This window comes from Bifidobacterium simiarum, assembly GCF_002802905.1.
GTDB classification, from domain to species: Bacteria; Actinomycetota; Actinomycetes; order Actinomycetales; family Bifidobacteriaceae; genus Galliscardovia; species Galliscardovia simiarum.
Window position 1 is genome coordinate 1 of the sequence record NZ_PEBK01000012.1, and the last position, 57,671, is coordinate 57,671.

40 protein-coding genes are annotated in these 57,671 nt (G+C 63.8%); 13 read left to right on the plus strand and 27 right to left on the minus strand.

Annotated elements, in window-relative coordinates; genetic code table 11:
• The 6 genes from CSQ87_RS09820 to CSQ87_RS09845 form a co-directional block, all read right to left on the minus strand.
• Positions 1-830 (minus strand): dihydrodipicolinate synthase family protein (locus CSQ87_RS09820; protein ID WP_100513702.1); only part of this gene is annotated, 830 nt, incomplete at its 3' end.
• Positions 831-1,067: 237 nt separating this feature from the next.
• A complete protein-coding gene (locus CSQ87_RS09825; RefSeq protein ID WP_100513703.1) occupies positions 1,068-2,381 on the minus strand; it encodes an MFS transporter in 1,314 nt (437 codons plus the stop codon).
• 162 nt (positions 2,382-2,543) lie between these two features.
• Positions 2,544-3,476 (minus strand): amidohydrolase family protein, encoded by a 933-nt coding sequence (locus CSQ87_RS09830; protein WP_100513704.1) that lies wholly within the window; start codon positions 3,474-3,476, stop codon positions 2,544-2,546.
• Between the two features lie 9 nt (positions 3,477-3,485).
• A complete protein-coding gene (locus CSQ87_RS09835) occupies positions 3,486-4,433 on the minus strand; it encodes an aldo/keto reductase (protein ID WP_100513705.1) in 948 nt (315 codons plus the stop codon).
• Between the two features lie 148 nt (positions 4,434-4,581).
• Positions 4,582-5,706: a mandelate racemase/muconate lactonizing enzyme family protein gene (locus tag CSQ87_RS09840; protein ID WP_100513706.1), complete on the minus strand. Its 1,125-nt coding sequence runs from the start codon at positions 5,704-5,706 to the stop codon at positions 4,582-4,584.
• A 68-nt stretch (positions 5,707-5,774) separates the two neighbouring features.
• Positions 5,775-7,982, minus strand: a complete 2,208-nt coding sequence (locus tag CSQ87_RS09845) for a right-handed parallel beta-helix repeat-containing protein (protein ID WP_100513707.1) — start codon at positions 7,980-7,982, stop codon at positions 5,775-5,777.
• 680 nt (positions 7,983-8,662) lie between these two features.
• Between CSQ87_RS09845 and deoC the strand changes: the two genes are divergently transcribed.
• From deoC to rbsD, 3 genes are all read left to right on the plus strand, one after another.
• Positions 8,663-9,361 carry a deoxyribose-phosphate aldolase gene (gene deoC, locus CSQ87_RS09850; RefSeq protein ID WP_100513708.1) on the plus strand — a complete coding sequence of 233 codons (699 nt, stop codon included), beginning with the start codon at positions 8,663-8,665 and terminating at the stop codon, positions 9,359-9,361.
• 247 nt (positions 9,362-9,608) lie between these two features.
• A complete protein-coding gene (locus tag CSQ87_RS09855) occupies positions 9,609-10,535 on the plus strand; it encodes a ribokinase (RefSeq protein ID WP_100513709.1) in 927 nt (308 codons plus the stop codon).
• 259 nt (positions 10,536-10,794) lie between these two features.
• Complete coding sequence (gene rbsD, locus CSQ87_RS09860; RefSeq protein WP_100513710.1) at positions 10,795-11,301, plus strand: D-ribose pyranase; 507 nt, start codon at positions 10,795-10,797, stop codon at positions 11,299-11,301.
• 435 nt (positions 11,302-11,736) lie between these two features.
• Here the strand turns inward: rbsD and CSQ87_RS09865 are convergent, their stop codons facing one another.
• Positions 11,737-12,804 (minus strand): LacI family DNA-binding transcriptional regulator, encoded by a 1,068-nt coding sequence (locus tag CSQ87_RS09865; RefSeq protein WP_100513711.1) that lies wholly within the window; start codon positions 12,802-12,804, stop codon positions 11,737-11,739.
• Between the two features lie 536 nt (positions 12,805-13,340).
• Between CSQ87_RS09865 and adhP the strand changes: the two genes are divergently transcribed.
• Positions 13,341-14,354: an alcohol dehydrogenase AdhP gene (adhP, locus tag CSQ87_RS09870; protein WP_100513712.1), complete on the plus strand. Its 1,014-nt coding sequence runs from the start codon at positions 13,341-13,343 to the stop codon at positions 14,352-14,354.
• 359 nt (positions 14,355-14,713) lie between these two features.
• Here adhP and CSQ87_RS09875 read toward each other — a convergent pair whose 3' ends face one another.
• Together CSQ87_RS09875 and CSQ87_RS09880 are read right to left on the minus strand one after the other, a co-directional pair.
• Positions 14,714-17,086 (minus strand): glycoside hydrolase family 3 N-terminal domain-containing protein, encoded by a 2,373-nt coding sequence (locus CSQ87_RS09875; protein WP_100513713.1) that lies wholly within the window; start codon positions 17,084-17,086, stop codon positions 14,714-14,716.
• A gap of 154 nt (positions 17,087-17,240) precedes the next feature.
• Positions 17,241-19,493, minus strand: a complete 2,253-nt coding sequence (locus CSQ87_RS09880) for an exo-alpha-(1->6)-L-arabinopyranosidase (RefSeq protein ID WP_100513714.1) — start codon at positions 19,491-19,493, stop codon at positions 17,241-17,243.
• A 691-nt stretch (positions 19,494-20,184) separates the two neighbouring features.
• On the opposite strand from CSQ87_RS09880, the gene CSQ87_RS09885 reads away from it, so the two are divergent.
• Entirely contained in the window at positions 20,185-20,748 is a 564-nt protein-coding gene (locus tag CSQ87_RS09885) for a TetR/AcrR family transcriptional regulator (protein WP_243388913.1), read from the plus strand.
• Between the two features lie 210 nt (positions 20,749-20,958).
• A complete protein-coding gene (cdd, locus tag CSQ87_RS09890) occupies positions 20,959-21,408 on the plus strand; it encodes a cytidine deaminase (protein ID WP_100513715.1) in 450 nt (149 codons plus the stop codon).
• A gap of 142 nt (positions 21,409-21,550) precedes the next feature.
• Here cdd and CSQ87_RS09895 read toward each other — a convergent pair whose 3' ends face one another.
• From CSQ87_RS09895 to CSQ87_RS09920, 6 genes are all read right to left on the minus strand, one after another.
• Positions 21,551-21,904 (minus strand): hypothetical protein, encoded by a 354-nt coding sequence (locus tag CSQ87_RS09895; protein ID WP_100513716.1) that lies wholly within the window; start codon positions 21,902-21,904, stop codon positions 21,551-21,553.
• 215 nt (positions 21,905-22,119) lie between these two features.
• Positions 22,120-22,875 (minus strand): LysE family translocator, encoded by a 756-nt coding sequence (locus CSQ87_RS09900; RefSeq protein WP_100513717.1) that lies wholly within the window; start codon positions 22,873-22,875, stop codon positions 22,120-22,122.
• 437 nt (positions 22,876-23,312) lie between these two features.
• Entirely contained in the window at positions 23,313-24,653 is a 1,341-nt protein-coding gene (locus CSQ87_RS09905; protein ID WP_100513718.1) for a glycoside hydrolase family 30 protein, read from the minus strand.
• 166 nt (positions 24,654-24,819) lie between these two features.
• Entirely contained in the window at positions 24,820-26,145 is a 1,326-nt protein-coding gene (locus CSQ87_RS09910) for an MFS transporter (protein ID WP_100513719.1), read from the minus strand.
• A 335-nt stretch (positions 26,146-26,480) separates the two neighbouring features.
• Positions 26,481-28,610, minus strand: a complete 2,130-nt coding sequence (locus tag CSQ87_RS09915) for a beta-galactosidase (RefSeq protein ID WP_100513720.1) — start codon at positions 28,608-28,610, stop codon at positions 26,481-26,483.
• A gap of 634 nt (positions 28,611-29,244) precedes the next feature.
• The gene (locus CSQ87_RS09920; RefSeq protein ID WP_100513721.1) at positions 29,245-29,949 is read right to left on the minus strand and encodes a TetR/AcrR family transcriptional regulator; all 705 of its coding nucleotides are present in this window, start codon (positions 29,947-29,949) and stop codon (positions 29,245-29,247) included.
• 242 nt (positions 29,950-30,191) lie between these two features.
• Between CSQ87_RS09920 and CSQ87_RS09925 the strand changes: the two genes are divergently transcribed.
• Both CSQ87_RS09925 and CSQ87_RS09930 read left to right on the plus strand, forming a co-directional pair.
• Complete coding sequence (locus tag CSQ87_RS09925; RefSeq protein ID WP_100513722.1) at positions 30,192-31,448, plus strand: MFS transporter; 1,257 nt, start codon at positions 30,192-30,194, stop codon at positions 31,446-31,448.
• 32 nt (positions 31,449-31,480) lie between these two features.
• Positions 31,481-33,061 carry an alpha-N-arabinofuranosidase gene (locus CSQ87_RS09930; protein ID WP_100513723.1) on the plus strand — a complete coding sequence of 527 codons (1,581 nt, stop codon included), beginning with the start codon at positions 31,481-31,483 and terminating at the stop codon, positions 33,059-33,061.
• A gap of 407 nt (positions 33,062-33,468) precedes the next feature.
• Here the strand turns inward: CSQ87_RS09930 and CSQ87_RS09935 are convergent, their stop codons facing one another.
• From CSQ87_RS09935 to CSQ87_RS09945, 3 genes are all read right to left on the minus strand, one after another.
• Complete coding sequence (locus CSQ87_RS09935; RefSeq protein ID WP_100513724.1) at positions 33,469-34,098, minus strand: TetR/AcrR family transcriptional regulator; 630 nt, start codon at positions 34,096-34,098, stop codon at positions 33,469-33,471.
• Between the two features lie 112 nt (positions 34,099-34,210).
• Complete coding sequence (locus tag CSQ87_RS09940; RefSeq protein WP_100513725.1) at positions 34,211-34,870, minus strand: GntR family transcriptional regulator; 660 nt, start codon at positions 34,868-34,870, stop codon at positions 34,211-34,213.
• Positions 34,871-34,938: 68 nt separating this feature from the next.
• Complete coding sequence (locus CSQ87_RS09945; RefSeq protein ID WP_100513726.1) at positions 34,939-36,216, minus strand: Ldh family oxidoreductase; 1,278 nt, start codon at positions 36,214-36,216, stop codon at positions 34,939-34,941.
• 302 nt (positions 36,217-36,518) lie between these two features.
• Here CSQ87_RS09945 and CSQ87_RS09950 point away from each other — a divergent pair, with 302 nt between their 5' ends.
• Complete coding sequence (locus CSQ87_RS09950; RefSeq protein WP_100513727.1) at positions 36,519-37,940, plus strand: ATP-binding protein; 1,422 nt, start codon at positions 36,519-36,521, stop codon at positions 37,938-37,940.
• A 586-nt stretch (positions 37,941-38,526) separates the two neighbouring features.
• Here the strand turns inward: CSQ87_RS09950 and CSQ87_RS09955 are convergent.
• Together CSQ87_RS09955 and CSQ87_RS09960 are read right to left on the minus strand one after the other, a co-directional pair.
• Positions 38,527-39,624, minus strand: a complete 1,098-nt coding sequence (locus tag CSQ87_RS09955; RefSeq protein WP_207761141.1) for a mandelate racemase/muconate lactonizing enzyme family protein — start codon at positions 39,622-39,624, stop codon at positions 38,527-38,529.
• A 297-nt stretch (positions 39,625-39,921) separates the two neighbouring features.
• Positions 39,922-41,328, minus strand: a complete 1,407-nt coding sequence (locus CSQ87_RS09960; protein WP_100513728.1) for an MFS transporter — start codon at positions 41,326-41,328, stop codon at positions 39,922-39,924.
• 335 nt (positions 41,329-41,663) lie between these two features.
• Here CSQ87_RS09960 and tkt point away from each other — a divergent pair, with 335 nt between their 5' ends.
• From tkt to CSQ87_RS09980, 4 genes are all read left to right on the plus strand, one after another.
• On the plus strand, positions 41,664-43,769 hold the full coding sequence (tkt, locus tag CSQ87_RS09965) for a transketolase (RefSeq protein WP_100513729.1): 2,106 nt from the start codon (positions 41,664-41,666) through the stop codon (positions 43,767-43,769).
• 49 nt (positions 43,770-43,818) lie between these two features.
• Complete coding sequence (locus CSQ87_RS09970; protein WP_207761142.1) at positions 43,819-44,631, plus strand: gluconate 5-dehydrogenase; 813 nt, start codon at positions 43,819-43,821, stop codon at positions 44,629-44,631.
• A gap of 518 nt (positions 44,632-45,149) precedes the next feature.
• Entirely contained in the window at positions 45,150-45,788 is a 639-nt protein-coding gene (locus CSQ87_RS09975) for an RpiB/LacA/LacB family sugar-phosphate isomerase (protein WP_100513731.1), read from the plus strand.
• A 369-nt stretch (positions 45,789-46,157) separates the two neighbouring features.
• Positions 46,158-46,814, plus strand: a complete 657-nt coding sequence (locus CSQ87_RS09980) for a GntR family transcriptional regulator (RefSeq protein ID WP_165776827.1) — start codon at positions 46,158-46,160, stop codon at positions 46,812-46,814.
• Between the two features lie 79 nt (positions 46,815-46,893).
• Here the strand turns inward: CSQ87_RS09980 and CSQ87_RS09985 are convergent, their stop codons facing one another.
• From CSQ87_RS09985 to dnaN, 7 genes are all read right to left on the minus strand, one after another.
• A complete protein-coding gene (locus tag CSQ87_RS09985; protein ID WP_243388912.1) occupies positions 46,894-48,129 on the minus strand; it encodes an alpha/beta hydrolase in 1,236 nt (411 codons plus the stop codon).
• Positions 48,130-48,455: 326 nt separating this feature from the next.
• On the minus strand, positions 48,456-49,028 hold the full coding sequence (locus tag CSQ87_RS09990; RefSeq protein WP_240541881.1) for a DUF3566 domain-containing protein: 573 nt from the start codon (positions 49,026-49,028) through the stop codon (positions 48,456-48,458).
• A gap of 34 nt (positions 49,029-49,062) precedes the next feature.
• Positions 49,063-51,849: a DNA gyrase subunit A gene (gene gyrA, locus CSQ87_RS09995; protein ID WP_423734789.1), complete on the minus strand. Its 2,787-nt coding sequence runs from the start codon at positions 51,847-51,849 to the stop codon at positions 49,063-49,065.
• Between the two features lie 103 nt (positions 51,850-51,952).
• The gene (gene gyrB / locus CSQ87_RS10000; RefSeq protein ID WP_100513734.1) at positions 51,953-54,085 is read right to left on the minus strand and encodes a DNA topoisomerase (ATP-hydrolyzing) subunit B; all 2,133 of its coding nucleotides are present in this window, start codon (positions 54,083-54,085) and stop codon (positions 51,953-51,955) included.
• Positions 54,086-54,450: 365 nt separating this feature from the next.
• The gene (locus CSQ87_RS10005) at positions 54,451-54,999 is read right to left on the minus strand and encodes a DciA family protein (RefSeq protein WP_100513735.1); all 549 of its coding nucleotides are present in this window, start codon (positions 54,997-54,999) and stop codon (positions 54,451-54,453) included.
• Positions 54,996-56,390: a DNA replication/repair protein RecF gene (locus CSQ87_RS10010; protein ID WP_100513736.1), complete on the minus strand. Its 1,395-nt coding sequence runs from the start codon at positions 56,388-56,390 to the stop codon at positions 54,996-54,998. Before CSQ87_RS10010 ends, CSQ87_RS10005 begins: the two co-directional genes overlap by 4 nt.
• 107 nt (positions 56,391-56,497) lie before the next feature.
• Positions 56,498-57,622, minus strand: a complete 1,125-nt coding sequence (gene dnaN, locus CSQ87_RS10015) for a DNA polymerase III subunit beta (protein ID WP_100513737.1) — start codon at positions 57,620-57,622, stop codon at positions 56,498-56,500.
• Positions 57,623-57,671: the final 49 nt, after the last annotated feature.

Consider the following 57,671-nt stretch of genomic DNA (forward strand, 5'->3'; position numbering starts at 1 on the left):
TCGCGGATCAGCGTGCTGATCGGCAGACCCTTGGCCTTCACGGCACCCTTGATCGCGGCGATGAACAGATCGGCGCAGCCGTACACGGCCTCCAGATGGCTGACCCGCTTCGCGGCCTCGATCGCCGTGGCGTAGTCGCCGGTCTGGTAGGCGTGGTGCAGCTTGACGTACGTTTCCGGCTCCACGTTGGTCAGTCCGCAGATCACGCCGGCGCCGCCGGAGACTCGGTTGACGAGGTAGTACTCGTCGTATCCGGAGAGCACGGCGAAATCGGGGTTCACCTCGTGGACCGCGCGGATCACCTTGCGGGTGTGGCTGATCGTGTCGACCGTGTCCTTGATGCCGACGATGTTCGCGTGCTTGGCGGCCAGTCGGGCCACCAGCGCCGGGTTGAGATCGCTGCCGGTGCGGTCGGGGAAGTTGTAGAGGATCACGGGCAGGTCGGTGGCCTCGGCGACCGCGTCGAAGTAACGCTCGGCGGCCCCGTCGCTCGGTCCGAAGTAGTACGGGCTTACGGCGACCAGTGCGTTCACGCCGACCTGCTCGCAGTACTTCGAGAATTCGATCACCTTGCTCAGGTTGGTGTCGCCGACGCCGACCAGCACGTCCATGCGGCCGGCCACGCGCTTCACCGCGAATTCGACGGCCTGCTTCTTCACCTCCAGCGGGTAGGCGAAGAACTCGCCGATGCTGCCGAACAGCAGCACGCCGTTGAGCCCGGATTCGGCCAGATGATCGAGGTGCTGGCCCCACAGTTCCAGATCGAGCGTGCCATCGTCGTGGGTGATGGTGATCGACGGGCAGTACACGCCTTCGAATCGTGCCGTCATGATGAAAATCTCCTTTTGTACGTTGTCGTCATCGACCGGATTATCGTCGTTGACCGGATCATTGCCCAGTCTGTCACGAAAACCGGCGAAATCATGGAAATCGGCAGACCGGGAGTCGAAACCACCGGCCTGCCGAATAGCAACCAATCAGAGGAAGCGTTGGGATTGCGGTCCGAACCCCAGCCAACTCCCGGCCGGGCCCGGACCATGCGATGCTCCTTCGTCTTCCCGGTGGCCTTACTTGACCTTCTTGATCGGCAGGATCAGGAAGGAGCTGGCGAGCACCAGGATGATGGCGGTGATGAACACCGAGCCGTAGGAGGCGAAGATGCTGATCAGGACGGCGACCAGCGGCTGCACCAGCATCTGCGGGAGGTTGGTGGCGATGGTGAGCACGCCCATGTCCTTGCCGGCGTTCTCGCCGTTGTCCGGGAGCACCTGGGTCATCAGGGCCATGTCGATGGACATGTAGCAGCCGTAGCCGATGCCGAGCACGCCGGCCATGATGAGCATGGAGGTTTCGGTGCGCATGAACAGCGGGAACACGTAGGAGACGGCCATGATGATGGAGGAGATGAACACGAACGGCTTGCGGGCCTGGAACTTGTCGGAGAGGTAGCCGCAGACCACGGAGGAGATGATCAGGGCGAACAGCTGGATGGTGGACATCACGCCGACGATGGTGTTGGAGGAGGCGTCGTCAAGACCGATGTAGTAGCGCAGGATGTACAGCTGGTAGGCGACCACGCCCTGGTAGCCGAGGTACATGACGAAGCGGGCGATGAAGGCCCAGCCGAAGTCCGGGTTCTTCTTCGGGGAGACCCAGAAGCCCTTGAAGAATTCCTTCCAGTTGAAGGGCTCGACGTCCATCTGCTTGGTGTTCGGCTCACGGTTGAGCAGGCAGAAGATGAGGCAGACCACGAAGATGCCGATACCGAAGAACAGGTAGCCGCCGGAGAGGGTGTGGTTGGCGAACCAGCCTGCGGCGATGATGCCGAGCGTACCGCCACCGGTCTGGGCTGCGCCGATGTAGCCGGAGGCGACGCCTCGATTCTCCTCGGGAACGCGGTCGGCGAGGATGGTGGCCAGCGGGCCGTTCATGATGTTCAGCGTGACGGAGGCGATCACCCAGCAGATGCCGATGCCGATCATGGAGCTCTGCGGAGCCAGCATACAGATCGCGAAGCCGCCGATGAACGAACCGGCGAGGATGTACGGGGTTCGCATGCCCATCTTGGAGCGGGTACGGTCGGAGAATGCGCCGGTGAGCGGCTGCACGAACACCGTGATGAACGAGGAGACCGTCATGATGGATGCGAGCGCGATGGTGTTCTGCGCCGCGTCACCCTGGACGACGTTGGCGACCTGGTTCGGCAGGAAGATCGAGATGACGGCGTTGTACAGTGCGAGCAGGAACAGGAAGTTGCCGGACAGGGTCCAGATCAGTCGCCAGTACAGGCCCTTGCCGAGCTTGTAGACCGGCTTGCCCTTCTCGTTGACGCTGACTTCCTTCTGCGGGGCTCCACCGCCCTGGGGGTTTGCTGCGGACATGGATATTCTCCTTTGAATATGTGTTCTCTGATTTTTTGCTGATTGGGGTCGGGGCCGCTCCCGCCGACGCTGGCGGAAGCGGTCGTTGTCGGATGATCGTCGGGGTTGCCGACGGGGTCATGGTCCGTAAGATCACGGTCCGTACGATTACGGACCGCAAGGTCACAGTCCGTAGATGCGGATCGCGTTGTCGGCGAAGATCTTCTTCACCGCGGCCGGACCGGACTGCCTGGCGGTGGCGTACACCACTTCCACCCAGTCGCGGTATTCGGCGTTGACGAACTTGACGATCGGCCAGTCGCCACTGAACAGCACGCGGTCCTCGCCGAACGTGGCGAGTGCGGTTTCGAGGTACGGGCGGATCCGCTCCTCGCTCCACTTGCCGTCGGCCACTTCGGCGAGCAGTCCGGAGAGCTTGCAGTAGACTCCGGGGATCTCGGCGAGCTGTTTCATGCTGGCGGCCCAGTCCTCGAACGGGTAGTCGGGGATGCGGGGTTTGCCGGCGTGGTCGAGGACGATCGTGGTGTCGGCGCCGCGGTCGCGCAGTTCGTGCAGGGCCTTGATGACGTTCGGCAGCTGGAATCCGCGGCCGCAGATGTCGGCGGACAGTCCGTGGCGGCCGAGCAGTTCGAGGCCCTTGAGGTAGCCGGGCTGCAGGACGTAGTCCTCGGGCTCGTTCTGGGTGCTGCGGCGCACGCCCTTGACGAACGGGTCGGCTTCCAGCTTGGCCAGCGTCTCCTCGACGGCGTCGCCGTCTTCCAGAGCCGCGTAGGCGACCATGCCGAGGAAGGGGTATTCGTCGCGGAAGCCCTTGATCCAGGCGATCTCGTCGAAGTTCTCGGACGGGTCGGCGTCGGCCTGCACCTGCACGAGTCCCTTGACGCGGAACGGCACCGAGGTTTCGGTGGTTTCGATCTCGTGGCGGAGACGGTCGGGCAGCATCGGCGCGTTGAGGTCGCCGCACTCGGCCAGCCAGTCGTAGGTCAGCCGGGTGGTGTCCCAGAAGTGGACGTGGCCGTCCACGATTTCGATCGGCTCGCCTTCGCCGGGCGAACAGATCGCCGTCGCGGGCGAGACTGTGGTCTGATCGGTCATGATGTCCTCTCAGTCCTCGTCGGCCTTCGGGGGCTTGAGGCCTTCCCAGCTCACGTTGAGCCAGTCGGCGAACATCTCCTCGATCTGCTTGAGCAGTTCGGGATCGGGCTGGATGCCGATCTCGGCGACGTTGCGCAGCACGTTCTGCGGCTTGCTGCATCCGACCACGGTGGTGGAGATGCCGCTGTCGGCCGGGTTGTTCACGGAGAACTCCATGGCCACGCGCTCGATGGTGGTGCCGGCGTCGCGGCACAGCTGGGCCACTTCCTGGGCGCGCTGCAGGAACGCGGGGTCGGCGGGATGCCAGTCCGGCGCTCCCTTGGCGGTGAGGGCGCCCATGGAGAGCGGGGAGTCGCTGAACACGCCGATGCCCTTTTCGGCCAGTCGCTTGGCCACGGGCAGCAGGCTGCGGTTCTGCAGATCGTAGTTGCAGTAGGTCATCATGGTGTCGAGCTTCTCCTCGACGGCGACCTTCTCCAGCAGGTCGAGGTCGTAGCCGGTGACGCCGATGAAGCCGATCATGCCCTGCTCCTTGTAGTCGCGCAGGACGGGCAGTGCCTCGTCGATCACCTGGTGGATGTCGCCCCATTCGATGTCGTGACACTCGACCACGTCGATGTAGTCGAGGCCGAGGCGCTCCATGCTCTCCGGGATGCTGCGCTTGATGCGCTCGGTGGAGAAGTCCCACTTGCCGGGCTCGTAGCGGCCGCACTTGGTGGTGATGATGTAGGAGGAACGGTCGATGCCCTTGAGGCCGACGCCGATGTTCTTCTCGGACTGGGTACGGCCGTACCACGGCGAGGTGTCGATGAGGTTCATGCCGTTTTCGAAGGCCACCTGGATGGTCTCGTTGACGAGATCCTGATTGACTTCGCCGTATTCGCCGCCGAGCGGGGCGCCGCCAACGCTGAGGATCGGGACTTCGAGACCGGTGTTGCCGAGCTTCCTGGTTTCCATGTGAGTAACTCCTTTGTTATGTGATGGTGTCTGTGATCGGTTTTCGGTTGTTCGGTTGTTGGGATGGGTATTGGGGACTGATCGGCTGATCGGATCGACTGGCTGATCGAATCGGCCGACCGGGTGACTGGCTGATCGGGCTGATCGGTCAGAGGCGGAATCCGGCGTTGGCCGGGCGGACGTGCGGTCCGGCGGCGATCGTCCAGGTGCCGGCGCGGCGTTCCTCGGCGATGGCCTGCTCGTCGACGCTGTAGCCGAGACCGGGCTCGTCGCCGAGCACGATGCCGCCGTCTTCGATGGTCTGGTCGCTGGTGATGCCGATCGGCGGGGTGAGCGCCTGGATCTCGATGATCATGTGGTTCGGCATGGAGGCGGCGGCCGCGGCCACCGGGTTCGCGTTGTATCCGACCGGGCTGTACGGCAGATGGTTGGCGAACGCGTAGTTGGCCACTCGCAGGGCGTGGGTGATGCCCCAGCAGCTGCCGGTCTGCACCACGTCGACGGCCTTGGCGTCGATGAGCGGCTTGAACTGTTCCAGACCTGTCAGGTTCTCGCCGGACGCGACCGGGGTATCCACGTGCTCGCGCACATGACGCAGACCGTCGGCGTCCCAGCGGCGGGCCGGCTCCTCGATCCACGCGAGGTCGATCTCGCGTTCGATGCGCTTGAGTCGGCGGACGGCCTGCACGCTGCTCCACGACTCGTTGACGTCGAAGAAGATCTCGGCCTTCTGTCCCCGGCCGAAGACCTCCTCGGCGAGGTGGAGCCTGCGCAGGTCGGCGTCCATGTCGGCCCCGCCCTTGACCTTCACGGCGTGGAATCCGCGGTCGGCCCACTCGCCCCACAGGGCGGGCAGATCGGCTTCGGGGACCGGGCCGTCGAGGCAGGAGGCGTATCCGGGGACGAACCGGTCGCGAGCGCCGAGCGTGCGCCACAGCGGTTCGCCGGCGATCTTGGCCTTGAGATCCCACAGGGCCATGTCGAGCACGCCGATCGCGCCGAACACCTCGCCCGCGTGGCCGCTCTTGAACACCTGGCCGAGCATTCGGTCGTACAGTGCGGTCACGGCGCGGGGATCCTCGCCTTCGACGGCGGGGAACACGCGTTCGATGCCGTTGTGCCCGCCGAGGCCGATGCCCTCGATGCCCTCGTCAGTCTCGACGATGAGGATCGGCACTTCGGTGACGCCGGATTCGATGGATCCGTTGACGTCGCCGATGGGGTGGCCCCAGTTGTGCACGGTGTGGATGGACCGGTATCCCGTGATCTTCATGATTGCCTGCCTTTGGTTGATGCCTTGGTTGCTGTTGGTTGCTGTTGGTTGCTGTTGCTGTGGTGCGTCTATCGCTGGTCGATCGGGCGCGGACCCTGCGTGCCGGAGAAGACCGGGGCGATGCCCTGCGCCTTCCATGCGGACTCGTCGTGCAGGGTGACCGATCCGTCGGCGTTGAAGGAGACCTGCGGATCGGCGACGACCGAATGCACGTCGTTGCCCTTGGCCGCCCAAGCCTCGCCCTGATCGGCGGTGCGGGTCCAGTGTTCGGAGCCGTCGGCGTCCTTGGCGAGGGTGCCGTCCGCGGCGATCATGGCGTGTTCGCCGTCGGTCTCGTCCCAGATCATGTTGGCGTCCGACAGCAGGTTGATGCCCGCCACGCTTGCCGATCCGGGGCTGCCCGCGAAGGCCGGGGTGCCGTCGCCGACGATCACGTTGTGCATGACCACGGCCGCGGTGTGGTCCTCCGGCACGGCCAGGGACATCTGTCCGGTGCCGCCGTGGGCCAGCAGATTGCCGGTGACGATGTTGTTCAGGCCGGTCTTGATGTGCAGGCACTCACTGGAGACGTGGTGGATCACGTTGCCGCTGAACTCGATTCCCGAGGTGGCCGGGTCGACGAGGATGCCCCAGCCGCCGAACTGCGCGGCCCGGACGTCGTGGATCAGGTTGTTCCTCACCACGGTTCCCGGGGAGACGCCGAGCGTATAGATCGCGCCGAACCAGTCGAGCTTCGGGCCGCCGAGATGGTGGATGTGGTTGCCCTCGATGCGGTTGAACGTGCTGTGGTTCTCGCCATAGTCCCAGCGCCAGCCGCAGGCGATGGCGCTCGAGTGGAAGCGGCTGATCTCGTTGTGGGCCACCGTGTTGTGCGAACCGTGGCGCATGAGCACGGCCACGGCGTGCGGGTAGACCTTGCCGCCGTCGCTGATCGTGCAGTCGCTGATTTCGTTGCAGGTGTTGAAGCCGGGGTCGCGCGGGTTCGGGTCGCCGCCGCAGGCCAGGGCGCCGGCACCGAGGTCGCGCATCGTGCAGCCGGAGATCAGCGTGCCGCGGACGCCGCGGTCGAGGCGGATGGCGTAGCCGGCGACGTGTTCGACCGAGCAGCCGGTGAAGGTGCAGTCCTCGGCGAAGGTGAGGCCGATGCAGCCGGGGACGGTGGAGGCGGCCTGCGGATCGGAGGCGTACAGCACGTCGGGGTCGAGCACCGGATCCTCGCGCATCTGGAACGGCGGGCGTGCGGCCGGGGCCTGGGACCAGTCGGCGTAGGCGAAGGCCACGTTGTCGAAGTGGATGTCGTGGGCGATGGCGTCGGGGCCGGCGGTTGCGGTCGCGGCGGTGGCGGTTGCGGATGCGGGTGCGGCGTCGGGTGCGCTGCCGGTGATGGTGACGAGCTGGCCGACGCGAGGGATCACGGCGGTGAAGTCGTCGATGACGTCGTCGGCTCCCGGCGCGTACAGCACCACGCTGCGGCCGTAGCCGTTGGGATGGAAGTCGGTGGCGAGCTGGCCGTCGCGGTCGAGCAGCCACTCGTGCTCGTGCTTGCCGAGCTCCTCGGCCACGCCGTCGAGGTAGAAGCGGGCCATGGCGTCGCCGTCGCCATCCTTGAGGCACAGCATGGTCTGGTAGTCGGAGGTGATCTCACCGCTGGCGGCATCGATGTGCTTGATCGGCAGACGCTCCTCGATCCAGAAGTGCGGGATCACGGCCTCCATGCCGGGCCAAGCCTTGATGCGGCCCAGTTCCTCGGCGTATTCGGAGGCGGAGGCGTCGAAGGTGAAGGCGCTGGCGCCGCTGAACAGGGTGGAGTTGAGATCGGCGTTGACGTCGAGGCCCTTCTGGGAGGCGACGCGCAGGTAGCCGTCGTGGGGAAGACGGGGGCGGGGTACGCGTTCGCCGTTGACGTACAGCGTGCGGCCGGCCGAAGGGCTGACCTCGGCCACCCAGACGGGATTGCCGTCGATGGAGTCCTCATGCCAGTCGCTGATGGTTTCGCCACCGGTGACGCGGACGGATTCGGGTGCGGCGCCGGTGTCGCCGGTGTCGCCAGACCAGGCGGCGAAGGTGATGCCGCTGTCGGCCGCGGTGAGCTCCAGCGTGTGCTCGAGTTCGTAGTCGCCGCCGTGCATCCACACGGTGACGGGTTGGGTGCGCACGCGCAGTCTGCGGACGATGGCGAGGGCCGCGTCCAGCGTGCGGGTCGGATAGTCCTTGCTGCCGTCGCCGTACGGGGAGCCCGCCGGGCTGACATGCACCTCAAGTCGATAGGAACCCATCTCGAACCTCCCTGGCGTTCGGAAAAACTACGTTGTCACGATTGTTGTTGGCGGTATGCTTATGGACGGCCGCGCGAACACGGCTTGCTGAGTGAACTTCGGAGAGTGGTTCGAATCCGAATCGACGTCAGAGTCGATTTCAATTCGTTTTCGGTTCTCCAAGATTCTTCTTCTGCTTCATCGTTGAACCATCGGTGACTTTTATTAAACCGTTATTTTTCCGGAATGTCAAACCACCGACACGCCATGGTGTTTTCGGGGTGATACCGGACGGACGGCCTGAAGGACAATGCCACAAAACACCGGTGATTCCGTTTCGGAGAATATTGCAGAGCTGATACCGAAATCCGCTCTGCTTCAAAGGCTGAAGCGCTGGGAGCGGGCGAAGACGCCAAATATCGACCAGGCCTGTTTTGTGGTGCTCTCTCTCCTAAGACCTTTCCACAGTGCCGCACTCGCCCCGCATCGCTCCGGGCGCTCCCCTGCCTCCGCGGCGATATCACCATTATTCGGTTCGGCGTGTCGGAAGTTTGACATTCTCCGACGATCGGGTTTAAATGATAGTACCGTTTGGTTCAACGATGAAGCAAAACAGGAATCATCAAGAACTTAACCGAGCTCCTCAGAGCTCTCCTGAAGACCTATCAAAAAATCAACCAACTATCAGGAAAGAAGAAACCATGATTGATTTCAACGACAAGAAGCAGATCGCCAAGGCGATCCAGTACACCAACGTCAACCCGAACCTCACCCGCGAGCAGGTCATCAAGCACGTCGAGACCTGCGCCGAGTACGGGTTCGACGCCGCGATGATCGCCCCCTGCTACTGTGATCTGGCCGCCGAGATCCTCAAGGGCACCGACGTGTCCGTGGCCACCACCCTGAACTTCCCGCAGGCCAACGACACCCTGCCGATGAAGATCGCCGCCCTGCGCGAGCTGGCCAAGACCGGCGCCCAGGAGTTCGACTTCCCGCCGAACCCCGGCCTGCTGATCGGCGGCGAGGTCGACAAGTACGCCGAGGAGCTCAACACCATCGTGCGCATCGCCCACGAGGAGGGCCTGCGCTGCAAGGCCATGCTCGAGTTCGGCTTCCTGACCGACGACCTGAAGAAGAAGGCCTCCGAGATCGCCGTGGCCTCCGGCATCGACTGGATCAAGAACTCCTCCGGCTGGGGCGTGGGCGGCTGCGCCGCGACCGTGGACGACGTGAAGATCCTGGCCGCCGCGGCCAACGACGTCACCCGCGTCAAGGTCTCCGGCAAGGTCAACTCCCTGGAGAAGATGAAGGCCCTGTTCGAGGCCGGCGCCGAGCTCGTGGGCACCAGCTCCGCCACCCAGATCGTGGACGGCCTGGTCGGCGACGAAAACGCCTACTAAATCTTCCCCTTCCTTGTTCTCAATCTCCTCTTCTCTCTGACGGGTCCCCCGCACCTTCGCGGGGGACCTGATTCATCTGTATCGATCCTCATCGATCGCCATATCCGCAACCGTTCGTCCGTACCGCCCGCACCTCCCCGTATCGCGCCGTGCCGTCCGACGTTCGTGCGCATTGATTCCGGGCACCATCCGTGCCCGCATTCATCCTTTCGTTTTTTCATTTTCATCAGCAAAGGAGCTGATCCTCATGAAACTCGGCATCATCGGCTCGTACGCCAAGGCATTGGTGATGACGGCCGACCGCATCCCCCAGCCCGGCGAGACCCTCATCGGCCGCGACTACCGCGAGACCTACGGCGGCAAGGGCAGCGACATGGCCGTCCAGGCCGCCCGCCTCGACGCCGACGTCACCTACGTGGGCGTGGTCGGCGACGACAACTTCGGCCATGAGTTCCAGCGTCTGCTCGCCGACGAGGGCATCGCCACCGACGGCGTGCGCGTCACCGACACCCAGCCCACCGGCGTGGGCCTGATCGTCAAGGACAAGGACGCCCGCAACGTCATCGTCGTCGACATGGGCGCCAACGGCGAGTTCTCACCCGCCGACATCGACGCGAACCTCGACTCCCTCGCCGGCTGCGACGTGGCCCTCGCCCAGCTTGAGATCCCGCTCGACACCGCCCTGCACGCCATGAAGCGCTGCAAGGAGAAGGGCGTGACCACCGTGCTCAACCCCGCGCCCGCCGTGCCGCTGACCGACGTGGACCTGTCCGACGTGGACATCATCACCCCGAACGAGACCGAGGCGCGCGTGTGCGTCGGTCTCGCCCCCGACGATCCGATCGGCAACGAGGAGATCGCCGCGATGCTCATGGACCGCGGCGCGGGTGCCGTGGTGATGACCCTCGGCGACAAGGGCGCGGGCGTGTTCACCCGCGACGCCTCGGTCGAGGTGCCGCCCTTCAGCGTGGACGTGGTCGACTCCAACGGCGCGGGCGACAGCTTCAACGCCGGCCTGTGCGTCGCGCTCGGCGAGCAGAACGGGGACGGCGACCTGGCCGCCGCGGCCCGGTTCGCCTCGGCCGTGGGCGCCTTGTGCTGCACCGAATGGGAGACTATCCCCTCGTACCACAACCGCAAACAGGTCGACGACTTCCTCGCCCATAAGGACTGATCGGCAGAGACGCCCGGTCTCAGTCCTTCATCCGTCACGATCTCGATGTTTCACGTCTATCGGCGATGATGTTTCACGTGAAACATCGAGTGTTTCACACACCGTTTCCCATGGTGTTCCACGGCATTCACACTGACGCATACCGCTGCGCACCACCATCGCACATCCGTTGCACGCCACCCGGCCTACGGTCATACCGGCCGTACCAGTAATCACATTCATGGCCAATCGGCCAATCACATTCACGAAGGAGTGAATCATGCAGCCCAACAAGATCCTCAACGCCAAGCTCGCCGGAGCCCTCGCCACCCTGGGACACACCGACGTCGTGCTCGTCACCGACGCGGGCTTCCCGATCCCCAAGGACGCCAACATCGTCGACCTCGGCCTGACCGCCGGCACGGTCGACGTGCTCGAGATCCTGCGCGTCCTGCGCCAGCACATGTTCGTCGAGGAGGTGCGCTTCGCCCCCGAGGTCAAGACCGAGTACCCCGCGCTCTACAAGGACGTGCAGGAAATCTACACCGGCTCGGGCGCCGAGTTCATCCCCGCGCCCCACGAGGAGCTCATCGCCGAGTGGGCGCCCAAGGCCAAGGTCGTGATCCGCTCCGGCTCCCTGACCGCGTGGGCGAACTTCGCGCTGGTCGCCTCGACCGACCCGTACGCCTGGTTCCGCGACGACGAACCCGTCGAGCCCCTGCCGCTGTACAAGGAGCGCCGCCGCCGCATCGAGACCAACGAAGTCCCCGACTTCAAAACCGTCTGACGCGGATACCCCGATCTTCGGGCGATCGCACTCCCTTCCTTCCTTCTTCCCGGTCGCCTGATACCAGAAAGCCCTTCCGATTCCTCCCCGGAAGGGCTTTCTCTATGCCCGATCCCGTTCCCCGAACGACCGCTTGTCACCTCATCCGACCGACTTTGTCGGCCACCTTCCCCTCAAGGGGAAGGCTGCAGGAAGCTGCCCAATCGGCTTCCCCTTGAGGGGAAGCTGGCAGCCGCAAGGCTGACTGATGAGGTGAGGATAAAGCAATCAGGGTCGATGACCATCTCACGCATGGCAGAACCATAGGCCGCCAGAACCAAGGCAAGACCAAAGTTCACCAGCCACACCAGGCTATACGTCTCAATTGTCAGGCGGTGACCGCAGCGAGGCATGCAGTTCCGCCGCTGAACCACAGCAAGCTCTAAGTCCTAATCGTCAGGCCTTGACGGTGGAGCCGCGCTCGACGAGGCGGAAGCCGGTGGTGTAGAGGCCGGGCTTTTCCTTGTCACCGGCGATACGCCGCAGCAGGCAGTCCACGGACATCTGCGCGTACTGCCAGGCGAACGGATCGATCGTGGTGAGCGAGGGCGTGCAGTGGCCGGAATCGCGGGTGTTATCGAAGCCGATCATCTGCATCTCATCCGGCACCGAGATGTGCCGCAGCTTCAGCACCGACATCGCCCCGAGCGCGATGATGTCGTTGGCGCAGAACACGCCGTCCACCTTCACGCCGCGGTCCAGCAGCGCCTCCATCGCCCCTTCGCCGGATTCGCGGTCCATGAAGTCGCAGGGCACGACCAGATCCCAGTCGAGATCAATGCCCTTCTCCCGCAGAGCCCGGATGTATCCGCGGAAGCGCAGGCTCATGTTGCCCTCATGCTTCACCAGCATTTCCTCCAGCTTGGCCTTGTCGGCCACGCCCTTCTTGCCGAACAGGTCCGGCGGCGTACCGAGGAACGCCACGCGCTTACAGCCGTGGTCCAGCAGCCAGGTCGTCGCGTATTCAGCGCCGTCGGCGTCGGGCATGGACACGGAATCCGCCTGCGCGAACGCCGGGAAATCGCCGGTGAGCACCACCGGATACGACTGCCGCAGCACCGATCCGCGCTTCTTCAGCGGGCGGTCGGTGAGGAAGATCCACCCGTCCGCGTTGACGTGGTAGGTTTCGTCGATCAGACCATCGAGACCTTCGTCCATGTTGCCGTAGGTGCTGATCACCACGCCGTAGCCCTTGCTGCGCGCATAGCTGGAGACCTCGTCGCAGAACAGGCCGAAGAATGGATTAGTGAACCCGGGAACGGCGAGGCCGAGCAGTTTGGTGGCTCCGGATCGCAGGGCCTGCGCCGACTTGTTGATGCGATACCCCAGTCGGTTGATGACCTCCTCGACCCGCTCGCGGGTCTCGTCGCTCATACGGCCGGTGCGGTTGATGACATTCGACACCGTCTTGGTCGACACCCCCGCCTCCGCGGCGACGTCGGCGATCGTCACACTCTTCACCATGGCTCTGCCCTCTCGATCATTTGCATGGGGGGGGGGGACGATAATTACGGCATCCACCCTTCGATTACCCACATTGTATTCACCGTCCTGTTCTGAAACGTTCGATCGTGGTCGTTTCGATCGTGGTCATGTCGATCGTGGTCGTTTCGGGCACGTCCGGCACAGCGCCTTGACACCACGACCCGAACCATGCCTCGGAGCCCGACGCGACATACGCCGAGCCGACGGATTGACAACGCCGTTTCGACAGGCTAGATTGTTTACTACGGTTTGGTTCAACGATGAAGCACAGCAAGAACCATCTACGAACCAGATTACACCATGTATCCACGGAGTCAAAACCCGACGTCAGTTCGGGGACGCGGCCGAGGAACGGACATTGTGGCCCATTCCGAAACCCCCGACTTCGCCCGATCCATACCGGCTGCTCCACCCGGAGCCGCCGACCGACAACCATAACCAACCCAACATCATCACCCCAACCCCGACACTACACCCAACGACAACCACCATCACCGAACAAAGGAGTTTCACCCATGAAGGCGATCGTTGCAACCCCGGACAAGAAGGCCGCCATCGTAGAGAAGGAGCTGCGCCCGCTCGGCTACGGCGAGGCGCGACTCGAAATGGAATGCTGCGGCGTATGCCACACCGATATGCATGTGAAGGATCAGGACTTCGGCGACGTCTCCGGCGTCACCCTCGGCCATGAGGGCATCGGCCGCGTGGTCGAGGTCGGCGAAGGCGTCACCTCGCTCAAGGTGGGCGACCGCGCCAGCGTGGCATGGTTCTTCGAGGGCTGCGGACACTGCGAGTACTGCATCACCGGCCGCGAGACCCTGTGTCGCACCGTGAAGAACGCCGGATTCTCCGTCGACGGCGCCATGGCCCAGCAGTGCATCGTCACCGCCGACTACGCGGTGAAGGTTCCCGAAGGCCTGCCCTCCGACGCCGCCAGCAGCATCACCTGCGCCGGCGTGACCACCTACTCCGCGGTCAAGGCCTCCGGCATCAAGCCGGGTGAGTGGCTGCTGGTCATCGGCCTCGGCGGTCTGGGCAATCTGGCGCTGCAGTATGCCAAGAATGTGTTCGGCGCGAAGGTGATCGCCGCCGATGTGAACGATCGTCAGCTGGAGTTCGCCAAGGAGCTCGGCGCGGATCTGGTGGTGAATCCGGCCGAAACCGATCTGGGCGAGTTCGCGGCCGAGCAGGTGGGAGGCGTTCACGCCGCGGTGGTGACCGCCGTGGCCGCTGCCGCCTACAACAACGCGGCCAAGGCCCTGCGCGCGGGCGGACGCCTCACCGCGGTCGCCGTGCCCGAAGGCACGCTGAACCTCGACATCCCCAGCACCGTGCTCAACGGCATTCAGGTGACCGGCTCCCTCGTCGGCACCCGCAAGGATCTGGCCGAGGCGTTCCAGTTCGGTCTTGAGGGCAAGGTCGTGCCGCGCTGCCAGATGCGTCGCCCGGAGGAGATCAACGACATCTTCGACGAGATGAACGACGGCAAGATCCGCGGCCGCATGGTGCTCGACCTCACGAAGTTCTAAGTCGCGCCAGGCGCTCCGGTTGCGCTAGCTCTAGGCCGAGTTCAGTCACCGCCCCGACCTATCTCCATTCCTTGGGGCGGATTTGGCCGCTTGCAGACACCTATCTGTATTCTGAGGGTCTTTTTTCGCCGGCATTCCATGTATAAGCCTTGAAATCACAACGGCCGTACTTCAAGTATCGGTCGCCAACAGCCCCAAAGAATGGAGATAGGTGTCCGCAGACCCCCAAAAAGTGCCCCAAGAACGGAGATAGGTCAAAAAAAACGGGGCTCCGGTCCGGGAACATGCTCGCATTCCCCGAACCGGAGCCCCGTTTTTCGCTCGCCGGTTACTTCACGGTGAATACCGCTACTTCACACCTACTTCACGGTAAACACGGCGCGCTTGAGATCCTCTCGACGCGACGAGTGACCGATCAGCAGCTCGAATTCGCCGGGCTCCACGATGCGATTCACCTCGGCGTCCACGATCGTGCATGCCGACACCGGAATCTCGATCTCGACGCGCTTGGTCTCCCCCGGCGCGATCTCCACTCGCTTGAACGCCTTGAGCTCGCGATCGGTCCAGCTCACCGAAGTGACGATGTCGCCGATGTACGCCTGCACCACTTCCACGCCGGCGCGTTCGCCGGTGTTCGTCACCGGCACGGTGGCACGCACCACGTCGTCGGCGGAGAACGGCGCATCGCCGCCCTCGATTTCGATGTCGCCGTATTCGAAGGTGGTGTAGCCCAGACCCTCACCGAACGCGAATGCCGGATCCTGCGTCAGATCGGCGTACCGGTTGCCATGCTGGCCACGGATCTGGTTGTAGTACATCGGCAGCTGGCCGGCGTGACGCGGGAAGGTGATCGGCAGACGGCCGCTCGGCTCGGTGACGCCGAGGATGATCTCGGCGATCGCCTGGCCACCCTTCATGCCCGGGCTCGGAGCCCACAGCAGCGCGTCGGCGGCGGGGAACGAATCCTCGCGCTTGATCACGCCGTTCACGGCCCGCTCCCCCAGCACGCAGTCCGGCAGTACCTGCGGCTTGGAGCTCATCAGCACCACGACCAGCGGCTTGCCGGTTTCGGCGGCCACGTTCGCCAATGCCTCGAGCAGCGCGTTCTGGCCACCGAGCAGTTCCAGCGTTCCGGTGGAGCAGGTCTCGCCGATCAGCTGGATCACGTCGCCGACCACGGCCACGACGAGATCGGATTCGCGGGCGGCGGCCACGGCCTCGTCAAGCAGGGCCTGATCGACCGGAGCCGGCACACCGACCTTCGGACGCGGCTGGCCGTCCGGGTAGGTCTCGCCTTCCGGATCGGGCACAAGGTCCACGATGTTCGCGCCGCGGGAGTAGGTAACCTCCCAATCGGCGGGAGCCAGCTCGCGGAAGCCGTCGAGCACGGTGGTGATCGTCTCGCGCGGATGACCGTCCGGCATCCAGTTCACCTGACCGGAGTTGCCGGCCCAATCGCCGAGCTGGGTCTGCGCGTCATCGGCCAGCGGTCCGATCACGGCGATCTTCTTCGCGGAAGCCGAAGCCCCGGCGGCACCGCCCGCGGCCGGGATCTCGAACGGCAGGGCGCCGTCGTTGCGCAGCAGCGCCACGGATTCGCGGGTGAGGTCGAGGTTCACCTGCGCGTGCTCGGCCGAACCGATCACGGCCTTGATGCGCTCGGGGTCGGGCAGACGCGGATCCTCGAACAGGCCGAGGCGGAACTTCAGCGCCAGAATGCGGGAGACGGCCTCGTCGAGCAGCGACTCCTCGAGCAGACCGGTCTTCACCGCTTCGATCGCGCCCTCGTAGAACTGCGGAGTGGTCATGACCAGATCGTTGCCGGCCTTCACCGCGGCCGCGGCGGCGTGCACGTAGTCGGGCTGCACCTTCTGCTCCCACACGGAACGGCCGACGTTGTCCCAGTCGGTGATCAGCGTGCCGTTGTAGCCCCAGGCGCCGCGCAGCATGTCGGACAGCAGCCACTTGTTGAACGTCACCGGCACGCCTTCGATGGATTCGTAGCCGAGCATGAACGTGCCGCAGCCTTCCTTGGCCACGCGCTCAAACGGCTGGAGGAACCAGCTCGCCAGCTTGCGGTGGGAGAGGTCGGCCTCGGAGGCGTCGCGGCCTCCCTGGGTTTCGGAGTAACCGGCGAAGTGCTTGGCGGTGGCGAGGATCGCGTCCTTGCCCAGCGGCTCGCCCGCCTTGGCCCCGCCCTGATATCCCTTGACCATCGCGGAGGCCATCTCGCCGATCAGATGCTGATCCTCGCCGAACGTTTCGCCGACGCGACCCCAGCGGGTGTCGCGGGCGATGCACAGCACCGGAGAGAACGTCCAATGCACGCCGGTGGTAGAGACCTCCTCGGCGGTGGCGCGAGCCGCGGCCTCGACCTTGTCGGCATCCCAGGAGACGGCCATGCCGAGCTGTTCGGGGAAGATCGTGGCTCCCGGCCAGAACGAGTAGCCGTGGATGCAGTCGTCGCCGATCACCAGCGGGATGCCGAGGCGGGTCTTGGTGTTCACGGTTTCGACCGCGCGGGGCAGATCGTCGGGGCTGGTGTGCAGGATCGAGCCGACGTGCTTGTCGACGATCAGCTCGTCGAGGTTGCCCATGCGGGCGTCGAGCTGCATCATCTGTCCGACCTTCTCCTCCAGCGTCATGCGGGAGAGCAGATCGGCGATACGCTCGTCGACCGGCAGATCGGGGTTCTTGTAGGGCAGATCATTGGTGGTTGCGGTATCAGCCATGGCGTTGCCTTCCTCATTGAATGCCGCCGGCGGTCATCGCCGGTCGACAGGCTTCTATCTACCTTCTATTAGATAATATCACTGAAACAAAACCCCGCCCCATGATCCGGGTGTCGTGAGGCGGGGTTTTCGGGGACCCGACGGAGGTCGGGCATCAGACCTCGGCCACGGCCTTGCCGTATTCGTCGAGCAGGAAGGCGGTGACGGCCTTGCCGGGCTCGCCGAGCAGCGTGGTGAGGCTGTTGATCGGCATGGAGTCGAGGAACATGTTCATCATGTCGTTGTCGGGCAGCTGCGGCAGTTCGCCGGCCGCGCCCTTGGCCTTCATCTGCTCGACGATGCCGGAACCGATCTCGTCGGACTTCCACTCGGCGAAGGTGCTCCACTCGTCCAGCGGCATTGCCTTGCCGTCACCGTCCAGCTCGACGGTGACCGTGGCCGCGATGTCGCGGGAGCTGGTGCCGACCTCGATGCCGTATTCGCCGGCCTCGACGTGCCAGTCGTTGAACTTCTCGGACCAGTAGGCGAAGGCGCGCTCGTCGAGGTCGATGGTCACGGTCTTCGATTCGCCGGCGGTCAGGAAGACCTTCGCGAAGCCCTTGAGCTCGTGGACCGGCCGGGCCACGTCGGCCTTGCCGGGCGCGACGTACACCTGCACGACCTCGGCGCCGTCCACGTCGGAGGTGTTGGTCACCGTGGCGGTCACGGACGCGGTGTTCGCGCCGGTCTTGCCGACGGTCACGTCGGAGATCGCGAAGCTGGCGTAGGAGAGGCCGAAGCCGAACGGGTAGTCCACGGCCTTGCCGTAGGTGTCGTAGTAGCGGTAGCCGACGAACACGCCCTCGCCGTAGTCCACATGGCCTTCCTCACCGGGCCAGTTGAGCATGCTCGGATCGTCCAGGATGTTCAGCGGAATGGACTGGGCCAGTTTGCCGGAGGGGCTCACCTCGCCGAAGATCACGTCGGCCAGCGCCGGGCCGCCGGCCTGACCGAGCAGCCAGGATTCCAGAATGCCCTTGGCGTTCTCGGCCCACGGCGCCACGGAGACGACCGAACCGTTCGACAGCACCACGACCACGTTCGTGTTCTCGGCGGCCACGGCCTTGAGCAGGTCGATCTGCTTGGCGGGCATGTCGATGTTCTCGCGGTCGAAGCCCTCGGATTCCGCGGCCTCGGGCAGACCGAGGAACATCAGCACCACGTCGGCGCCCTTGGCGGCCTCCACGGCCTCGGCGGTCAGCGCCGGATCCTGATCCTCGAGATCGAGGGTGAATCCGGGGGCGAACGTGGCGTCGATGCCGCGGGCGGCGAGCGTGTCGAGGAAGCCGGTCATCTTGGTGGGGGTGATGTGCGAGGAGCCGCCGCCCTGATAACGCGGGGTGCGGGCGAACTCGCCGATCACGGCGACCTTGGCGTCGTGGGCCAGCGGCAGGACGGCGTCGTCGTTCTTGAGCAGCACCATGGATTCGATGGCGGCCTGATGGGCGACCTCGTCGTGGGCGTCGACGTCGAAACGGTAGCCGTCGATGCTCATGGCGGCGCGGGTCTTGTCGATCAGGTCGATCATGCCCTGGGCCATGCGGTCGAGCTGCTCGGGGGCGATGCGGCCGTCTCGGGCGGCGTAGACGATCTTGTCGTCGGTGAAGCTCGGCGGCATTTCGAGGTTCAGGCCGGCGTTCAGCGAGGCGACGCGGTCGTGCGCGGCACCCCAGTCGCTCATCACGATGCCCTGATAGCCCCATTCGCCACGCAGCACGTCGGTGAGCAGCCAGTGGTTCTGGGAGGAGTGCACGCCGTTGATCCGGTTGTACGAGCACATGATCGTCCACGGCTGGGCCTTCTTGACGATGTATTCGAAGGCCGGGAAGTAGATCTCCCGCAGGGCGCGCTGGGGGACGCGGGCGTCCACGCGCAGTCGGTCGGTCTCCTGATTGTTCACGGCGAAGTGCTTGAGGGAGGTGCCCACGCCCTTGGACTGGACGCCTTCGACCAGTCCGGCCGCCTCATGGCCGGCCAGCAGCGGGTCCTCGGACCAGTATTCGAAGCAGCGGCCGCCGAGCGGATTGCGCTTGATGTTCACGCCGGGTCCGAGGATGACGGCGACCTTCTCCTGAATGCATTCCTCGGCCATGGCCTCGCCCACCTTGTGGGTGAGTTCGGGGTTCCAGGAGCTGGAGAGGCCCGCGGCGGGCGGGAAGCAGGTGGCGGGAACGGAGTCGTTGAGATCGGTGGAGCCGGTGTCGACGGCGAGGGACTTACGCAGTCCGTGGGGGCCGTCGGTGATCATGTAGCCGGGGATGCCCTTGGACTCGACGCCCTGCAGATGCCAGGCGTCGCCGCCCGAGGTCAGGCTGGCCTTCTCTTCCAGCGTGAGATCGTTGACGGAGGGGTAGGTGTTCTCGCTCATGCTGTCCTCGTTTTCTGCGCGGCCGTGTCCGCGCGTCTGCCGGTGCCGTACCGGTCGATGATGCCGGTCAGCGCCGTCCTTGTTGGGGCTGTTCCTTAGGGCTGTGCGTCTGCGGTCATCGTCGGCTGCAATGCCTTGATGACGGACCTTCCGATCAGCCGGATCTCATCTCTGACACCCTATACCAACCGGTCGGTTGGCTCTAATCTACCATGCATTCGATGGCGACACGCTACCAAGGGGGCTTTGAAGGATATCTGGACCGACCATTCTGACCGGTCCGACCAATCCGGCCCGCCCCAGTCCGACCGACCCGACCGACCAACCTGATCTTCCCGCTCATCCCCTTGTCGCGGTCTTTATCCCGTCCCCTTTTCCTCCCCACCCGAATTTTCCGAAAGCGACGGTTACCAACCGAAAGGTATGGCTACAATAGTGGGGTTATTTTTTGCATTTCGCATCCGGTCTGCGGACCGAAGGCAAATGGAATGAAAGGCACGCGAAACCCATCATGGCAGCGAACAGGCACACCGCCGACAAGACCACTCGTTCCGGCCGCACCTCCCCCGCCGCAGGCCGCGCCACCGGCCGCACTGCAGAACGCGGCACGGGCCGCTCCGCAGGTCACAGCCGCAAGGCCACCGTCTCGGCCGCCTCGGCCGTTTCCGCTTCGGAAGCCCCCGAAGAGCAGATCGACCGCCGCACGCGAATCCTCAACGCGGCCGTCGAGCACTTCGGCACGCTCGGCTACTACGGCACGTCGCTGCAGAAGATCGCCACCAGCGTCGGGCTCACCAAGGCCGGCGTGCTGCATTACGTCGGCAGCAAGGAGGGGCTGCTGCGTCTGGTGCTCACCGAAATGTACGATCAGGAGACCAACGAGCTGCTACGCGAATGCGCCAACCAGCCGCGGCCTCTGATCGCCGCGATGTTCCGCGCGAACGTGGCGATCAACGCCAAGCGCCCGAACCTCGTGCACATGTTCTCCACGCTGAGCGCCGAGGCCCTCGACCCGAATCACCCCGCCCACGACTACTTCGCCCAGCGCGAGCGCGACGGCGTGGAGCAGGCCATGAAGGTGAACTGGGCGGTGCCGGAGGGCATTGATCCGGCCGAGGTGATGCTGGCCGGATTCAGCATGATGGACGGCGTGCAGCTGCGCTGGCTGCGCAAGCCCGGTCAGGATTTCCAGACCATGTGGGCGCAGTGCGAGGACGTGTTGTTCCCGATGCCGCTGTGGGAGGGGTATCGCTGAGTGGATGACGGTTTTTAGTTCACTCTTTTCGAGCCTAGAAAAAGAGTGAACTGAAAATCCGCTCATACTCATAGCAATGGCGCTCAACCTATCCGCATATCGCCAAAATCAATTCACTCTTTGAGGAGAGGCGCAAAGAGTGAACTCGACGGGCCATGACGCTGCTACAATTTCCTTTGGTAAAGCGTTAAACCAATGCGAAGGAGCATCATGACCAGCACCGAAGAACTCATCACCAAGGCCATCGAAGCGCGCGAGCGCTCCTACTCCCCCTACTCCCACTTCTGCGTGGGCGCCGCACTGGAGGCCACCGACGGCACGGTGTACACCGGCTGCAACATCGAGAACATGGGTTTCGCCCCCACCATCTGCGCCGAACGCACCGCCTGCGCCAAGGCCGTTTCCGAAGGCCATCACGAATTCACCCGCATCGTGGTGGTGGGCTCAGCCAAGGGCCCGCTGACCGCCTACTGTTCGCCGTGTGGCATGTGCCGTGAGTTCCTGTGCGAGTTCTGCGAGCGCGACTTCCAGATCATCCTCGCCAAGAGCCCCACCGAGTACAAGACCTACACGCTCGACGAGCTGTACCCCCTCACCGAGAAGCCCGTCTTCGACGGCGCCGACGACCCCTTCAAGGGTGCCTTCGGCGGCAAGGAGTAGTCGGCAACACAGTACAGGGGCGTGCGACGTCACCTCGATCGGACATCGCACGCCCCAGCTATTTCTTCTGCCGTTTCTCCCCGAATTTTTCCCCGCCATTTTCTGGATGCCTAGGACCCGGAATGCCTAGGGACCAAGACACCTAGGACCGCGAGCCACTCCCCTTCACCGCCGTCCCGCACAGCGCCGCCAACGCCACGATGTTGAGGACGTCGCTGATCCGATCGATCATCGTCACGTCGACCATGCCGATTTCGCTGATGCCCGCGCATTTCATGCCCAGGGCCAGCCACGCGATCACGTAGACCATCGCGGTCAGGACGACGAAGACCTTCGAATACCCGCGCGACAGCCACACGAACACCGGCAGCACCGCCCCCGTCGCAACCCACGGCACCAGCCACGTCCATCGGCCAAGGAGAAGATGAGCCTGATCCGCGGCGGGCATTCCGGCAATGGACTTGAGACTCACCACCAGAGCCACGATCACCACCATATAGACGATCCATGCCAGTACGCCGCCGACTCCACGTCCCCTATTCCCAGACATCGCTCACTCCCCTTCACGACTTTGACAGCACCGTTACCGCCGTTTACTGCCACATTACCCCGGGGGCTCACCCCGAATGACCCGTCCCGAATGACTTTGCCGGACGACCCGGTTCCCGTAGACCATCCGGTTCCCGTAGGTCATCCGGCTCCGCAGACCGACTAGATCCGGGATCTGACCACATCGGCGATGGTGAGGCCACCGAGCAGGGCCATGATGCCGCCGGAGACAAGACCGAGGATCCGCTGCGAGCGCTCATTATGCAGCCGCGACGCGAAGTACGAGGCGGCGAGGCACACCGAGGTAAGCACGAGCACGCTCTCCGTGAAGTGGACGAGGCCGAGCGAAACGCCCATCTCCAGATTGCCGATGCCGGGGACCAGGAACTGCGGGATGACGGCGATGTAGAAGACGCCGATCTTGGGATTGAAGAAGTCGGTGAGGAAGCCACGGACGAACGATTCCGCGCAGTCTCTGAACGCTGATCGACGTAGCATTCCCATCATTCCGGCAGCCCCGGGCTTCCCCTCGAGGGGAAGCCGTCGCGTCTCAGACGTGACTGACGAGGTGTCGTCGGCGACCTCGTCAGTGGAGCCACCATCGGTCTGGCCATCGTGTCTGCGACCATCTCGCTTCTTCCGGGCCATGCTGAACGCCAGATAGCACAGGTAGATCCCCCCGACGATCCGGATCGCATCGTAGGCCATGGGAAACGCCTTGATCAGTGCGGCCAGACCGGCAGCCGCGGCCACCGCCCACACCAGCACGCCCAGAGAGATACCCCACACCGCGACGAGACCACGCGACCGTGAGGTGTTGATGGTCTCGTGCAGCACCATCATCATGTCGAGTCCGGGGACCAGAGCCATCGCCCCGGCGACCAGCGCGAATCCCAGCAGTGCCTGCGTATAGGTCATGATCCTCTCCGTTTCCTCAGGACGATCCCGTCCCGTCCGACCTTACGCCGATGGCGTTTGGGTCAAGGGCGGTTTGATCATTCCCGACACAAGCGTCGCTCGACCACCCCCAGTCGGCTCCGCCGCCAGCCCCCGACATCTTGTGCGACGCGCGCCCGCAGGGGCGCACTGCCATGAACAGTCCACCGGACTGTTCATCCAGCGGGGCCTATCATGCTCCCGCCGGCGGGAGCTGGACGCCGTAGGCGGACTGAGGGTGGTCGAACAACGCATTGCCACCTCATCCGACCGGCTTCGCCGGCCACCTTCAGGCAAGACATCCTCCAACACGAAAAAGGCGGCCGGCCCTGCGCGAAGCAGGAACCGGCCGCCCAACTGCAACCAATTCAGAGGTAAGACTGCAAAAACTCTATGTACCCCTTACAGCACGTTCGTCCTTACAGCACGAAGGTATTGAAGGAGCGCGGGTCGAGGGTGACGCTCACGCTGCGCTCGGGGTTCTCCGGGTCGGCGAACGAGAACGGCATCTCGTAGTCGAGGGCGTTCTGCACGGCCACGACGACCGAGCCGTCCGGGTTGCGGAAGGCGATGCCCATCGAGTTGAAGTGGCCGGTGGTGCCGAGCACCTTGGCGCCGGGTCGCACGTACTGCGAGAAGTGACGCATCACGTAGTATTCGGGGTTGCGTCGGATCTCGTGCGTATCGGCGGTGATGGTGAACAGCGAGTTCTGCCACCAGCCCCAGGTGGAATCCTGATCGTCGAGGATCATGTTCCAGTAGGTGTAGGCGGTGGCGCCGTTGCGCAGGTAGTGGTTGATCAGGTGGAACACGTACTCGGCGTACTCCCAGCTGTTCTCGCCGTTGCCGCACTCGGATTCGGACTGGATCAGTTCGATTTCGGGCCAGGATTTGTGGGTACGCTGGATGGCGTCACGGCCGGCCCATTGGTAGGCGATGCCCTTGATGTACTTGCGGGCGTTCTCGTCGAAGAGGATGTTGTCGACGAAGCGGTTGTAGTTGTCGAGCTTCATGCCGTAGCCGCCGGTGAAGGCCATGTCCTCCGGGCCGTTGAGCGTACCCAGCCAGATGTCGGTGTCGAGTCCGGCCTCCTCGAAGGCGGGGCCGAGGTAGTCGCGGATGAAGGTCTTGAGCAGGTCGGAGGTCCACAGGCAGCTGGGGAACTTCTGGTCGGCGAACACCTCGTTCTGCACATGCAGCTGGGTGACGTCGATGCCGTGCTCGGCGTAGGCCTGAATGTACTTGACGAAGTACTTCGCGTAGGCGGTGAGGTTCTCCGGGGTGTCGACGAGACGGCCGTAGTTGTAGGCCTTCGGCTTCTTCATCCAGGTGGGCGGGGACCACGGGCTGGAGAACAGCTGCATGTCGGGCTGCCACTTCTGGGCGCTGTGGATGTAGGGGATCAGCGTCTCCTCATCGCGGGCAACGGAGAAGTGCTCCATCTCATAATCGCCCTCGGTCTCGTTGTAGCTGTACCAGTGGTCGGCGAAGTCGTTGGCGCCGACGGGGGCGCGGTTGAAGGTGAAGTTCATCTCGTCGGGGCTGAACAGCTCCTTGATGATCTGCGCGCGCTCCTCTTCGGTCACGGTTTGCAGGGGCAGCCAGCCGAGTTCGTTGAAGCAACCGCCGAAGCCGCGCAGGGCCTGGTACTCCTTGCCGTCGAGCTGCAGGTCAGCGGAGGAGACCGCGCCGGTGGCCTTGACGTCGGCGGTGCGGTCGACCAGCTTATCGGTTTGCGTCGTTGCGATCCATGTGGTCATGTTGTGCTCCTTTGGTGGTGTGACCGGCAGTGCGTCCGGCAGTATGACTTAGGGGTGAAAAGCGGTATGGAGAAGGCCGGCGGAAGCGGAGGGGAAAGGATTGAGCTTCCGCCGGCGGGAATCCGAGGTCCGAACGGACCGGGAAAGGTCAGGGTCTGGTCAGGTGTTACTTGACGCCCTTGATGATCTGGATGAAGAAGCAGCCGATGATGGCCAGCGCGATGGAGACCGGGAAGGCGAAGGAGTAGCCGAGGTTCACCACGATGGCGGACATCAGGATCGGGCCGCACATCTGGCCGAGGGTGGTGGCGAGGTTCAGGATGCCCAGATCCTTGCCGGCCTCCTCCTTGTTCGGCAGCACGTCGACGAGCAGGGCCTGGTCGACCGCGGAGTAGACCGCGTAGCCCAGACCGGCGATGCCGGCGAAGAGGTACATGCCCATCGAGGAGGGGAAGATCCACGGCATGGCGATGCCGATCGCGAAGAGGACGGAGGCCACGATGACCGGGACCTTACGGCGGCCGATGAAGTCAGAGAGCGGACCGGAGATGAAGGAGCCGACCAGGGAGACGACCATGATGATGGAGGAGACCACGGAGATGGTGACGGCGGACTGCTTGACGCTCTGTCCGATGTAGTTCTGGATGATGTACAGCTGGTAGACGTTGATCATCTGGTAGCTGATGAGCATGCAGAAGCGGCCGACGAATGCCTTGTAGAAGTCGTGGGCGGTGGCGAACTTCGGCGGGCGGAAGCTCATCAGCACGTCCTTGAAGGAGCCTTCGTCCTTCGGCAGGAAGTCGGCGGGGGCTTCCTTCGGGATGATGAGCACGGAGACGAGACCGCCGAGGAACATGAGCACGCCGGCCACGGCGAAGCCGGGGATGAGGTTGGTGATGAAGATGGCGCCGATCATGGTGCCGATCGGGGCGCCGATGGTGGCGCCGGCGCCGTAGAAGGCGGACATGGTGCCGCGCACGCCGGAGGGCACGCGGTCGGAGAGGATGGCGACCATCGGGGCGATCATGCAGTTCAGGCCGAACATGCAGGCGCAGTAGAAGATGGTGAGCAGTACGGCGTTATGCGTGGTGCCGGTGAGGAACAGGGTCACGCCGCCGAGCACGGCGCCGAACACGATCCACGGGGTACGACGGCCGAAGCGGGAACGGGAACGGTCGGAGAAGTTGCCGAACAGCAGGTTGGAGACCAGCGAGGCGACGGCGGTGAACGCGTTGACGATGCCGACCAGGGCCTCGGGGTCGGCACCTTCGATGGCCTTGTAGTGCTCGGGGAGCAGCACCGCGGAGACGATGCCCAGACCGCTCATCCACAGGATGCCGAAGATCAGGAATCCGGCGCCGAAGCGGAACAGCGACACCTTGGAGACCGGCTTGCCGGTCGCGGGGGAAAGGGTGGGATCCTTGGAGGCCGCCTCGATGGCCGCGTAATGCGCGGCGAGGCGCTCTTCCTTGGACAGGGTTGCAGTTGCCATTACTTTTCTTCCTTCCAATCAGTCGTCATCGACCTATCTTCCGACCGGTATCCCTACGGCTTTGTGAGCTATATACCGGTTGTTAGATAACTTTATGATAAAACCAACCGTTTGGTTTGTCAAAAGCGCAAACGACCATGACGCCACTTCGGGCGTGTTGCCAAGAATGGCAGAAAATATAGGCAATGAGAAGGCTCTCACTATCGTTTGATGACTGGATCCAGTCTAAACGACAGTGAGAGCCTTACTGAGTAATAATTCGATAGACCGGGGAGGATCCGTCCGATCGGATCCTCCCCGACACCGGTCCGCAGCCGGACGATCCGGCAGCCGGATCAGCCGGCGATGACCACCAGATTCCACGGTCCGATCGTCATCGCGTTGCCGATCTCGACCCTGGTGCCCGCGGCCGGTCCGACCGTCAGATCGTCCTCGGCCGTGCCTGCGGTGACGATCTGCCGACCGCCCACCACGACCTCGCCGGCCACCGGGCTGGAGATCGAGACCGGCTGCGCGGAGTAGTTGAGCAGGTAGGTCACGGTCTCGCCGCGTTCGTTCACACCCTGCCGCACGGTCACCTGACCGGCCAGACCCTGACCGGCCGACTCGATGCCGGCGCTGGTCACGGCCTCATGCAGCACGGCCTTCATCACCGCCGGGTCGAGCAGCGTGCCGATCCACTCGGCGGTACCGGCGCCGAACGCGTGGCGGGTGATCGCCGCATAGTCCTTCCACGCGTAGTGGTCGTAGGAGGCGAGCACGTCGGTGCCCTCGGCGGGCTTGAGCAGTTCGATCAGCACAGCGGACTGAGCTCCGGACAGCGCGGGGTCATCCGATCCGCCGAACGCCTCGCCGAACGTGAGGCCCACGTTCTTCGGACGGGTGAACTGGTTGTAGGTCAGGCCGAACACGTCGGTGAGCATGTGCGGGGCGCGGTCGTGCCACACGGTCACCTCGTCGTCGGTGACGAACGAGCGCAGGGTGGAGACCAGATGACCGCCGGCCTCGACGAATCCGCGCAATGCCGCCAGCGTGGACTCGGGCGCGCAGTACAGCGCGGGGGTCACGATCATCTCGTACTGGGCGAGCTTGCGGGCCGGGGCGTCGACGGGGATGAAGTCGCATTCCACGTTGAGCTCGAACAGCGCGTCGTACACGCGACGCACCACATCGTTGTAGTTCGGGCCGACGCCGTCCGGGAAGCCGGTTTCGATGCGGAACCATTCCAGGGCGCTGAGCGACTCGTTGTTCACCATGATCGCCACGCGGTTGCGCTTCCTCAGATGACGCAGACGGCCGCCGACCTCGGGCGCGGCGATCTCGCGGCCGAACACGCCGGCCTCCTCGTAGGTGGGATTCGGCTCCAGATCGTGCGACAGCAGGCCCTTCCAGTAGGTCTCGAAGGAGTTGTGGATCGAATGCCAGTGCCAGTACATCACGCCGTCGGCGCCGCCCGCGAGGTGGGAGTAGGCCTGAAGACGCAGCTGGCCGGGGAACGGCAGCCAGCCGTGCTGCCCCTGCGCCTCGGTCTCCAGCACGATGTAGTTGGCGCCGTCCTTGATCGAGCGGGTCATGTCGCCGCCGAACGCGATCTCCTTGCCGGTCAGCTCGTCCTCGGTGGGGTGGTAGATGTCCACGCCGGCGATGTTGACGGCGGTCTGCGCCTCGAAGTGGTTCACGGCCGGCTGTACGCCGTAGGAGTAGCCGCGCCACTCGAAGTCGAAGTTCTGAGTCACGAACTGGTCGTCGCGGGCGTACTCGCGCACGATGTCGGCCTGCCAGGCAAGGAACTCGGCCACCTGGGTACGGCGGAACCGGTCGAATTCGCCGCGCAGCGACTGGTTGATCGAGGCGGTGACGTCCGGGAAGTCCTCCCAGGAGTTGATGCGGTTCGACCAGTAGTCGAGGCCGAAGTGATTGTTGAGCTCGGTCAGGTCGTCGTTGAACTTGCCTCGCAGATACTTGACGAACAGGGTCTGCATGTCCGCGGAGCAGGAGTCGTAGTACTTGGTCTCGTTGTCGACCTGATAGCCGATGACCGCGGGATGGTTCGCGACGTGGGCGATCAGACGGCGGATCACGCGCTCACCGTAGAAGCGGTAGGCGGGGTTGACGATGTCCATGATCTGGCGGGCGCCGTACTTGCCCGGGCCGTTGGGCGTGACAGCCAGCACGTCGGGGTGCATCTTCACCAGCCAGGTGGGCACGGCGTAGGTGGGTGTGCCGACGATCACCTTGATACCGGCCGCGTGCGCGGCGTCGAGGGCGCGGTCGACGTGGGAGAAGTCGAATTCGCCCGGCTGGGGTTCGCAGGTGCTCCACGTCGATTCGGCGATGCGGATCACGTTGATGCCGGCGTCCTTCATCAGCCGCATGTCGGTTTCGACGCGATCCTCGCCCTTCGGCATGTATTCGTCGTAGTATGCGGCGCCGAACAGGATGTCGTCAACGGTGTTCTTGCTCATCAGCTCTCCTTCGAGTTGTTCGCCTTGGGTATTCAGTTTTCGAATAACAGTTAGATAATTAGATAATACCGTGCGGTTACTCGGCCTGTCAATACGGGGACATACCGGAAAGATCGGCTATCAATCGCAACAATCGGCAGGAAATCAAGGATTTCATCGATTGCCAGATTACAAAACGTCTCACGTTTTTCGATAAATAATTCATTAGATAACGCAGATTCTCGCCATGAACCCGTAAAGAGAGCGCCCGAGGCGTCGCTAGGACTCAGGCGAGCCGACAGGCGAGAAGATTCAACCGCAGTGGCATTCAACCACCCCCAGTCGGCTCCGCCGACAGCCCCCGCCGGCGGGGGCACAACATCATGCTCCCACCGGGCGAAGCGCACGGGCTTCCCCTAGCAGGGGAAGCCCAAGATTTGTCCCCAAAACCGAGTCCGCAAGGAAAATGCCAGAGGCGTCGTTAGAACTCAGGCGAGCAGTCCAATGCAGCAGTGCTCCCGCTGGACGAACGATCGGCGATCGTTCGTAGCAGTGCGCCTGCACAGGCGCGCGTCGCACAACACGTCGGGAGCTGGACGCCGGTAGGCGGACTGAGGGTGGTCAAGCGAAGCGAGGGGAAGCCCAAAAGGACTGCCTACCGATACCCGTCCCAGATCGGCGAGGGGAACAGCACTCGTTCGGCGCGACTCCACAGGTCGAGCATCGTTTCGTCGGGGTTGGTCAGGGACTGCTCCTGCACACCGTCCATGGCAAAGAACACCGTGACGAAGAGATCATGCATGGCTTCGGGATCCCGATACTGCGGCGGCAGGTTCCAAGGCTTGCCCATCATGTCGGCCAACACCTTGCGGTGCCGCCGAGCGTACAGATCATGCGCGGGATGGTTCGGATCGGCCGCCTCGATGGACAGCCGCATGAACAGGTTCACCATCTGTGGACGACGAGCGTTGCTTTCCACAAGACGACGCATCGAGGCCGGATAGTTCAGCAGACCTTCGACATCCGATCGGACGTCGCTTTCATCATCGGAAGCCGCCCGCCACCTCCCCCGATCCGCGGAATCCGTCCGCTCGGCGATGACGTATTCGGGGACGATCCCCGAGGCATCGTAATACCGCTCGATCACCAGGGTCAGCAGTTCCTCGCGGGATCTGACGTAGTGGGCGAGACCGGGAACGGTCAGCCCCACGGCGTCGGCCAGCGTCTGCATCGAGAATCCGTAGGACCCGTATCGGGAGATCAGATCGGCCGCGGCCTCGGCGATCTGGGCCCGTCGGGCTTCCGGGGAGAGACGCCGACGCCGGTTGATCGGCCGAAATCCCGATTGCTCATCTACCATGACTCTCCCCCTGTCCGTCGTTTCTTCCCAGAAGACTAACACCGTCGTCCGGTTCGCCAAGACACGCCGTGTTCTTATTTTATATTTTTAAGATATAAGATAAGAGCCACGAAAAGCCACGGCGAGCTTTTCACCCCACGAGGTCGCGACCGCCCCTTCCTTCCGCAGCCGCCGACCGACGACTCCGACCGCGCAATGCCGCGCGGCCGTGGTAATGACAGAGAGAACACAAGGAGATCACCATGTCTCAGGCCCAGCCGGCCGCTCCCGCAACGGCACTTTCCAAGATCCACAAGATGCGCTTCTGCATCGCGTTCTTCATCTTCTCGTTCTGCTGGATGCTCGCACTGCAGGTCGTCGCCGCGGTCCTGCTCCCCCAGCGACTCACCGACATCGCCCCCGACAGCAAGGAAGCCATCTTCGGCGTGCTCAACTCCGCCACCGCACTGGCCTCGCTGATCTCCAACCTCATCGTCGGCAACCTCTCCGACCGCACCCGCTCGATCTTCGGCCGCCGCACCCCGTGGATCGCCTCCGGCGGCATCATCGCCGGCATCTCCCTGTTCCTCATCGGCATCCTGCCCGACGGCACCACCATCGGCATCAGCTACTGCGTCTCCATGGTCGGCCTGAACATGATGATCGCCCCGATCATCGCCTCCCTCTCCGACCGCGTGCCCGAAGACATGCGCGGCACCATGAGCGCGTTCATCTCCGCCGGCACCCTGTTCGGCTCCGCCCTCGGCCAGATCGTCGGCGCCCAGTTCATCACCATGCAGCTGCCCGGCTTCATCGTCTCCGGCGTCGTCATGGGCATCTCCGGCATCGCCGCCGTGATCTGCTGGCCGAAGGAGCAGTCCAGCAAGGACATGCCGGCCGTCCAGGCCGACTTCGGCAGCCTGATCGCCTCCTTCCGCCCGCCGATCAAGGGCGCCCGCGACTTCTGGCTCGCGTTCGTCGGCCGCTCTCTGCTGCTGTTCAGCTACTACATGATCCTCAACTACCAGCTGTACATCCTGCAGGACTACATCGGCCAGTCCACCAAGGACTCCGCCGTCACCATCTCCACCATGAGCATCGTGCTGATGGTCGTCTCCCTGATCTCCGCGCTCTCCGCCGGCCCGATCTCCGACAAGATCGGCCGCCGCAAGGTGCCCGTGGTCATCGCCAGCCTGCTGCTCGCCGTCGGCTACGCCCTGCCGTGGCTCATGCACAGCCCGATGGGCATGATCCTCTTCTCCGCGATCGGCGGCTTCGGCTACGGCATGTACGGCTCGGTCGACCAGGCCCTCAACGTCGACGTGCTGCCCAACGAGGAGGAGGCCGGCAAGGACCTCGGCATCCTGAACATCGCCACCACCCTCGGCCAGATGGTCGGCCCGATCGTCACCTCCGCCATCGTGGTCAACACCGGCTCCTACGGCATGGTGTTCCCCACCGCCATCGTGATGGTCGTGATCGCCTGCATCTTCATCATGCTGATCAAGAAGGTCAAGTAACCGGCAATAGCCGATCAAGTAAGGAACACGTCATGAGCATCGTCATTGATCCGAATCGCGAAATCGGACGCATCGACCCCAAGCTGCACGGACAGTTCATCGAATTCCTCGGCGAGTGCATCGACGAGGGACTGTGGGTCGGCGAGGACTCCCCCATCGAGAACGAGGACGGCTACCGCAAGGCCACGCTCGACGCGCTGCGTGCGCTGGAGCCGCCGCTGATCCGCTGGCCGGGCGGCTGCTACGCCGACACCTACCACTGGCGTGACGGCGTGGGACCGCAGTCCGAGCGCAGGACCACATTCAACGAGAACTTCGCCACCTACGAGCTCGACGACCACAGCTTCGGCACCGACGAGTTCCTGCGGCTGTGCGAAATGCTCGGCGCCGAACCGTGGATCAACATCAACATGCTCTCCGGCACCGTGACCGAGATGAAGGACTGGATGGAGTACTGCAACCGCGAGCAGCCCACCGATCTGGTCCGCGAACGCGCGGCGAACGGCCATGAGAGGCCCTACGGCGTGAAGTACTGGGGCATCGGCAACGAGGTGTGGGCCGGCGGCGGCACGATGACCCCGTCCACCTACATGGACGAGTACCGTCGTTTCGCCTCGGCCATGCCGAAGTTCACCACCGACGTGTTCGAGCCCTCGCCGATGTATGCGATTGCCTGCGGACCGGACGGCAACAAGCCGCGCGAGCGCGTGGCATGGACCGAAGAGTTCTTCCGTCGTCTGGCCGAGTACCGTCAGCCGCCGATCAACGGCTACGATCTGCACTTCTACAACTGGAACGTGGACAACGACGCCGACACCCCCACCGAGTTCGATGAGGCGGGATGGAAGACGGTGATCGAGGGATGCCTCGAGCTGGAGGACATTCTGCGTGATCAGTGGCGGCTCATGAACAACGGCCTGGCGCTGATCCATGAGCCGGAGGTGGCCATGGACTCCAAGCTGGAGCATGTGGATCTCATCATCGGCGAGTGGGGCAACTGGCACAAGCCCGCGTTCTTCGCCCGGCCGGCGCTGAAGCAGCAGGTGACCATGCGCGACGCGATCACCACCGCGCTCACGCTCGACCTGCTGCAGCGCAACTGTGACAAGGTCTCCATGGCCTGCAACGCGCAGACGATCAACGTGCTCAATTCGCTGGTGCTCACCTTCGGGGAGCACACCGTGCTCACGCCGAACTACGACGTGTTCATGATGTACAAGGCGCATCGCGACGCCGTGGCGTTGGATGTGCCACGTCAGGATTCCGCGGATGGGCAGGTGTACGTGTTCGCGTCGAAGTCCGGCGCGGATGCCGGTAACGTCGGTGGCACCGACGAGACCGGTGGAGCCAGCAGGACGATCACCGTGAATCTGACCAACGCGCATATGCACGACGCCGCCGACGTGTCGCTGCTGCTGCCGGCCACGGCCCGGGTGACGTCGATGACCACGCTGGCCGCCGATGATCCGCACGACGTCAACACCGCCGAGCAGCCGGATCTCGTCCGCTCCCGCAAGGTGGACGTCGATGCCGCGGTCCGCACCTCAGGCTCCGGTGAGATCACGGTGAACCTGCCCGCCGCCTCGGTCAGCACCCTCATGATCGCTTACTAGGGCGTATTGAGGAGCGATAAACCCCCGTTTGTCTTCGAACATGGCGGACTCGACCACCCCCAGTCGGCTCTGCCGACAGCCCCCGCCGGCGGGGGCACAACATCATGCTCCCACCGGGCGAAGCGCACGGGCTTCCCCTAGCAGGGGAAGCTGTCGAGCGCAGCGAGACTGATGAGGTGGATCCAACGCACCATCGTCCATGCCACCTCATCCGACCGGCTTCGCCGGCCACCTTCCCCTCAAGGGGAAGGCAAGGCCAAGTACGTGCTCCCGCTGGACGAACGATCGGCGATCGTTCGTAGCAGTGCGCCTGCACAGGCGCGCGTCGCACAACACGTCGGGAGCTGGACGCCGGCAGGCGGACTGAGGGTGGTCAAGCGAAGCGAGGGGAAGCCCGAAAGGACTGCCTACCGATACCCGTCCCAAACCGGCGAGGGGAACAGGACGTGTTCGAAGGCGAGCCATTCGTCGTAGTAGTCGATGGGCGGCAGTCTCAGCCACCGCAGCTGGATGCCGTCCATCGCCTCGGTCACCATGCGTACGACGGCCTGCATGTGCACATCCCATTCCACGCCGGGCGGCAGCTTCCACGGATATTTCGAATAATGCTCCCAGACCTCCATCGGCCGGTTCAGGAAGTAGTCGTTCAGCGGATGATCGGGATTGAACGCCTCGGCCTCCAGCACCATGTACAGCTGCACCATCTGCCGCCGCTGGGCGTTATGTCGCACGAGAAACCGCAGATATGCGGGGAACAGCGGTCCTTCCGGGTCGCTGCCCGGCAGTCCGGATTCGAGGAAATCGTCCGGAGTGCCGCTGGTGTCGTAGATGTCGGTGATCAGCAGCGAGAGCAGACCGTCCTTGTTGCCGATGTAGTGCAGCAGACCGGGCTGGCTCATCCCGACCTCGTCGGCCACGTCCTTGAGTGAAATGCCGTTGAACCCTCGTTCGCTGATCAGCCGCGCCGCCGTCTCGGTGATCTCCCGCCTACGCTCGTCGGGCGTCTTGCGGATCTTCTTTTTCCCCGTTCCTGCCATACGCTCCATTGTATATATACCGATCGTTCCGTAATCACCATTCCGGTAACGGCTGATACCCGTCTGATATATCCGCCCGAATAGCAGCAATCACACGGGATCGGTCCGGCGATCAGTTGCGGAAATACGGCTCCTGAGCATGGTAGATACGGTCGTATCCTTCGCGCGTGTTGCGCAGATGGGTCATGATGGCCTCGGTGCCGGCCTGCAGATCGCCGGCCAGCGCCGCGTCGATGATCGCCACATGCTCGCGATACGCTTCGATCAGCCGCTGCGGTGCGACCGCGGCGAAGAATCGGATGCGCTGGCTCTGCGTCATCAGCGTGGACATCATCGAAATCAGATACCGTCCGCCGGCCTTCTCTGCGAAGTACATGTGGAACCGGTAGTCGAAATCGTCGTCCACGGAATCCGACTCCACCTGCGGGTTCTCGATGCGCTCGGTCATGACGTCGCGGAATCCGCGCAGATCCTCCGCCACCAGATTCGGCAGGGACTTGTGCAGCAGATACGGTTCCACGAGCATGCGGATGTCGAGCATCTCCTGAAAAACCGGAATGGAGATCTGATTGACGATCACGCCGCGGGAGGGGAACACGCTCACCAGATGCTCTTCGGCGAGCCGGTTCACCGCCTCCCGCACGGGCATCCGACTGAATCCCAGTTCCTGTGCCGCCAGCTTCTCATCCAGGGGCTCCCCCGGCTTGATGCGGCACAGTACGATCTGCCGGCGCAGATACTCGTACGCCTGATCCCGTTTGCTTCCTGCCATTGTCTTCCTTCGCACTGTTCAACCACACTGTTCCATCGACAGCCGATCGGGGTCGATCGGCAAATCGATCAGTAGTCGATCACGCCAGTGTAGTCCACTCCCAACCGATCGCAGATACGGCGCAGTTCCACGATGGTCTTGTGGTACATCGGCACGCCGTTGGCGATGCGATCCTCATACGCCTCGGCCTCCTTGTCGCCGTGGACGTAGATGCGCCGGCCCGGCACCGCGTGCAGGTGACGGATTTCGTCGAGGTAGTCGGAGAAGTTGCGCATGATCGTATCCGCGTCGCCGAAGATCCGCGGATCGATCGCCATGAACCCGTGGCTGATGCCCTCGACCGGATCACCCATGGCCGTGCGATCGGTGGTCGCGCCCTGGGAGACGATGCCGGAGAAGAACTCGACCAATACCGAGAATCCGTAGCCCTTGTGGCCGCCGGTGAGTTCGCTGTTGCCGCCTGTGGCGAGCAGACCGGCTTCGTTGTCGTAGCGCATCAGCCGGCCGAGCGCGTCGGTGGAGTCGAGGATCGGATCATTGTTCGGGTCGACCACCCATGCGGCGGGGGTGTTCTTTCGCTGCTTGGAGTAGAGCTCGACCTTGCCGTATGCCACGACGGAGGTGCTGGCGTCGAAGTAGAACGTGTGCGGGCGGGTGGGGATGGCGCAGGCGATCGGATTGGTGCCCAGCCATACGTCGTTGGCGTACAGGGGGTATACGGCAGGCTCGGTATTGGTTACGGAGAAGCCGATCAGCCCCTGTTCGGCGGCCATGTTGGCGTAGTAGCCGGCGGCGCCGTAGTGGCAGGAATGACGGACCGCGGCGATGGCCATGCCGGTCGCCTTGGCCTTGTCGATGGTCATCGTCATCGCATCGTAGCCGTTGAGCTGCCCCATGCGCCCATGCCCGTCAATGATCGTGCTGACGGGGGTGTCGACCACCACTTCGGCCTTGCCGTTCGGGTCGATCTTATTGCCCATCTGCGCGTCGTAGAGCTGGAATCGCTGGGCACCGTGGGAGTCGATGCCGTGCAGATCGGCGAAGGAGAGCACGTCGGCCACGATGTCGCCGTCCCGTTTGCTCAGACCGTATCCCTGCACGATCCGGCTGAGCAGATCATGCACCTTGGCGGCGTCGTATCGATGTCGATCGGCCGCGGCCTCGGCGGGTCCTTCGTTGATGTCGGACTGGATGGTGACGTTCGCCTTCGGACGGGCGGAGCCGGGTCGCGTGGTGCTTTCGGCGGGCTGGGTGTCCGATACGGGTTGGGCGGCCTGGTTGTCCGGTGCGAGCTGGGCGGCCTGGTTGTCCGGTGCGAGCTGAGTCGGCGTGGTGCTCTCGCTCATGGTCTTTCCTCCTTGAAAGTCCTGATTCGCTTTGAGATATCTAACCGGTATATTGGTTGGATATAGGATATGGCGATCTTGCAAAACCACGCCGTTTTGTTGCCATCAGTTTGCCCGATATCACCCCGCACGCCTTCGGCAACCGGGCGCAGGCTGCATTACGACGATCGGTTTGCCATGCATTGCGCTCTATACATATAAGAGTGTTACGATTACCTTAATCTTGATTAAGGTAATCGTAACACTCTTAATGATTGACTATCGGTAACTCCTATTAACCAGATGAAAAGCGGAGGCAGATCATGTTTGTAGCCCGAGAGCATGAACTCAAGACACTGGAGCGTCTGTACTCCAGCGATTCATTCGAAATGGTGGTGTTGTACGGACGACGCCGTGTCGGGAAGACTGCCCTGATCGACGAGTTCGTCAAGGACAAGCAGGCGCTGTACTTCACCGCCATCCAGCAGAGCGCCAAAATGAATCTCGAGGATTTCTCCCGTGCCGTGATGGAATTCTTCGGCATGCCCGCATCAACGCCACCGTTCGGAGGATGGAGAGAGGCACTGTCGTTCGTCGCGGAACAGACCGAGAAAAGCGACAAACGCATAGTCTTCGTATTCGATGAATTTCCGTACGCCGCCACTGCGGAACCAGCGCTGCCATCCATTCTGCAGATTGCGATCGATCATGGTTTCCTCAAGACCAACATGACAATGATCCTGTCCGGCAGTAACGAAGGGTTCATGGAGAACAACGTACTGGGACGAAAAAGCCCGCTATACGGTCGCCGTACCGCGCAGATCCGTCTGTTGCCGTTCGACTATGCTGACGCGGCGAAATTCCTTCCGAACACGCCCGCTCAGGAACGAATCCTCTTTTATGCCGCGTTCGGCGGAACACCCTACTATCTCGCACGATTACGAGAACGGGACGGATTCGAAGCCAATGTGCTGCGACTGATGTTCGACAGCCTCGGTGTATTAAGAGAGGAACCGATGATGCTTCTTCGCGAGGAGCTGCGCGAACCGGCATCCTATTATTCGATTCTTCTGGCCATTGCGGGAGGCAAGGCCACGCCGAAGCTCATCGCCGAACATGCCGGTGTTGACGCCGATTCCATCGGAGCCTATCTGAAAACGTTGGTGGGACTGCGACTGATCGACCGCAAAGTACCGTTCGGCGACGATCCAAGTAAATCCAGAAAAGGCATGTACGTCGTCTCGGACCCGTTCTTCGCCTATTGGTTCAGGTTCGTCGGCCGCAATATGAGCGTTTTGGAGGGCAACATCGGCGAGATCGTGGCGAGGAAGCTCGCGTTCGGCCCGGCATTCGATACTTATGTGGGACAACAATTCGAAACGGTATGCCAACAGTGGCTGATTCGCCGCAACGCTGCCGGAGAATTGCCGTTCATCGCCACGCAGTTCGGCAAATGGTGGGGGAATGACCCCATAGCACGCGAACAGACGGACATCGATGTCATTGCCGCCGATCCCTCGGCCAAAGCCATATTGTTCGGCGAATGCAAATGGCGTAATTCATTCAACGAATCCGAAGCCATCGCACGACTTCACCGACGAGCCGGTCTCATAAAGGGATACCACACCGACGATGCATGGATGACATTGTTCACGAAGAATTCCGTTGCCGAATCCACGAGAAATCGGCATGCAGGTGACAAACGGATGTCGTTTGTCACCGCGGAAGATCTCTACGAGGAATAAGCTTCCATATACAACAACGCCGTCGGCATCCGATGTGGGATTGGATGCCGACGGCGTTGCGGGGATCGCGATCGAAGATCGACGATCATGTGATCGGCCGACCACCGAAGGCCGCCCGATCCGAAAAATCACATGCTCATGCGGGCGGAGAGGCCGGTGATCTCGGCGTCGACCGGAGACTCATCCATGCCTTCCATCGTCCACATGCGCTTCAGGGCCTTGACGAACTTGTTCTGAGACTTCATAATGCCACACTTCCTCTAGGTTGCTTGGAGCGGTCCCCCCGTTCCGATCACACATGATATGCATGTGATATTTCACTGTCAATCGCCCGGGCAACAATTTGACAACAGTTGCCCTCCGAAAACGACAAAACGGCCCCGGAACCCAAAGGGAGGAAAGGTTCCGTGGCCGAAAATACGATGACGGTATTTTGTGTCAGGAGAAATTGAGGAGTAGGGGAGTGGCGCACGGTTTTCCAAGCCGGTCGACTCAGCCAAAATAACCAAAACAGCCGAATCGGCCGACCCGGAAATCCGTTATGCGTCGGTATTTGCCAGAACTCGTCAGGCGAATCAGAGCTGAATCAGAACTTGTGGGCGTTCACGTAGTCCCAGTTCACCTCGAGGCCGTGGCCCGGAGCGGTCGGCGGGGTCCAGTAGCCGTTCTTGATGTTGTCGGACGGCTTGAAGATGCCCAGCGCAGTCCAGGTGCCGCCGTCGGTCATCTCGGAGGCGTAGATGTTCGGGATGCAGGAGAGCAGGGATGCGCTCAGCTCCATCACGAAGTGCGGGGTCATCGGCAGGTTGTGCGCACGGGCGGCCGCGGCGATGTCGAGGTAGCCGGTGATGCCGCCGACGCGGCCCAGATCGGCCTGCACGTAGTCGCAGGAGCCCTGCTCGAAGTGCTGGTTGAACTGGTTGAGGGTGTAGGTGTTCTCACCGAGGGCGATCGGGGTGTTCACACGCTCGCGCAGCACCTTGTGGCCGACGATGTCGTCGCTCGGCAGCGGCTCCTCGATCCACAGCAGGTCGAGGTGGTCGAACTTCTTGAACGCGCGCAGTGCGGCCGGCAGCGTCCAGCCCTGGTTGGCGTCCACGGCCAGCGGGAATCCGGGCACGGCCTCCTGAATCTTGGTCAGACGCTCGACGTCCTCCTCGATGTCGGGCTTGCCGACCTTCACCTTGGCGCAGATGTAGCCTTCGGCCTTCCAGCGCTTGACCTGCTCCACGACCTCCTCGATGCTCAGGTTCAGGTTGATGCCGGAGCCGTACAGCGGGACGCGGTCGCGCACCTTGCCCAGCAGGTCGTACAGCGAGACGTCGAGCGACTTGGCGAGCAGGTCCCAGTACGCGATGTCGAGCGCGGAGAGGGCGTGGGTGGTGACGCCGGCGCCGCCGACATCGTGGATGTACTTGTAGGAGCGACGCCAGAGTCCCTGCGGCGAGACCTTCAGTCCGATGACGTCGGGGATGATCTCCTCGTCCAGCTGCGCGATGGTGGCGCCGCACCAGCCGGAGGTGTGGCTGAAGCCCACGCCGGTCAGGCCGTTGGAGCCGGTGACCTCGGCGATCACGACCTCGATGTTCTCCACGTGGTGGATCTGATCGCCCCACGGGCCTTCCGGCAGCGGGACGCGGGTCGGGGTCAGCTTGATGCTTTCAATGGTAGGGATCTCACTCATTTTGATGTTCGCTCCTTTGCAGAACTGTGATGTTGGTTGCCGTAACGGGTTGGCGTGACGACTGTTGGTTGGTTGCTTACGGCGACGATGCTGTCGCCATGGTTGCCGGTCGGTCAGGCTGGGATCGGCCGTGACCGGTCGTGCCGCGGAAGGAAAGGCAAGCGGCACGACCGACGGTCGATGGCAGCTGACCATGGCCGACCGGAAATGTTCGGTGATCGGTTTCGGGCTGATTCGGGTCCGATCCGGGCCGATCCGCCGTCTGGCAAATGAATCGGATCGGCCGGGATGGGAACGTCAGTCCTTGAGCTCTCCTCCCTTCTTGAGGGATTCGGCGGAAACCGCGTGGTCGAAGACCTCAGGCAGGATGAAGGTTGCGGCCAGGAAGGCGATGACCGGGAAGATCACCACGATCAGATCGGCCTTGACGACGCCAAGGTTCTCGAACAGGGTGGGGAAGACCCACAGCGTGACGAACGAGGCGAGCTTGACGAAGGTGTAGGCGATGCCGGAGGCGGCACCACGGTAGGCCGGCTTGGCGACCAGGGAGGCGACCGTCTGGCCGGACTCGGAGGACCAGTAGTGGCCCCACAGCATCACGCCGGAGCCGGCGATGATGATGAGCATGTTGTTGGTGGAGATGCCGACGACGGAGATCACGATGCCGACGGCGACCAGACCGAAGCCCCACTGGCTCAGGCCCTTGTGGCCGATCTTCTTCAGCAGCAGCGGGCCGACGAAGGCGGAGACGGAGGCCAGGCAGTAGACGGCGAACATGGCGAGGTTGTTCTGCACCAGGGTCGCGATGCCGAGGCCGGCGAGGATGGTCGGCAGGTAGAAGGAGAAGGAGTAGTTCTCAAGCGCCTGCACGAAGTTCGAGATCCAGGCGAAGATGGTGCTGCGACGGGTGAACGGGTCGGCGAACAGATCCTTGACGGCTTCGCCCCAGGTGACGCGCGGCAGCTGCATGTCGTGGTCCGGCACGACGTCGGCCAGGCAGTCGGTGCCGTAGTAGTCGGCGGCGACCTTGCGGGCCTCGACGAAGCGACCGTGCTCGACGTACCAGGTCGGGGTCTCGGGGAGGTTGTGACGGGCGAGGAGCAGGAGCACTGCGGGGATGGCCGGGATGGCGAGGATGATACGCCAGGTCACGTTCGGGTGCATGGAGCCGAGCTCGAAGGCGGTGACAAGGCAGATGGCGCACAGGATGCCCAGCGAGAACATGAACTGCCACCTGTTGGCCATGACCTCACGCTTGCCCTTCGGCATGATCTCCATCATGTAGGTGAAGCCGTTGGCGACGTCGGCGCCGACCGGGATGCCGGCGATGCATCGGATGACGGCCAGCACTTCCATGCTGGGTGCGCAGCCCTGAGCCACGGCGCAGACGGCGAACATGGTCATCGACGCCATGAAGATGTTGCGGCGGCCGAACTTATCGGTGAGCCAGCCACCGAGGATGGCGCCCACGATGGCGCCAAGCTGGGTGCCGGCGGAGGTAAAGCCCAGCAGGCCGGCGCTCGGATGGAACACGTCCTTCAGGTGGGTCATGATGAAGGACATCGAGTAGATATCCCAGGACTCGATCAGCAGGGCGGTGACCATCAGCCAGCCGGCCTTGGAGGCGTGCGGGGCCTCCTGGCGGTCAAGCACGGCCTTGGCGTGCTCGATCGTGTCGTATATCGCAAGATTCTTCTCAGACATACACACTCCTTTGTGAAGTTACATCTTCTCTTCCGAATGTCTTTACATCTTTTGCGAATGCCAATGGATATCGGGGAGAGGGGAGAGCAACCATCGTCGGTTTCTCCGACCTCCTGATATATCAAATGATATTCGTGTGATATATTAGATACGGATGCAGGAAATTGTCAACTCGAACGGCACGGACACCGCACCGAAGCGATGAACAGGCAATGAGCCGCATCCGTTGAAAACCAAAGCCAAACCGGCGGATCTGGCAGCGTGGTTCCTCCCCAACGAAGGGCGAGACACGCCGAACCTCACCGTTGGTTCCACCCGGAAGGAAGTTAGAATCCATGGCCGAATTCACTTGGTCGCAGTTGGATGACCGCGCAGTAAAGATGGCGAAGACGCTTTCCGCCGACGCGGTCGAGCACGCAGGACACGGCCACCCCGGTTCGGCGGTCTCGCTCGCCCCGATCGCTTACACCCTCTACCAGCACTTCATGAAGCATGATCCGGCCGATCCGAAGTGGCCCGGCCGCGACCGCTTCATCCTCTCCGGCGGCCACGCCTCGCTCACCCAGTACGTACAGCTCTACTACGCCGGATACCTCACCCTCGACGACATCAAGTACTTCCGCGGCGGCGCCGACACCCGCACCCCGGGCCACCCCGAATACGGTCTGACCCCCGGACTGGAGATCACCACCGGCCCGCTCGGCCAAGGCGTGGCCTCCGCCGTCGGATTCGCCTACGGCCAGCGCTACCAGCGCGGACTGCTCGACCCCGACGCCCCCGCCGGCGAGTCGCCGTTCGACCACAACATCTGGGTGATCTGCGGCGAAGGCGACGTCGAGGAAGGCGTCTCCGGCGAAGCCAGCTCACTCGCGGGCAACCAGAAGCTCGGCAACCTCACCGTGATCTTCGACGCCAACCACATCCAGATCGAAGGCGAAACGCAGATCGCCTTCGCCGAGGACGTGCTCAAGCGCTACGAAGCCTACGGCTGGTACACCGACGAAGTGAGCTTCATCCAGCCCGACGGCTCCTACAAGGAGGACGTCGAGGCGCTGGCCGCCGCCCTGCACAAGGCCGAGCAGGTCACCGACCGCCCGAAGTTCATCAAGGTCGACACGCTGATCGCATGGCCGACCCCCGGCAAGACCAACGACCCCTCCTCCCACGGCGCGCTGCTCGGCGCCGAAGCCATCGCCGGACTGAAGAAGATCCTCGGCTTCGACCCGAACAAGACCTTCGAAGTGGACGAGGAGGCGCTGGCCCACGCCCGCAAGGTCGCCGAGCGAGGCAAGGCCGCCCATGAGGCCTGGAACGTCAAGTACGAAGCCTGGCGCAAGGCCAACCCCGACAAGGCCGCGCTGTACGACCGCATCAAGGCCGGCAAGCTGCCCGAAGGCTTCGACAAGGCCATCGACGATCTCGAAGCCACCTACAAGGTCGGATCCGAAGTCGCCACCCGCGCCGCATCCGGCAAGGTGCTCAACGCCATCGCCCCCGTCATGCCCGAACTGTGGGGCGGCTCCGCCGATCTGGGCGGCGCCAACCTCACCGACATCGACGGCGCCACGTCGTTCGCCCCCGAAGAATACGCCACCACGCAGCATCCGAAGGTCAGCCCCTACGGCCGTCAGCTGCACTTCGGCGTCCGCGAATTCGCCATGGGCGCGATCACCAACGGCATCCTGCTCGACTCCGACACCCGTCCGTTCGGTGGCACGTTCTTCCAGTTCGCCGACTATGAGCGCGGCGCGGTCCGCCTCGCGGCCCTGATGAAGATCCCGAACCTGTACGTGTGGACCCACGATTCCGTCGGCCTCGGCCAGGACGGCCCGACCCACCAGCCCGTGGAGCATCTCGCCGCCTACCGCGCCATCCCGCAGCTCGAAGTCGTGCGCCCCGCCGACGAATACGAAACCGCCGAAGCCTACCGCTACTTCTTCGAGAAGGACAACACGCTGCCCACCGCCATGGTGCTGAGCCGTCAGGTGCTGCCCGTGCTGCCCGAAACCGCCGAAAAGGCGCGCGAAGGCGTCAAGCACGGCGCCTACGTGCTCGAAGACGTCGAAGGCACGCCCGACGTGATCCTCATGGGAACCGGCTCCGAAGTGCAGGTCGCCCTGGCCGCCGCCAAGACCCTCGCTGAGGAAGGCATCAAGGCCCGCGTCGTCTCCGTGCCGTCGATGGAATGGTTCGAGGACCAGAGCCCCGAATACCACGAAAGCGTGCTGCCCTCCGACGTGTACGCCCGAGTCTCCGTCGAAGCCGGACTCGCCCAGCCCTGGTACAAGTACCTCGGCACCTTCGGCAAGGCCGTCTCCGTGGAACAGTTCGGTCTGCAGGGCGAAGGCCTGCAGAACCTCAAGGATCTCGGCATCACGCCCGAACACGTCGTGGAATCCGCCAAGGAATCCATCGCCGCGGTCAAGGCCGTCATCAAGTAACCGTCAACCCATCACAGATATCGCCAAGCATTAGCAGAAAGAAGGAACCATGACAGAAGGATTCTCCATGGGCAGCTTCTCGCTCGAAGGCAAGGTCGCCCTCGTGACCGGCGCCTCCTACGGCATCGGCTTCGCCATCGCCTCGGCATTCGCCGAAGCCGGCGCGAAGATCGCCTTCAACGACCGCACGCAGGAAGCCGTCGACCGAGGCCTCGCCTCCTACAAGGAAGCCGGCATCGACGCCCACGGCTACGTGGCCGACGTCACCGACGAGACCGCAGTCAACCAGCTCGTCGCCGACATCGAACGTGACTTCGGCACCACGCCCGACATCCTCGTCAACAACGCGGGCATCATCAAGCGCATCCCGATGACCGAGATGAGCGCCGCCGACTTCCGACAGGTCGTCGACATCGACCTCAACGGACCCTTCATCGTGTCCAAGGCCGTGATCCCGGGCATGATCGCCAAGGGCCACGGCAAGATCATCAACATCTGCTCGATGATGAGCGAGCTGGGCCGCGAGACCGTCTCCGCGTACGCCGCGGCCAAGGGCGGCCTGAAGATGCTCACGCGCAACATCTGCGCCGAGTACGGCGAGCACAACATCCAGTGCAACGGCATCGGACCCGGCTACATCGCCACCCCGCAGACCGCGCCCCTCAGGGAGCGCCAGGCGGACGGATCACGCCACCCGTTCGACCAGTTCATCATCGCCAAGACCCCGGCCGCCCGCTGGGGCACGCCGGACGACCTGAAGGGCCCGGCCGTGTTCCTCGCCTCCGACGCGAGCGACTTCGTCAACGGGCACGTGCTGTACGTTGACGGCGGAATCCTGGCCTACATCGGCAAGCAGCCGTGATGGGATTGCGGGGATGGAGCGCCTTCCGTCTTACGGCGGGCTCGACGTACCTTCGTACGCCTTCGCCCGGCGACGACGGAATTCGCACGCATCCCCGCAATCCCATGGCCCCAGGCCGCACGCATCCCCGGCGGGGCGCCCGTGATTCCTCGGCTCCCCTCTGGAGGGCTGAGACCGTGAAGGAAACGCCGGCGGCGTTTCCAGGTCTCAGGCGAGCCGACAGGCGAGCCAGCAGGACGCCGGCCGCAAGGCCGTCCGCTCTTGCGGGAAGCTGTCGGCACAGCCGACTGAGGGGAGGACGAACGACGCGCCACGGCCGATCCCCATGCCCAGGACGTTCCTGTAATCCCTTGGCTTCCCTCCCCACACAGGGGAGGGAAGCTGTCGGCCGCATGGCCGACTGATGAGAGGGGCCCGGACGACACGCCACGGCCGGCCCCACAGGCGCCGCGCCCCACGGGCATCCCCCACGGGCGCCCCACACGTAAACCCACACTTAGAAAGGAAACACGCACATCATGCGCATCGCACTGATCAACGAGAACAGCCAGGCCGCGAAGAACGGCCTCATCTACACGGCCCTCAAGGCCGTGGCCGACGAGAAGGGCTTCCAGGTCGACAACTACGGCATGTACGCCGCCGACGACAAGGCCCAGCTGACCTACGTGCAGAACGGCATCCTCGCCGCCGCCCTGCTCAACACCGGGGCCGCGGACTTCGTGGTCACCGGCTGCGGCACCGGCGAGGGCGCCATGCTCGCCCTCAACAGCTTCCCCGGCGTGATCTGCGGCCACGTCGAGGACCCGCTCGACGCGTACACGTTCGCCCAGATCAACGACGGCAACGCCATGGCCGTCCCCTTCGCCCTGAAGAACGGATGGGGCCAGGAACTGCAGCTCAAGTACATCTTCGAGCAGATGTGGCTCGAGGAGCCCGGCAGCGGCTACCCCAAGGAGAGGGTCGTGCCCGAGCAGCGCAACAAGCGCATCCTCGACCGGGTGCGCGAGGCCGCCTACCGACCCCTCATCGACATCTACCGCGACCTCGACCCCGAACTCGTCAAGGGAGCCTTCGCCGGCGAACACTTCAGGGAACTGTTCGAGGCGCACGCCCAGCCCGGCGAGATCAGGGACTACGTCCTCAGCCTCACCGACTAGCACACGCTGGTGGCCCCGCCGGCACCCCCGGCGGGGCCATGTCATGTCCAAACCAGTTCACTCTTTTCCGACCGCCCCAAAGAGTGAACTGAATGTTGTCCGTTATTCATGAGCGGTGTTCGATTCGCCGCGCACGGGGCGTCTTCGCGTTCGATGTTGTTCGCTTCCGATTCACTCTTTGCCGAGGCGCCCCAAAGAGTGAACCCAAAATCCCCATTTCGCGGCAATTCTTGGCTCATTAGTGGAGATTTTCACCCCGTTAGGGGTATTAAAGTCATATATCATGCGAATATGAGTAGGCCATCTCTCCATGGGGGGGGGGTAGCCAAAACGCTCAGTTCACACTGCATCTTTGAGAAAGGGAGACCGATGAGTGAAAGCAAGCGGGATCTTGCGTACAACTACCTGCGCAAGCAGATCGTCTTCTGCGAGCTGAAGCCCGGCGACCTCATCGACGAAAAGCAGATTACCGAGCGTCTCGGCTTCAGCCGCACCCCGGTTCGCGAGGCCATCAACAAGCTCGCCGAAGAGGACATGCTACGCATCTTCCCGCGCAAGGGCATCGTGGTCAGCCAGATCTCGCTGAAGAACCTGCAGGACATGATCGACAGCCGTCTGCTCATCGAGCCGTATCTCATCCATCAGGCGTTCCCGACCCTCGATCGCGATTCGCTGCTCCACTTCCGCGAAGCACTGCAGAATACCGGCACCGATAGCGGCACCATGCAGGATTCCATCGAGGACGACTTCGACTTCAAATTCCACATGTACTTCGCCCAGAAGGCGAACAACAAGTATCTGGAGAATCTCATGTCCACGCTGCTGGCGCTCAGCCAGCGCACGCGTGTCTTCCTGCCGTGGTCGTCGGAGCGCATTTCCGAATCACTCGACGAGCATCTCAGCATCATCGACTGCGCGCTGGAGGGCGACGAGGAGGGCACCGTGAACGCGGTTCGCCGGCATCTGCAGCACTCCCGTGAGGGGTATCTGCACGTCTTCCAGTCGCACAACGACTTCTTCGTCTGACCTCAATCACACGGCCGCATCAACCCCCGACCAACACACCCCCCTAATCACCCCGCCATCAGCGGAGCAACACCCCCGTTCACACGCCACCCCGCGGCCGTGCGACGCGGTCCAGCGCGGTCTTGAGCTCGGCCCGGTTGAGCACGTACGTGCTGTCCAACGGCGACGACCACGCGAACCGGTCCGCCCACAGCGCCACCGACGCGAAATAGTGCCGCCGCTGCTCGGGCTTCGACATCGACAGGTCGTGTATGCCGCCGACGATGGTTTCGATGGTGACGAAATCGCCGAGATTCAGCGCGTTCTGCCGTATGGCCGTCACATCAAGCACGGTGTCGGCCTCGCGCATGGCCTCATCCCATCGGGAGAGGATCATCGAACGGTCCGACGTACACACCAGCACCGGCACGTCGATGTGCAGCCCGCGCGTGACCTCCTCCTGACCGTTGAAGATGGCGTTCATCCATCCGGCCCGGCTGAGGAACTGCCGATCCTCCGGCACCGGCGAGGAGTCCTGATACGTCCATTCGCCACCCTGATCCGACCACAGCACACGCCCGTAGAACCCCGGATCGGGGATCGGGATCACCGTCTTGCCGCCGGTCAGACCGAAGCCCTTCACCACCGGCGTGGTCATCATGCGCGTGAACCGATTGCCCTGCAGCTCCAGCCACGGCGAATTCAGCGCCAGCGCCGTCACATGGTCCGGCCGCTCGTTGGCCATCCACAGCGACGCGATGAGCCCGCCCGTGGAGTGCGCCAGCGTGAGGATGCGTACGTCGTCGCCCATCTCGTTGACGATCACGTCCCGCAGCGCATTGAGCTCGGCGAAGTATTCGTGCAGATCGGTGATGTATCCCGGCGTCTGACCGGCATGCAGCGACCGCCCGTATTTGCGCAGATCGACGGCATAGAAGGCCACGCCCAGCGCCTCCCAGAATTCGGAGGCGTGCTTGCGGTAGAAGTAGTCGTTCCAGCCGTGCACGTACAGGATCGCGGCGGGGCAGTGCCGCCAGTGGGTGTTGCACCATCGCCGCCAGCGCATGCGCCACGTCAGGGTCTGCGGATCCTTGCGCACGAAGGTGGCGGTCAGCTCGCCCTCGTCGTCGAATCCCAGATGCAGGGTCCGCTGCTGATAGCCGTCCAGCACGGTGTCCGGAACCCAGTCGTCCAGATCAAGATGACCGACCGGGGACTGAGACGAGGTGTCGAGGGGAGTGCCCGTCCCCTCGGACGGCGTCACCGGTTCGTCCGCGTGATCGACCGCCGGCGACCCCACCGTCTCGGTCACCGATTGCTCCGCGGTTTCGGTCATGACGATCACCTCCCATTGCCATCATCAAGGGTAGGCGTTTGCGCACCGGATCGTCTACCGACGATTCCCGGCACAATGTTGAATACGGGTTCGACCACCCCCCAGTCAGCCATGCAGCCCCCGATGGCGGGGCGGATATCCCGGGCTTTCAGACCCCTCATCAGTCAGCCTGCGGCTGACAGCTTCCCCCCAAGGGGAAGCCAGGGACTGATCGAGATGATCGTTCGGGCCACATAACGAAAAGGCGTCTCCCGAAGGAGACGCCTTGCGAATCGTGGATGGCGGATGATCGGCGGACCAGCCGTCAGCAATCAGCCGCCGGCAGATCAGTCGTCGCCGAGGGTGACGTGGACGCCGCCGACCAGCGCGCTGGTGAGGTTGTAGATGAACGCGCCGATGGTGGCCAGCACCGTGACCAGCACGATCTCGAAGATCGAGAAGATCGTGGTGGCGCTCAGCACCTTGCCGATGCCCAGGATGCTGGCGACGTCGAAGCCGCCGGAATCCTTCAGACCGGTGGAGTCGACCAGCTGCGTGATGTTGTCGAACAGGCCGATCGCGTTCAGCAGCGCCCAGATCAGCGCCACGGCGACGATCTGGATGATCGCGCCGGCGATGGACAGCAGGAACGACACCTTGGTGACCGACCACGGATCGACCTTGGTCAGCGACAGCTTCATGCGGCGGGCGCGCGGCACGTTGGACTTGCGCTCGGACGGCTTGGAGACCCTGCTGGCCGGCTTGAACGACGCCGGTGCGGGCTCGGCGGCCTGAGCGGGCGAATCCTCGGCAATCAGCGGCTTCGGGGAGGACGCTGCGGAACGGGACGTACGGCCCTTGCCGGCGGTCTCCTCCGGAAACTCCATGCCCTCTTCGTTAGGCAGTGACTGTTCGCTCATCAGCTCTCCTTCAGATTTCACCATCGCTCAGCACTCACTCGGCGCTGTCAACTTCACTGAGATTATCAGCCTTTTCGGACGTGCCGTCCTGCGCGGACTGCGCTTCCACCGTTTCACCATCGTTGCCCGAGGCACCCGACTCGGCACCGGACGCAACGGCTTCGGACGCGGTATCGTCCTCATCGTCGTCCTTCTCCTCGTTGCGGGCGATGGAGATGATCTCGTCGCCCTTGTCGGGCTTGGCGAGCGTGACGCCCTGGGTGTTGCGGCCGGTGCGCTTGACCTCGGCCACGTCGGAGCGGATCACCTTGCCGGACTTCATGATGGCCATGATCTGGTCGTCCTCGGCGACGATCACGGCACCGACCAGCGAGCCGCGGCCCTCGGCCAGCTGCACGGCCTTGACGCCGTAGCCGTTGCGACCCTGCAGACGGTACTCCGAGATCGCGGTGCGCTTGGCGAAGCCCTCGTCGGTGACCACGAGCAGATCCTTGTCGCTGTCGCCCCAGACCACGTCCATGGCGAGCAGCTCGTCGCCCTCGCGGAACTTCATGCCCTGCACGCCGGCGGTCTGGCGGCCCATCGGTCGCAGCTGCTCGTCGTCGGCCCGGAACTTCAGGCTCATGCCCTTGCGGCTCACGAGGATGATGTCGTCGGTGGAGTTGCACAGCGAGGCGCCCACCACCTCGTCGGTGACGCCGTCCTCGGATTCCATGAGCCGGATGGCGATCAGGCCGCCCTGACGCGGGGAATCGTAGTCGGCCAGACGGGTCTTCTTCACCTTGCCGCTGCGCGTGGCGAGCACCAGATAGTCGGCCACCTCGTAGTTCGGGATCGACAGCACCTGCTGGATCTTCTCGTCGGGTGCGAGCTGCAGCAGGTTCGCCACATGCTGGCCCTTGGAGTCGCGCGCGCCCTCGGGGATCTCGTAGCCCTTGATGCGATACACGCGGCCCGCGTTGGTGAAGAACAGCAGCCAGTTGTGGGTGCTGGTGAGGAAGAAGTGGTCGACCACGTCGTTCTCGCGCAGCTTGGCGCCCTTGATGCCCTTGCCGCCGCGGTGCTGGGCGCGGTACTCGTCGGCCTTGGTGCGCTTGATGTACCCGGAGTGCGTGACGGTGACCACCACGTTCTCCTCGGCGATCAGGTCCTCCATGTTCATCTCGCCGCTGAACGGCAGGATCTGGGTGCGACGGTCGTCGCCGTACTTGGCGACGATCTCGTCCAGTTCGTCGCCGACGATCTTGCGCTGGCGTTCCGGCTTGGCGAGGATGTCCTCGTAGTCGGCGATGCGGCGCATGAGCTCCTCGTGCTCGTCGAGGATCTTCTGGCGTTCCAGTGCGGCCAGTCGGCGCAGCTGCATGGCGAGGATCGCGTCGGCCTGCACCTGGTCGACGTCCAGCAGCTCCATAAGGCCGCTGCGGGCGGCGTCCACGTCGGGGGAGCGGCGGATCAGGGCGATGACCTCGTCGATCAGATCGAGGGCCTTGAGGTAGCCCTGCAGGATGTGGTCGCGCTCCTCGGCCTCGCGCTTGAGGTAGCGGGTGCGGCGCTCGACCACGTCGAGCTGGTGGCCGATCCAGTGGCGGATGAACGCGTCGAGCGACAGGGTGCGCGGCACGCCGTCGACCAGCGCCAGCATGTTCGCGCCGAACGTCTGCTGCAGCTGGGAGTGCTTGTACAGGTTGTTGAGCACGACCTTCGGCACGGCGTCGCGCTTGAGCACGAGCACGAGTCGCTGGCCGGTGCGGCCGGAGGTCTCGTCGCGCATGTCGGCGATGCCCTGGATCTTGCCGTCGCGCACGCCCTCGCGGATCGAGGCGACCAGACGGTCCGGGTTGACCTGATACGGCAGTTCGGTGACCACCAGGCACATGCGGCCCTTGATCTCCTCGGTGTTCACCACGGCACGCATGGTGATCAGTCCGCGGCCGGTGCGGTACGCCTGCTCGATGCCCTTGCGGCCGAGGATCGTGGCGCCGGTGGGGAAGTCCGGTCCCTTGATGATGCCGATCAGCGCGTTGAGCAACTCCTCGCGGCTCACGTCAGGGTGATCGAGCGCCCAGTGCACGCCGTCGGCCACCTCGCGCATGTTGTGCGGGGGAATGTTGGTGGCCATGCCGACGGCGATGCCGGCGGAGCCGTTGACCAGCAGGTTCGGGAAGCGGGCGGGCAGCACCTTCGGCTCCTGGGTCTTGCCGTCGTAGTTCGGGGCGAAGTCGACGGTGTCCTTGTCGATGTCGCGGACCATCTCCATGGCCAGCGGCGCCATACGGCACTCGGTGTATCGCATGGCCGCGGCCGGGTCGTCGCCGGGGGAGCCGAAGTTGCCCTGACCGTCCACGAGCAGGTAGCGCATCGACCACGGCTGGGCCATACGGACCAGGGTGTCGTAGATCGCGGAGTCGCCGTGCGGATGGTACTTACCCATCACCTCGCCGACCACGCGGGCGCACTTGCTGTAGCCGCGGTCGGGACGGTAGCCGCCGTCGTACATCGCGTAGATCACGCGGCGGTGCACGGGCTTCATGCCGTCGCGCACGTCCGGCAGGGCGCGGTCCACGATCACGCTCATGGCGTATGCCAGATACGATTCGCGCATCTCCTGCTGCAGGTCGCGCTTCTGGACGCGCTCACCGGTCATCAGGCCGTAGTCGGTGTTGTCGGCCTCCTGCGGGCTGAGCGGTTCCATGGAACCGTCAGGCACCGGCTGGCCCGGCTGAGCCTGATCTGATTGGCCCTGGCCCGGCTGATCGGGCTGGGCGCTCTCGTTGTTGGGAGTATCGTTGCCGACGCCCTCGTTGTTGTTCTCGTCTGCCACTGTGTTTCCTTTAGTCGGTTATCAAGTCGTATCGCGGTAGGGGGTCTGTCCGACTACCCTCAGTCACGCTGAGCGCTAGGCATCAGGCGCTAGGCGTCAGGCGCTAGGCGTCGATCCAGCTGACGTTGCGGGCGTTGCGCTGGATGAACAGACGTCGGGGCTCCACCTCGTCGCCCATCAGCATCGTGAACGTCTCGTCGGCGGCGGCCGCGTCCTCGATCTGCACCTGCTTGAGGATGCGGTGCTCGGGGTCCATGGTCGTCTCCCACAGCTCCTGATAGCTCATCTCGCCCAGACCCTTGTAGCGCTGGATGCCCTCGCCCTTGGGCAGCTGACGGCCGTTGGCCTTGCCCTCGGCGAGCACGCGGTCGCGCTCGGCGTCGGTGTAGACGAAGTCGTGCGGGCCCTTGGTCCACTTGAGGCGGTACAGCGGCGGCATGGCCACGTACACGTACCCGGCGGTGATCATCGGCCGCATGTAGCGGAAGAACAGCGTGAGGTTCAGCGTGGCGATGTGCGCGCCGTCCACATCGGCATCGGCCATGATGATGACCTTGTGGTAGCGCACCTTGTTCAGGTCGAAGTCCTCGCCGTAGCCGCCGCCGACCGCGGTGATCAGCGACTCGATGGTATCGGACTTCATCATGCGGTCGAGGCTGGCGCGCTCGGTGTTGAGGATCTTGCCCCTCAGCGGCAGGATCGCCTGGGTGATCGGGTTGCGTCCCTGGATCGCGGAGCCGCCTGCGGAATCGCCCTCGACGATGAACAGCTCGCACTCCTCCGGATTGCTCGACTGGCAGTCCTTGAGCTTGTCGGGCATGCCGGCGGATTCGAAGATCGACTTGCGGCGGGTGCTTTCGCGGGCCTTCTTGGCGGCGATGCGGGCGCGGCTCGCCTCGATGCCCTTCTGGATGATCAGCTTCGCGGAGTTCGGGTTCGCGTCGAACCAGTCGCCCAGCTTCTCGGTCATCACGCGCTGCACGAAGGTCTTGGCCTCGGAGTTACCGAGCTTGGTCTTGGTCTGGCCTTCGAACTGCGGGGTGGTGAGCTTCACCGACACCACGGCGGTCAGGCCTTCGCGCACGTCGTCGCCGGAAAGGTTCTCGTCCTTGTCCTTGAGGATGTTCTTCTCGCGGGCGTAGCGGTTGACCAGCGAGGTGAGCGCCGCACGGAAGCCCTCCTCGTGCGTGCCTCCCTCGGTGGTGGAGATCGTGTTCGCGAAGGTGTGCACCGACTCGGAGTAGGCGGTCGTCCACTGCATGGCGATCTCGGCGGAGATGCCGATCTTCAGGTCCTCGGCGGCGAAGTCGATGACCTCGTCGACCACGGGGGCGGCCTTCTTGGACTTGACCATGTAGTCGACGTAGTCCTTGATGCCGTTCGGGTACCGGTAGGTGACGGTGCGGTGCAGCTCCTCGGTCACGTTGTCGCCGTCGCCGGCCACCTCGTCACCGGCCTGATCGACCTCGCGCAGATCGGTGAGGGTGATCTTCAGGCCCTTGTTGAGGAACGCCATCTGCTGGAAGCGGCTGCGCAGCGTCTCGAAGTCGTAGGTGGTGGTTTCGAAGATCGCCGGATCGGCCCAGAACGTCACCGAGGTGCCGGTGTGCTCGTCGGGGCCCATCGGGGCGCCCTGAGCCAGCCGGGCCTGCGGCTTCTGGTCGATGTAGGTCTGGGTCCAGTGGAATCCCTGACGGCGCACCTCGACGTCCACACGAGTGGACAGGGCGTTGACCACGGAGATGCCCACGCCGTGCAGGCCGCCGGAGACCGCGTATCCGCCGCCGCCGAACTTGCCGCCGGCGTGCAGCTTGGTCATCACGGTCTCGACGCCGGAGATGCCCTCGCCGGGCACGATGTCGACGGGGATGCCTCGTCCGTCGTCCACCACGCGGATGCCGTTGTCGGGCAGGATCGTCACCTCGATGTGGCTGGCGTAGCCGGCGAGCGCCTCGTCGACGGAGTTGTCGACGATCTCGTACACCAGATGGTGCAGGCCGCGCGGGCCGGTGGAGCCGATGTACATGCCCGGTCGGATGCGCACGGCCTCGAGGCCTTCCAGCACCTTGAGGTCGCTGGCGTCGTAGTGCTCGGGGGCCATGGTGCCGTCGAGCTGGCCGTCCTGGAGATCCTGGGCCGGGTCCTGCGCGGCCCCTGCGGGCTTCGTACCTTTGGATTGTTCGTTGTGTGCTGCTTCTTCGTTGAGATCGGGCGAATCCTGGGTCTGGTCTGCCACCAACCTGTCCTTTCCTACTAGCCCTTACATCAGGCGGTTAGGTCGGCGCTGGCCGGTCGAATCCGAGACGCTTTCGTGGGTCTTACGCTCAAAAACGCGAAATATGGGGCTGTGCGCACGCTAACCATTCTGGGAATAGGGTACTAGGCAATAGGGACTTTATGCGCTTACAGCGGCATCTTTCGCAGTATCGACGCATAGGGGGCGATCCGGTGGGGGATTGCGGCGGGATCCGGCGGAATCGGCGTACCGACTACGTAGCGGATACGCGATACGACGATCAGCGATCCAATCAGACGATCTGCCGGTCAGCTGATTGATCTGCTGATTGGCTGATTGATCTGCCGATCAGCCCGACCAGCCGATCAGAACCGGCCGCGGGGACGCCACTGCCCGGTGGACCGGTCGTTGCCGCCGTGCTTGAAGGTGTCGGTGCGCGGGCCGGTGACGATGATCCGGTCCAGCGGCATGCCGGGCAGACGGTCGGCGATCTTCGCCTGCAGCTGGGGGATCATGTAGGTCAGCTGGGTGGCCCATACCGGCGATTCGGCGCGGATGGTCAGCACGCCGTTCGCGTACGAGGCGACGCGGGAGTGCCGGGCGATGTTCCGTCCCACCACCTGATCCCAGTGACGGCCGAGCTGGGCGACCAGCAGATGGGGCCGCCAGTTACCGTTGGCGGCGAGACCGTCGAGCACGGAGCCCAGGGTGTGGGGATCCCGGCCCGGCTTGCCGAAGTTCAGCCACGCCTGTTCGGCCCGGGCCCGGCGCTTGGCGATCCCGGCCGCGCGGTTGGTGTACCGCTCGAAGACGGTAGCCTCCAGCTTGCGCGGGTCAAGCCGCAGCGTCTCGGCGATCGGCGGCGTGGGCCCCGGTCTGCGGGGCGCGGCGGCCGCGGGGGAGTGCGGGGTCATGCCTGGGCCTCCTGCGACTTCTGTGCCTCCTGCGCATACTGGGCCTCCTGGGCGTCCTGCGCGGCGACGATATCGGCCACGTCGATGCGATGGGCGTCGAGCCCCTGCGGCATATCGCTTTCGGCGGCCATGGTGATCAGCACCTGGCTCTGCCGGGAGGCGAAGTCCACGATCTGCCGACGGCGGGATTCGTCCAGCTGGGCGAACACGTCGTCGAGGATCAGGATCGGATCGTCGCCCCGCTCGGCCTTGATCACCTCGAACAGGGCCATCTTCATGGCCAGCGCCAGCGTCCACATCTCACCGTTCGAGGCATAGTCCCGGGCGTTCATGCCGTTGAGCCGGACGATCACGTCGTCCCGGTGGGGGCCGATGAGATTGCGGGCCTGCGCCACCTCGCCGGGGTAGATGCGCTGGAAGTGCCGGCTGATCGCCATGCGGATCTGATCGTCGGGGGAGTCCGTCACCAAGTCCGAGCAATCACCATCCCCCCGTTGTGACTGCGGATCGTAGGCCAGTAACCCCCCTTCGCCGTCTTCGTGGCCGTCATGGTCCCCATAGGCCGTCACCTCGTCGAAGCTCGGCGCATACACCAGTTCCGCATGATGGCGCGGCCCCGCCAGCTCCCGGTAGATCCGCGCGAACGGGCCGTTGAGCATGTCGATGAAGCGCTGGCGCAGACGGGTCAGCTCCACACCGGCCTCGATGAACTGCCCGGTCCAGACCTCCAGACCGCTCAGCGCGGCCGCCATGGGGTCGTAGGCGGGCAATCCGATGTCGGTCGGGGTATCGGCGGAGGAAAGGCCCGACGAGCCGGCAGAGGTCGGAAACGAGGCCGCTGAGACGTCGGATCCCATACGGGCGTCGGATCCCACGCGCTGCTGCTGGATCTGCTTGAGCAGGGCCGCCCGCTGCCGGCCGGTCTGGTTGAAGCGTTGCAGGACGTCGTAGTAGCCGAGAATGAGCTGGGAGGCCGACTGGTTCACGAATCCGCGTCGTGCGGCCGGTTCCGCGGCGATCAGACGCTGATCCTCGGGGGCGAACACCACCGTGGGCACGCGCCCCACGACGTCGCGCATGTACAGCGACTTGCCGGAGTTGATGCGCGCGCGATTGGCGCCGCGCACGGGGATGGAGACCTCGTAGGTGGTGACGGACCCGTCGTCGTCCACGTTCGCCCGCACGGTGGCCTTTCTGGCGCCGGCACGGACCAATGGGGCGGAGGAGCTCGTCCGGTGGCTGCCGCCGGTGGAGAGCACCTCGAGGGCCTCCACGATATTCGTCTTGCCGAGGCCGTTGGCTCCGAACAGGAGGTTCAGCCCGGGCACGAAATCGATCACCATCTGCTGCCAGGAGCGGAAGTCATCCAACGCCAGCCGAGAAACGAACATGGATTTTGTTACCTTTTGCTGTCAATATCAGGCCCGAACCAACCAAACCGTTGTGAGATCGCACATCGGGATCGTCGGCCCGGGCACGGTGAAGTCGATCGATGCGATCAGTCGGTGAACCGCATCGGCACCAGCAGGTACCGGTAGTCGAGCGATTCCTCGGAATCGGCCTCCTGCTGGCCGTTGAATTCCACCGCCTTGACGGCGGTGGTCATCTTCATGCGGACGAACGGTTCGGAAATGGCGGAAAGACCGTCGATCAGGTAGGCGGGATTGAAGGCGACGGTGATGTCCTCGCCGTCCATGTCGACCGCGATCGATTCGGTGGCCTGCGATTCGTCGGCGGCGCCGGCGGACAGCACCACCTCGTCGCCGGAGAAGGCCATGCGGATCGGGGCGTTGCGCTCGGTGACTAGGGCCATGCGTCGGATCGAATCGAGCAGCAGCTGTCGGTCAAGCACGGCGTGGATCGGGTATTCGTCGGCGAACAGGCGGTCCACCGCAGGGAATTCGCCGTCGATCAGCTGGGCGGTGGAGACGCGGCCGGCGTTCTCGAAGCCCATCAGTGCGGCCTTGTCGCTGTCGAAATCGAGGATCACGTTCTGATTGGTGTCGAGGGAACGGGCGACATCGCGCAGCAGGGATCCGCGGACCAGGGCGACGGTATCGAGATCGGGATTCTCCGGGCTCCAGGTGAAGCTGGCGCGGGACAGACGGAAGCGATCGGTCGCGGTCATCACGACCTTGTCGCCGGTGAACGCCATCTTCACGCCGGTGAGCACGGGGCGATTCTCCTCGCGGGACACGGCGACCGAGGCCTGAGTGATGGCGTGGGAGAAGGTGTCGGCGTCGACTTGGCCGAGCTTGGTGGGCACGATGGGGAGATCCGGGTATTCGGTTTCCGGCATCAGCTGCAGGGAGAACGAGGACTTGCCGGACGTCACGGTGAGTTTCGACCCCTCGGTGCTCAGGTAGGCCTTCTCTGCCGGCAGGGATTTGGCGATGTCCGCGAGCAGCTTGCCGAGGACGACCGCCGTTCCCGGCTCGTCCACGCCGGCCTCGATGTGGTGACGGGCCGAGACCTCGTAGTCGAATGCGGAAAGCTGAAGAGTTCCGTCGATGGCCTCCAGCTTGACTCCGGAAAGGATGGGTGTCGCCGGACGGACCGGGATCACGCGTGAGGTCCATGCCACTGCATCGGCCAGAGCCTGAGAGTTGATTTCTGCCTTCATTGCTTGTTTGTTCCTTGAATCGAGTGGTTTCAGTGCATTTCCTATGCCG

What these genes read in the sequence shown, in the direction of transcription:
- CSQ87_RS09825 (WP_100513703.1), bottom strand. Translation starts at nt 2,381, where the DNA reads ATGTCCGCAGCAAACCCCCAGGGCGGTGGAGCCCCGCAGAAGGAAGTC.
- CSQ87_RS09830 (WP_100513704.1), bottom strand. Translation starts at nt 3,476, where the DNA reads ATGACCGATCAGACCACAGTCTCGCCCGCGACGGCGATCTGTTCGCCC.
- CSQ87_RS09835 (WP_100513705.1), bottom strand. Translation starts at nt 4,433, where the DNA reads ATGGAAACCAGGAAGCTCGGCAACACCGGTCTCGAAGTCCCGATCCTC.
- CSQ87_RS09840 (WP_100513706.1), bottom strand. Translation starts at nt 5,706, where the DNA reads ATGAAGATCACGGGATACCGGTCCATCCACACCGTGCACAACTGGGGC.
- CSQ87_RS09845 (WP_100513707.1), bottom strand. Translation starts at nt 7,982, where the DNA reads ATGGGTTCCTATCGACTTGAGGTGCATGTCAGCCCGGCGGGCTCCCCG.
- deoC (WP_100513708.1), top strand. Translation starts at nt 8,663, where the DNA reads ATGATTGATTTCAACGACAAGAAGCAGATCGCCAAGGCGATCCAGTAC.
- CSQ87_RS09855 (WP_100513709.1), top strand. Translation starts at nt 9,609, where the DNA reads ATGAAACTCGGCATCATCGGCTCGTACGCCAAGGCATTGGTGATGACG.
- rbsD (WP_100513710.1), top strand. Translation starts at nt 10,795, where the DNA reads ATGCAGCCCAACAAGATCCTCAACGCCAAGCTCGCCGGAGCCCTCGCC.
- CSQ87_RS09865 (WP_100513711.1), bottom strand. Translation starts at nt 12,804, where the DNA reads ATGGTGAAGAGTGTGACGATCGCCGACGTCGCCGCGGAGGCGGGGGTG.
- adhP (WP_100513712.1), top strand. Translation starts at nt 13,341, where the DNA reads ATGAAGGCGATCGTTGCAACCCCGGACAAGAAGGCCGCCATCGTAGAG.
- CSQ87_RS09875 (WP_100513713.1), bottom strand. Translation starts at nt 17,086, where the DNA reads ATGGCTGATACCGCAACCACCAATGATCTGCCCTACAAGAACCCCGAT.
- CSQ87_RS09880 (WP_100513714.1), bottom strand. Translation starts at nt 19,493, where the DNA reads ATGAGCGAGAACACCTACCCCTCCGTCAACGATCTCACGCTGGAAGAG.
- cdd (WP_100513715.1), top strand. Translation starts at nt 20,959, where the DNA reads ATGACCAGCACCGAAGAACTCATCACCAAGGCCATCGAAGCGCGCGAG.
- CSQ87_RS09895 (WP_100513716.1), bottom strand. Translation starts at nt 21,904, where the DNA reads ATGGTGGTGATCGTGGCTCTGGTGGTGAGTCTCAAGTCCATTGCCGGA.
- CSQ87_RS09900 (WP_100513717.1), bottom strand. Translation starts at nt 22,875, where the DNA reads ATGACCTATACGCAGGCACTGCTGGGATTCGCGCTGGTCGCCGGGGCG.
- CSQ87_RS09905 (WP_100513718.1), bottom strand. Translation starts at nt 24,653, where the DNA reads ATGACCACATGGATCGCAACGACGCAAACCGATAAGCTGGTCGACCGC.
- CSQ87_RS09910 (WP_100513719.1), bottom strand. Translation starts at nt 26,145, where the DNA reads ATGGCAACTGCAACCCTGTCCAAGGAAGAGCGCCTCGCCGCGCATTAC.
- CSQ87_RS09915 (WP_100513720.1), bottom strand. Translation starts at nt 28,610, where the DNA reads ATGAGCAAGAACACCGTTGACGACATCCTGTTCGGCGCCGCATACTAC.
- CSQ87_RS09920 (WP_100513721.1), bottom strand. Translation starts at nt 29,949, where the DNA reads ATGGTAGATGAGCAATCGGGATTTCGGCCGATCAACCGGCGTCGGCGT.
- CSQ87_RS09925 (WP_100513722.1), top strand. Translation starts at nt 30,192, where the DNA reads ATGTCTCAGGCCCAGCCGGCCGCTCCCGCAACGGCACTTTCCAAGATC.
- CSQ87_RS09930 (WP_100513723.1), top strand. Translation starts at nt 31,481, where the DNA reads ATGAGCATCGTCATTGATCCGAATCGCGAAATCGGACGCATCGACCCC.
- CSQ87_RS09935 (WP_100513724.1), bottom strand. Translation starts at nt 34,098, where the DNA reads ATGGCAGGAACGGGGAAAAAGAAGATCCGCAAGACGCCCGACGAGCGT.
- CSQ87_RS09940 (WP_100513725.1), bottom strand. Translation starts at nt 34,870, where the DNA reads ATGGCAGGAAGCAAACGGGATCAGGCGTACGAGTATCTGCGCCGGCAG.
- CSQ87_RS09945 (WP_100513726.1), bottom strand. Translation starts at nt 36,216, where the DNA reads ATGAGCGAGAGCACCACGCCGACTCAGCTCGCACCGGACAACCAGGCC.
- CSQ87_RS09950 (WP_100513727.1), top strand. Translation starts at nt 36,519, where the DNA reads ATGTTTGTAGCCCGAGAGCATGAACTCAAGACACTGGAGCGTCTGTAC.
- CSQ87_RS09955 (WP_207761141.1), bottom strand. Translation starts at nt 39,624, where the DNA reads ATGAGTGAGATCCCTACCATTGAAAGCATCAAGCTGACCCCGACCCGC.
- CSQ87_RS09960 (WP_100513728.1), bottom strand. Translation starts at nt 41,328, where the DNA reads ATGTCTGAGAAGAATCTTGCGATATACGACACGATCGAGCACGCCAAG.
- tkt (WP_100513729.1), top strand. Translation starts at nt 41,664, where the DNA reads ATGGCCGAATTCACTTGGTCGCAGTTGGATGACCGCGCAGTAAAGATG.
- CSQ87_RS09970 (WP_207761142.1), top strand. Translation starts at nt 43,819, where the DNA reads ATGACAGAAGGATTCTCCATGGGCAGCTTCTCGCTCGAAGGCAAGGTC.
- CSQ87_RS09975 (WP_100513731.1), top strand. Translation starts at nt 45,150, where the DNA reads ATGCGCATCGCACTGATCAACGAGAACAGCCAGGCCGCGAAGAACGGC.
- CSQ87_RS09980 (WP_165776827.1), top strand. Translation starts at nt 46,158, where the DNA reads ATGAGTGAAAGCAAGCGGGATCTTGCGTACAACTACCTGCGCAAGCAG.
- CSQ87_RS09985 (WP_243388912.1), bottom strand. Translation starts at nt 48,129, where the DNA reads ATGACCGAAACCGCGGAGCAATCGGTGACCGAGACGGTGGGGTCGCCG.
- CSQ87_RS09990 (WP_240541881.1), bottom strand. Translation starts at nt 49,028, where the DNA reads ATGAGCGAACAGTCACTGCCTAACGAAGAGGGCATGGAGTTTCCGGAG.
- CSQ87_RS10005 (WP_100513735.1), bottom strand. Translation starts at nt 54,999, where the DNA reads ATGACCCCGCACTCCCCCGCGGCCGCCGCGCCCCGCAGACCGGGGCCC.
- CSQ87_RS10010 (WP_100513736.1), bottom strand. Translation starts at nt 56,390, where the DNA reads ATGTTCGTTTCTCGGCTGGCGTTGGATGACTTCCGCTCCTGGCAGCAG.
- dnaN (WP_100513737.1), bottom strand. Translation starts at nt 57,622, where the DNA reads ATGAAGGCAGAAATCAACTCTCAGGCTCTGGCCGATGCAGTGGCATGG.